This is a genomic window from Parahaliea mediterranea (genome assembly GCF_003402235.1).
Taxonomy (GTDB): Bacteria; Pseudomonadota; Gammaproteobacteria; order Pseudomonadales; family Halieaceae; genus Parahaliea; species Parahaliea mediterranea.
Map to the genome: position 1 here is coordinate 56736 of NZ_QEWO01000007.1, position 56521 is coordinate 113256.

Genomic DNA, 56521 nt, shown 5'->3' on the forward strand with positions numbered 1-56521 from the left:
GCACCGCCTTGTCGGCGGAAATGCGAATCGGCTCCTGGCGATCCTCCGGCAGGGCCAGGGCAGCGCCGGCCGCCAGCAGCAGGGCAGCCGCCAGCAGACGGGCCGGCGCCCTCGGGGCCGGCTCAGGGCCGCGCTTGTACATAGGTGGTCTCCACATTGGGGCTCATGACGATGCGCTCGGTGTTCAGGTCGGCGGTCATGCCGTCGGCACGAAGGATACTCTCATTCTGTGTGATGGTGACAGGAACGCGTGATACCGCGGTGTTTTTGCGGGTGTTCAAGGTCATGGCCTGGGTTGCCAGGGTGCCGCCGGTCTGGTCGTTGACCAGCCGCACCGTGCTGCGCAGTTGCAGCACGCCGGGCCGGTGGCGGAAGGTGCCCTCGTCGGCGGTGGCGGACCAGGTGCGGTCGTTGCCGTCGTGGGAGTAAAAACGCGGTTGCTGCAGCTCGGAGCTGTCCTTGCCGGCAAAATAGTCCGCCCGGTCTGCCTCAAGGACTTCCTTGAGCATGCCATCCTCGGTGTACTGCCAGCTGCGCACATTCTCCACATAGGTGCGCGGCAGGGCCATCTGGCGCTGGGCGATGGCCGGGTCGGCGCCCGGGTCGCCGCCCGGATTCCAGTACAGGCTGGTCAGCAGCACCAGGCAGAACGCCAGGGCAATGGGCAGAACGGTGCGTTGCATCAGAGAAAACCGGACTCCAGGGTGTCTCGCTGGCCGCGCGCCTCCAGCAGGAATTCGCAGGCTTCGCGCACGGCGCCACAACCGCCGCCAAGGTGGCTGCGCCAGTTGGCCGCCGCCGCGACACGCTCGCAGGCATCGGCGACCGTCAGGCCAAGGCCCGCGGCGACAATGGCGCCAAGGTCGGGCAGGTCGTCGCCCATGTAGGCGCATTCAGAGAGTTGGAGCCCTTTGGCGCGGCACAGTTCCGCCAGCGCCTCGCGCTTGTCCTCGCGGCCCTGCACCACCTCGCCAATGCCCAGCTCCGCGGCGCGGCGGGCGACGATGTGGGAATTGCGGCCGGTGATGATGGCCACCTCAATGCCCACCTTCTGCACCAGCTTGATGCCAAGGCCGTCCTTGATATTGAAGGCCTTGAGTTCCTCGCCGTTGTTGCCGTAGTAAATACGCCCGTCGGTCAGGACGCCGTCGACATCCAGGGCCAGCAGGCGGATGGCGGCGGCTTTTTCGCTCATGTCCTCACTCATGTCGTCGCGCATGCCCATCAGGCGATACCCGCCTGCAGCAGGTCCTTGAGGTGCAGCACGCCGGCCACGCTGCCCGCCTGCAGTACCACCAGGGCGCTGATGCGGTTTTCTTCCATGATGCGCAGGGCCTCGGCGGCCAGCATGCCCGGCCCCACGGTTTTGGGGCCTTTGGTCATCAGGTGGCCGATGGTGGTGTTGTTGATGTCGACCCGCGCCTCAATGGCGCGGCGCAGGTCGCCGTCGGTAAAAATGCCTTCCAGCGCGCCGCCAGCGTCCACCACGGTCGTCATGCCAAGGCCCTTGTTGCTGATTTCCAGCAGCGCCTGGGCCAGTTGGGTGTCCAGCGCCACGCGCGGCACCTGCTCGCCGCTGCGCATCACGTCCTCCACTTTCAACAGCAGCTTTTTGCCAAGGGTGCCGCCGGGGTGGGAGAAGGCAAAATCCTCGGCGGTGAAGCCGCGGGCCTCCAGCAGGGCAATGGCCAGGGCGTCGCCCATCACCAGGGCCGTGGTGGTGCTGGAGGTGGGAGCCAGGTCCAGGGGGCAGGCCTCGGTGGCCACGCCGGTATTCAGGTGGGCGTCGGAGGCCTGGGCCAGGGGCGAATCCGGGTCGCCGGTCATGCTGATGATGGGCGTGCCCAGGCGTTTGAGCAGGGGCAGCAGGCTGACTACTTCTGGCACCTTGCCACTGTTGGACAGGGCGATCACCGAGTCCTGGGGGGTGATCATGCCCATGTCGCCGTGGCTGGCCTCGCCCGGGTGCACAAAATGGGCAGGGGTGCCGGTGCTGGCCAGGGTGGCGGCGATTTTGCGGGCGATATGGCCGGACTTGCCCATGCCGGTCACAATCACCCGCCCGCGGGTGGCCAACAGCAGTTCGCAGGCCTGTTCAAAGTGGGTGTCGATGCGCTGGGCGAGGGCGGCGACGGCATCGGCTTCAATCTGCACGGTGCGCAGGGCCGAGCGGCGATAGGCACTCGGGTCGTGGTCGCTCATGGGGAGGGGTCTCAGCGGGTCTGGTAAAGCCAGTAATAATACCCCGCGTAGAGGGCCACAAACAACGCGCCAACACCGCGCCCAAGGTAAGCGCGGCCATCGCCACTGCGCGGGTGGTGCCGGCCCCACAGCAACACCAGGGCAAGCACCACCGTGAGCCCGGCCATGCTGGCGTAGTCCCTTGGCAGCACGTGGGCGTCCAGCTGCTCGGGCAGGATAATGCCCGGAATGGCCATCACCGCCAGCAGGTTGAACAGGTTGGAGCCAATCACATTGCCCACCGCAATCTCGGTGTGCCCGCGCAGGGAGCTGGCCACGGTGGCGGCCAGTTCCGGCAGGCTGGTGCCGATGGCGACGATGGTGAGGCCGATCACCAGCTTGGAAACGCCCAAAAACAGGGCCACCTCGGTGGCGCCCCACACCAGCATGCGGGAGCTGGCAATTAGCAGGGCCAGGCCAAGGGCGAAGGTGAGCCAGGCGCGCCCCATGGCCAGGTGAGGCAGTTCCTCGCCCTCGCCGGCGTCCAGTAGCGGGCTGTCGGCCCCCTGGCGGCGCACCATCAGGTACAGGATCAGGGCCAGTGAGGCCAGCATGAGCCAACCGTCCAGGCGCGACAGCTCACCGTCGAGAATCAGCACCGCCACCCCGGCGGTAACCGCCAGCAGGGCAGGCAGCTCCTGGCGGACACAGTCCGCGCGGACGACAATCGGCACCGCCACCAGGGTAACCCCCAGCACCAGGCCGATATTGGCGATGTTGGAGCCGATGGCATTGCCGATGGCCAGTTCGCCAGCGCCGGCCATGGCGGCGGTAAAAGACACCAGGATTTCCGGGGCAGAGGTGCCGATGGAGACAATCGTGAGGCCGATCAGCGCCGGCGACAGGCCGAGGTTCTCGGCAATGGAGGCGGCGCCGGCGACAAACAGGTCGGCGCTCCAGATCAGGATGATGAAGCCGAGCAGAATCGCAATGGACGGCAGTAGCATCGGGTTGGGTTCAATTCCTGTTAAAGTAGGCGCCGCGCTGAACCTCGGTGCCGTTACGGCTGTCATAACCTGTCACGGGGTTGGCGTGTTCAGGCTGGCCGGCGGCGCCGGGGCGCTGCCACTATAACCTGAAAGATTACCTGAAAGCCGATACCCTACAGAGATTAAGTGCAGGAGCAAAGGACGTGAAGCGAGTCGAGCAGATGTTGATGCATGGCATGGCCGTGCTGGCCCTGGTGGCGGGCGCCGCTGTGGCGCAGGCCGAGCCGGCCCCCACCGCCCACCAGGTGGTGGGGGAGGCCACCGAGTCGGTGATGGCCGCCGTGGCCGATGCGCGCCGCGCCGGTGACGGCGCCTCCGAGGCCTACTACCAGCAGATCGAGACGCTGCTGGACCCGGTGGTGGACTTTCGCGGCTTTGCCCGCGGTGTGATGGGGCCCTACGCCACCAGCGAGCGCTACCGCTCCCTGGATGAGGCCGGCCGCGAGAAGCTGGCCGACCAGCTGGACCGTTTCACCGAGCGCATGCGCGAGGGTATGGTGCGCACCTACGGCAAGGGCCTGCTGGCCTTCGGCGGCTCGCGCATTGAAGTGACCCAGCCCTCCAACCCCGATCCCGAATCGCGCCGCGCCACCGTGCAGCAGCTGATCCACAAAGAGGGCGCCCAGCCCTACGTGGTGCTGTACCAGATGGGGCGCGACAAGGACGGCAACTGGAAGCTGCGCAACATGATTATCGAGAACGTTAATCTGGGTGAGATCTACCGCAGCCAGTTCCAGAGCTCGGCGCGCAGCTACAACGGCGACCTGGACCAAGTCATCGACAACTGGTCGGCGGTAGAAATCGACACCTGAGGCCGGTGCTGGCTGTTTTGTCGCAGCCTGATAAAATGCCCGCCTTTTCCCCTGCGCGCCGGCAACCCAGCCGGCGCGCTGTTTATTGTTGGAGTTAACTATGGATGCCGCAACCGTTACCACCCTGCTGGAGGCCCGCCTGGCGGGCTGCCAGGTGCAAGTCGAAGGGGCAGGCAACCACTATGACATCCTGGTCGTAGGCGAGGTTTTCGAGGGTATGCGCCCGGTGCAGCGCCAGCAGCTGGTTTATGCCGGCCTGAGCGAGCAGATCGCCGATGGCAGCATCCACGCGGTCAACATCAAGACCTTCACTCCCGAGCAGTGGCGTTCGCTCGCCTGAGTCCGGCCACCACCCAACGGGAGATACCTGCGTGGACAAACTAGTTATCAGGGGCGGCCGGGCGCTGCACGGGGAACTGCGTATCTCCGGCGCCAAAAATGCCGCCCTGCCCATTCTGGCCGCGACACTGCTGGCCAGCGAGCCGGTCACCATCCGCAACCTGCCCCACCTGCACGACATCACCACCATGATCGAGCTGCTGGGTTGCATGGGGGTGGAGCTCACCGTCGACGAAAAGCTGAGCATTGAGGTCAACGCCAACACCATCAGCGAATTCTCGGCGCCCTACGAGCTGGTTAAAACCATGCGCGCCTCTATCCTGGTGCTGGGGCCGATGGTGGCCCGCTTCGGGCGGGCCCATGTGTCCTTCCCCGGTGGCTGCGCCATCGGCAGCCGCCCGGTGGATATTCACCTCAAGGGCCTTGAGGCCATGGGGGCCAAAATTTCCGTGGAAGGCGGCTATATCAACGCCGAAGTGGATGGTCGCCTGCAGGGCGCGCGCATCCTGATGGAGACCGTGACCGTCGGCGGCACCGAGAACCTGTTGATGGCCGCGGCCCTCGCCGCGGGGCGCACCGTGCTGGAAAACGCCGCCCGCGAGCCGGAAGTGGTGGATCTGGCCCAGTGCCTGATCGCCATGGGCGCCAAAATCAGCGGCCACGGCACCGACACTATCGTCATTGACGGCGTGGAAACCCTGCACGGCTGCACCTACGATGTCATGCCAGACCGTATCGAGACCGGCACCTACCTGGTGGCGGCGGCGGCCACCCGTGGCAGCATCAGCCTTCGCGGCACCTGCCCACAGTACCTGGAGGCAGTGCTGCACAAGCTTGAGGAAGCTGGCGCGCACATCGAGCAGGGCGAGGACTGGATTCGCCTGGACATGCAGGGCCGGCGGCCCAGGGCGGTCAACATCAAGACCGCGCCCTACCCGGGCTTTCCCACCGACATGCAGGCCCAGTTCACCGCCATGAATGCCGTGGCTGAGGGCACCAGTACGGTGACCGAGACGGTGTTCGAGAACCGCCTGATCCAGACCCACGAAATGAACCGCATGGGTGCCCACATTGTGATCGAGGGCAACACCGCCATCATCACCGGGCAGGAGCGTCTTGAGGGTGCGCCGGTGATGGCGTCCGACTTACGCGCCTCCGCCAGCCTGGTGATTGCGGGCCTGGTGGCCAGCGGTGAAACCCCGGTGGATCGCATCTACCATATCGACCGCGGGTATGAATGTATTGAAGAGAAACTCCAGCAGCTTGGCGCCGATATCCGCCGGCTGCCGGGCTGACCGACAAGGCCGAGGCCACCGATGAGCAGACCCCTCACCCTGGCACTGACCAAGGGCCGCATCCTCAAGGAAACCCTGCCGCTGCTAGCGCGGGCCGGCATCGAGCCGCTGGAGGACGTGTCCGCCAGCCGCAAACTGGTGTTTGAAACCACACTGCCCGGCCTGCAGCTGGTGATTATTCGCGGCACCGACGTGCCCACCTACGTGCGCCACGGCGCCGCCGACCTCGGCGTGGTGGGCAAGGACATCCTGCTGGAGCAGGGCGCCGATGGCCTGTACGAGCCGCTGGACCTGAACATCGCCCGCTGCCGCCTGATGACCGCCGGCCCGGTGGGCTGGCAGCGCGGCGGCGCCCGGGTGCGGGTGGCCACCAAGTTTGTGAACGTGGCCCGGCGACACTTTGCCCGCCAGGGCCTGCACGCGGAAGTGATCAAACTCTACGGCGCCATGGAGCTGGCGCCGATGATGGACCTTGCCGACCTGATCGTCGACATCGTCGATACCGGCAACACCCTGCGCGCCAACGGCATGGAGCCACTGGAGGAAATCGCTTCCATCAGCTCCCGCCTGGTGGTGAACAAGGCCGCCATGCGCGCCCAGCACGGCCCCATCCAGAAAGTGGTGGACAACATCGCCGCGGCGGTAGCGGCGGCCGAGGCAGCCTGATGCGCCGCCTGGACAGCCGTCAGCCTGATTTTGACGCGGCACTGGCGCAGCTCACCGCCTGGGAAGAATCCCTCGACGCCGATGTCAACGCCACCGTGGCCCAGGTTATTGCCGACGTGCGCCAGCGCGGCGACGCCGCACTGCTGGACTACACCGCCCGCTTCGACCGCCGGCAATTGGCCGATGCCGCGGCGCTGGAAGTCTCCCCGGCGCGCATGCAGCAGGCCCTGGAGAGCATCGACCCGGCCCAGCGACGGGCGCTGGAGGCCGCCGCCGAGCGTGTGCGCAGCTACCACGAACACCAGCGCCAGGACAGCTGGGATTACCGCGACGCCCAGGGCAATCGCCTCGGCCAGCAGATCACTCCCCTGCAGCGCGCCGGCATCTATGTGCCGGGCGGCAAGGCCAGCTACCCCTCCTCAGTGTTGATGAACGCCCTGCCGGCCAAGGTGGCGGGGGTGGGTGAAATCATCATGGTCGTGCCGGCCCCCGATGGCGCACTCAATGACCTCGTGCTGGCCGCCGCGGCCATTGCCGGGGTCGACCGTGTATTCACCATCGGCGGCGCACAGGCCGTGGCCGCGCTCGCCTACGGCACCGAGACCGTGCCTGGCGTGGATAAAATCGTCGGCCCCGGCAATATCTACGTAGCCACCGCTAAACGCATGGTGTTTGGCCGGGTGGGTATTGACATGATCGCCGGCCCCTCGGAAATCCTGGTGATCTGCGATGGCAGCACAAACCCCGACTGGGTGGCGATGGACCTCTTCTCCCAGGCCGAGCACGATGAAAATGCCCAGTCCATCCTGCTTTGCCCCGACGGCGCCTATCTGGATGCGGTGGCAGAGAGCATCGAGCGCCTGCTGCCGACCATGGAGCGTGCCGACATCATTCGCGCTTCGTTGAGCGGGCGCGGGGCGATGATCCTCACCCGCGACCTGGCCGACGCCGTGGCCATCAGCAACCAGTTGGCACCGGAGCATTTGGAGCTGTCCGTGGCGGACCCGGACGCGCTGCTGCCGGCGATCGTCAATGCGGGGGCGATTTTCATGGGAGCCTACACGACAGAATCCCTGGGGGATTACTGTGCGGGGCCAAACCATGTGCTACCCACTTCGCGCACTGCGCGTTTTTCGTCGCCGCTGGGTGTGTACGATTTCCAGAAGCGCAGTTCGGTGATTCACTGCTCGGCGGAGGGGGTGCGGGAGCTGGGCAAAGTGGCATCGGTGTTGGCTCGGGGGGAGCAGTTGACGGCCCATGCCCGGAGTGCGGAGATGCGCCTGGAGGAGTAGTTCGTTGGGCTTTTCCGGTTGTTGGCGGTGGCGGCCCGCTGGGCCGCTGCGTGGCCGGCGATCAGGTGAGCGCTTTTACTCCATTACGGGCGCATGCGGTGCGCGTTCCTGTTGTTGTTTTTTACCTCGTTAGTTGCAGCCGGCTTTGGTTGTGGCGCCTGAGTGCACAGTATTTTGGGCGCGTTGATCTTTCTGAAGTTCGGTAGTGCCCTTCGCGGTGGCTGGAGACGAGGTAAGCTGGGATCGAGTTCGCATCCGACGCCCTCCAAGTCCGTAAAAGACTCGCCTGCTCACCGGCAACGCGTCGGGTTGGCGATGCGGTGTCACACGGGTTTGCTTTTGGTGGGGGCTGCGGGAATAGGGGGTGGTTGGGTGTGAATGCGAAGCTATGGCGCTGTGGAAGCAATGCGGGCGGTGCTCGGTAAGCTAGCAAACTTGGCTAAGGTAGCCGATCAGGCGGGTGGAGCGTATTAGGCAGTAAAAAGGCCACTAAGCCACTAAGCCACTAAGCCACTAAGCCACTAAGACCACAGCCTCAATCCTCTCCGCCTGCAGTGACAATCCTGCCATTGGCACCCGCATGGACGTCGACAGGTGAAACCCTTTTGCGGACTTGGAAGGCGGCGGCTGTGGGCTCGGTCTGCGCTTACCTCGTCTCCAAGCATCGCGAAGGGCACTGCCGAACTTAAGAAAGATCAGCGTGCCGTAGATACTGTGCACTCGGTGCTACAACCAAAGCCGTCTGCAACTAACGAGGTAAAAACAACAACAGGAAGGCACACCGAACGCCTGGAATGGAGCAAAAGGGTTTCACATGGCGGCGGCGATGCAGCGGCCGCGAGGCCGCCCAAATCAGAGCGAAAAGACCAGAGCGAAAAACCGCCATCAAATCGTTGGCGACTGCCGCAGTGTTCCCACCACCGCATGCAAATCCAGCGACTGCGTTTCCCGCTGCACCGTCACATCAATATCATCACCCGGGCGCAGCATCGCAATATGGTGCATCGTCTGCCGCCCATCCTGAATCGGCTCCCCATCAATGTGGGTAATCACATCCCCCAGCCGCACACCCGCCTTTTGCGCCGGGCTGTCCTCGGTAATCGCCGAAACCAGCAGCGCCTGACCCATCGGAGTGCCGTTATCAATACGGCGCACCGGCTCCACACTCACCCCGAGCCAGCCGCGGATCACCTCGCCGTAGTCGATCAGATCCTGCATCACAAACACCGCCAGATTGACCGGAATGGCCAGGCTGATGCCGATGCCGGTGGGCGAGGCGGCGCGGCCCTGGTCGCCGGCGGTGTAAATCAGGGTGTTGATGCCCAGCAGGCGGCCCTGGGTGTCCACCAGGGCGCCGCCGGAATTGCCCAGGTGAATGATGGCGTCGGTCTGGATGTAGTCTTCGTAGGTATTGCGCTGCAGGCCGTAGCGGCCCAGGGCAGACACGATACCCTGGGTCACCGAGTTGCCAAAACCCAGTGGGTTGCCGATGGCCAGCACCACATCGCCAACACGGGTGTCTTCGGAGTTGCCAAGCTCCACCGGTTGCAGGTGGGGCAGGTCGATCTTCAGTACGGCGAGGTCGGTGGCCGGGTCGGTGCCGATCACCCGGGCCTTGGCCAGGCGGCCGTCGTGCAGCAGGACCTGGATCGCATCCACCTGGCTGATGACATGGTTGTTGGTGAGGATGTGCCCTTCCTCGGTCATGATGACGCCGGAGCCGAGGGACTGCTCGATGCGCTGGCGCTGTTCCTGGGGCGGGTTGAAGCGGTTGGAGAACAGGTCCTCGATGCGCGGGCGGCGCTGCTCCGGCACCAGGCGGGCGGTGTAGATGTTGACCACCGCGGGGCTGGCATTGCGCACGGCGGCGGCGTAGCTGACCGATTCCGGCGCCACCGGCGCGCGCTGGGGCGCGGGCAGGATGAAGCGGTCGAGGAGCAGCAGCGCCGCGAACAGGCCGGCCAGGGCAGGCCAGGTGATGAATTTCAGGGCGTCTTTCATGGGGTCCGCGTGTGAGGTCAGCGGCCGCATTGTATATGATGCGCCCCTGCACTGTCCCGCTGGGGCAGTGGGTCAATTCAGCAATGGGAGAGCGCGCGTTATGTCAGTCAGCCTGCGGGAACTTCAACAGGAACTCGATCGCCTGCTGCAACCACACCAGTTCCGGGACTACTGCCCCAATGGCCTGCAGGTACAGGGTCGGCCCCAGGTGCGGCGGCTGGTGACCGGTGTCACCGCCAGTCAGGCGCTGGTGGACGCGGCCATCGACTGGCGGGCCGATGCCATCCTGGTGCACCACGGTTACTTCTGGAAGGGGGAAGACCCGACGATTACCGGCATGAAGCGGCGCCGACTTGCCGCCCTGCTGGGGGCGGATGTGAGCCTGCTGGCCTACCACCTGCCGCTGGATGCCCACCCGGAACTGGGCAACAACGCCTGCCTTGGCCGCCTGCTGGGCATGGAGGAGAGCGAGCCGCTGCAGCCGGGCACGGATGGTGTTGGCAACGTGGCGACGCTTGATGAGCCGCTGAGCGCCGGCGATTTTGTGGACAGGCTGCGCCAGTTGACCGGGCGCGAGCCGCTGCACATCGGCAACCCCGAGCGCGAGGTACAGCGGGTGGCGTGGTGTACCGGGGCGGCCCAGGGGTATATCGATGCCGCGCTGGCGGTGCGGGCCGATCTCTATATCACCGGTGAGGCGTCAGAGCAGACTGTGCACACGGCGCGGGAGGAGGGCATCGACTTTATCGCCGCCGGCCATCACGCCACCGAGCGCTACGGCGTGCAGGCTGTGGGGGAGAGTCTGGCGGAGCGCTTCGGGCTGCAGCACCGCTTTATCGATATCGACAACCCGGTCTGATTGCCACCGGGGCGGGTCAGGGCTTGGCTTCCGCCTCGCTCTCGGCTTTTTCGCGCTTGACCCGCTCCAGGCCGAACTCCTCGTTCAGCATGCCCTTTTCCTCGGGAGAGGTCTTGGGGGCATAGTCCAGCGGCGGCTGGATATTGGCCAGATGGGGCGGGATTTCCGCGCCGTCGCCGGCGCTTTGCAGGCGCTCCAGGGAAATGGGGCCCTGGCCCTGGCACAGGGTGGCGGCCCCGCTGGCGAGGTGGTTGTGCACATCGCGATAGCTGTCGGTGAGGCTGTTGAGCAGCTTGGCGGTTTTGGAGAAGTGTTCCACCACCTCGTCTTCGTAGGCGCGCTTGTCCTGGATAACCTGATCCAGTTTGCGCTCCACTTCGCGGGACTTTTTGCCCTCGGCGGAGCTGCGGCGTCCCGCCAGTAGCCCGAGCCCCAGCCCGACCAGCAGGCTGACAACGGCTGAAGCGACGACGATGGTTAAGCTATACACGCGGTATTTCCTCATTGGGCAGGTACAACAGGCTGGCCAGTATACCCGAATCAAGGCCCGACTAAAGTGCGCTACGCCAGCTGGATTGCCATCCGATCGGTCGCTGGGTAAAGTTGGCCGCTTTCCTGAACCACCCGCCAGCACTGCGCGAGCCTTCCCCTTGAGCCAGACCGCCTCCAGCCCCCTGCAACGCTACCAGCACGACCTGCAACGGGAGGGTTTTTCCTATGATGCAGCCCAGGAACAGGCGGTTATCAAACTGCAGGACCTGTACATGCGCCTGCTGGCCCGGCGCCGCGAGGCGGCGGGCCTTGGCGGCCTGTGGCGGCGCCTGAGGCGCGAGCAGCCCGAGCCGGAAAAGGGCCTGTATTTCTGGGGCGGCGTGGGGCGCGGCAAGACCTACCTGGTGGATACCTTCTACGACTGCCTGCCCTTCGAGGACAAGCTGCGGGTGCACTTCCACCGCTTCATGCAGCGCGTGCATGCCGACCTGACCGACCTCGACGGCGAGAAAAACCCGCTGGAGAAGGTGGCGGATCGTCTGGCCAGCGAGGCCAGCGTGATCTGTTTTGATGAGTTTTTTGTGACCGACATCGCCGATGCGATGATTCTGGGCGGCCTGATGCAGGCGCTGTTCGCCCGCGGCGTGAGCCTGGTGGCCACCTCCAACATTGTGCCGGCAAAGCTCTACGAGAATGGCCTGCAGCGCCAGCGCTTCCTGCCGGCGATCGCCCTGATCGAGCGCTACACGGAAGTGGTGAACGTGGACTCCGGGGTCGATTACCGGCTGCGCACGCTACAGCAGGCCGAGCTGTACCACTACCCTCTGGACGAGGCGGCCGATACCAGCCTGCGGCAGAGCTTCGAGCAGCTGGCGCCGGAACCCGGCAAGCACTGGGAGCGTATTCAGGTCAACGGGCGCTACATCACCTGTCGTTGCCTGGCCGATGACGTGGCCTGGTTCGATTTTGCCGAGCTGTGCGACGGGCCGCGCTCGCAGAATGACTACATCGAGCTGGCCCGGGACTTCCAGGCGGTGCTGATCTCCGGGGTGCCGGCCATGGGGCAGGGCAACGACGACGCGGCGCGGCGCTTTATCAATCTGGTGGACGAGTTCTACGACCGCAACGTCAAGCTGGTGCTGGCGGCGGACAGGCCCCTGCTGGCGCTGTACGACGGCGGGCGGCTGGGATTTGAGTTTCAGCGCACGGTGTCGCGCCTGCAGGAGATGCAGTCCACCGAATACCTGGCCCGGGAGCACCGTCCCTGAGGGGGTGTCGGGTTGGTGATTAAGGGGATGGCTGAGGGGGCGGTGCTGGTGGCTCAAGGCACCTGCGCCGCCCCGCTTTCGGGGTCAACTAAGTGCCGAATTTTCTTTTGGTTTTTCCGCTTGAAATGGGTATGCGCATTCAGTAGTATTCGCGTCCTCGAAATTGGAGCCCTCCAAGAGGCAGTCATTGATGAAAACTTTTAGCGCCAAAGCTGAAGACGTGACCCGCGATTGGTTCGTGGTCGACGCGTCTGACAAGACTCTGGGCCGCCTTGCCAGCGAAATCGCGCACCGTCTGCGCGGCAAGCACAAGCCCGAATACACCCCGCATGTGGACACCGGCGATTACATCGTCGTGATCAACGCCGAGAAAGTGCGTGTCACCGGTGCCAAGGCGAAAGACAAGATGTACCACCACCACACCGGGTTCCCCGGTGGCCTGAAGTCCATCTCCTTTGAAAAGCTGATCGATAAGGCCCCCGAGCGCGTGATCCAGGGTGCGGTCAAGGGCATGTTGCCGCGGAACCCGCTGGGCCGAGCCATGTTCAAGAAGCTGAAGGTGTACGCGGGTGCAGAGCATCCCCACGCCGCGCAGCAGCCGCAAGCACTGAATATCTAACGGAAGCCACCTATGTCAGCTACCCAATACTACGGAACCGGTCGTCGCAAGACTTCCACCGCGCGTGTGTTTCTGCAAAGCGGTGCCGGCAATATCACTGTCAACAAGCGTCCGCTGGATGTCTACTTCGGTCGCGAAGTGGCGCGCATGATTGTGCGTCAGCCGCTGGAACTGGTTGAGCTCATCGACAAGTTCGACATCAACGTCACTGTTGCCGGTGGTGGCAGCTTCGGCCAGGCCGGTGCCATTCGTCACGGCATTACCCGTGCCCTGATGGAGTACGACGAGTCCCTGCGCGGCACCCTGCGCGGCGCTGGATACGTCACTCGCGACGCCCGTGCGGTAGAGCGTAAGAAAGTCGGTCTGCGCAAAGCGCGCAAGCGTCCTCAATACTCCAAGCGCTGAGTTTTTCCGGCGCGTCTGCGGGCGCTGCCGGAGTTCCCCGAGAACGCCCATCCTGGTTTCAGGTGGGCGTTTTCTGTATTTCCCCGTTGCCCCCCGGGCGCCCCTCTGGAAGCACTTCAGGAGGGCGGAAAACGCTGCAAAATCAAAGCGTTCTCTTGTCACTTCGGGCTAAAGTCATTACTATTTGCAGCATTTTTCGCAAAGTGGTCCCGGTAGTCTGGCAGCCTCTGTCAGCGGACCGACAATAAGGGGAGAAAAAGGATGAGTGGCGATGGCGTGAACACCGGCAGGAGGCGCTTTCTGACAGCGGCTACCAGCGCGGTGGGTGTGGCCGGCGCGGTGGGAATCGCGGTACCGTTTTTGGGTTCCTGGAACCCCTCGGCCAAGGCCAAGGCGGCCGGTGCGCCGGTCAAGGCTGATATCGGCAAGCTCGAGCCGGGCCAGATGGTTGTGGTTGAGTGGCGCGGCAAACCGGTTTATGTGGTTCATCGCACCCCTGAAATGCTTGAGGCCCTGCCGGGTCTGGATGACCGTCTCAAAGATCCGCTGTCTGAAATTTCGTCACAGCCGGCCTATATCACCGGCGAGGATCGCGCGATTCGCCCCGAAATTTTTGTGGCTGTTGGCCTCTGCACCCACCTGGGCTGTGCGCCGAAATACCGCCCCGAAGTGGGTGCGGCCGACCTCGGCGGCGACAGCTGGATGGGCGGCTTCTTCTGCCCCTGTCACGGCTCCAAGTTCGATCTTTCCGGCCGGGTCTTCTCTGGCGTGCCGGCTTCCGCCAACCTGGAAATTCCGCCCTACTCGTACGAGAGCGATAACGTACTGGTAATCGGCGTGGATGCGGAGGCTGCCTGATGATTAATATGCTGATCGGTGTACGGGACTGGGTCGACGAGCGTCTGCCCATCATGCGCGCCTGGAACACCCACATGGGCAAGTACTACGCGCCCAAGAATTTCAACTTCTGGTACTTCTTCGGGGTGCTGTCGCTGGTGGTGCTGGTCAACCAGCTGCTCACCGGCATCTGGCTCACCATGAGCTTCAACCCCAGTGCCGAGGGCGCCTTCGCCTCGGTCGAGTACATCATGCGCGATGTCGACTATGGCTGGATTTTGCGCTACATGCACTCCACCGGGGCCTCGGCCTTCTTTGTGGTGGTATACCTGCACATGTTTCGGGCCCTGTTGTACGGGTCTTACAAAAAGCCGCGGGAGCTGATCTGGATCTTTGGCATGCTCATCTTCGTGGTGCTGATGGCCGAGGCCTTTGTAGGCTATGTGCTGCCCTGGGGGCAGATGTCCTACTGGGGCGCCCAGGTGATCATCTCCCTGTTCGGTGCGATTCCGGTGGTGGGTGAAGACCTGGTGACCTGGATTCGCGGCGACTTCCTGATTTCCGGCGCCACCCTGAACCGCTTCTTCGCCCTGCACGTGGTGGCCCTGCCCATCGTGCTGCTGGCGCTGGTGGTGCTGCACCTGCTGGCCCTGCACGAAGTGGGGTCCAACAACCCCGACGGTGTGGAAATCAAGAAGCACAAGGGCCCCGATGGCGTGCCGCTGGATGGCATTGCCTTCCACCCCTACTATTCGGTGCACGACCTGCAGGCGATTGCCGTCTTCCTGTTTATCTTCTGCGCGGTGATTTTCTTCATGCCGGAGATGGGCGGCTTCTTCCTTGAGTACGCCAACTTCGAGGAGGCCAATGGCCTGAAGACCCCGGAGCATATTGCCCCGGTGTGGTACTTCACGCCCTTCTATTCCGTGTTGCGCGCGGTACCGGACAAGTTCTGGGGCTTCGTGGCCTTTGCCGCGTCGGTCGCCATTCCCTTCATCCTGCCCTGGCTGGATCGCAGCCCGGTCAAGTCCTGGCGCTATCGCGGCAACATCACCAAGGTGATGCTGGTGCTGTTCGTGGCCAGCTTCCTGATTCTGGGTGTGCTGGGCGTGAAGGCGCCGACCGAGTCGCGCACCCTGCTGGCGCAGATCTGCTCCATCTTCTACTTCGCCTTCTTCCTGCTGATGCCGATTTGGTCCAGCATGGACAAGACCAAGCCGGTGCCGGAGCGGGTCACCATGGATGGCGGCATGGGCTTCTGGCGCAGCATGGGCGTGCTGGCCATTATCATGGCGCTGACTGTGCTGCCGCTGAAGGCGGTGGGGGCTGAGTCCGCCCACGCCTGCGGCAGTATCCCCTGCGATGAGTTCACTGCCGACCCGTCCGACAAGGCCTCCCTGCAGAACGGTGCCCGCCTGTACATGAATTACTGCATGGGCTGCCACTCCCTGCAGTACGCCCGCTACAACCGGGTGGCCGAGGATCTGGGTATCCCCACTGACCTGATGGAGGCGAACCTGATCTTCGACCCCTCGGAGAAGATCGGCTCGCTCATGCACAACGCCATGTCCAAGGACGACGCCAAGGTCTGGTTTGGCGCCGCGCCCCCTGACCTGACCCTGGTGTCGCGCGCCCGCCAGCCCGAGTGGCTGTACACCTACCTGCGCACCTTCTACAAGGACGACAGCCGCCCCTGGGGCGTCAACAACAAAGTCTTCAAGGATGTGGGCATGCCCCATGTCCTGCTGGAGCTCCAGGGCATGCAGGAATGCGCCATGGGCCCGGTGAAAGCCGCCAATGGCGGGGTCAAGCGCGACCCGCTGACGGGCGCCGATATTATGGAAGAGCCCTGCGGCCGCCTGGTGGTGACCGAAGAGGGCAGCATGACGCCGGATGAGTTCGACGGCGCCATGTATGACCTGACCAATTTTCTGGCCTACACGGCCGAGCCGATAGCCAGCGACCGCAAGCGGATTGGTACCTTTGTGCTGCTGTTTATCACCCTGTTTTTCGTCTTTGCCTGGCTGCTCAACCGCGAGTACTGGAAAGACGTACACTGACAGCCCGAAAGGGCCGCCGCCCGCGCCGCTGTTCTGGCGGCGCGGGCGGCAAAGCGTTTCTGAAAACCTGAGGATTCCCTGATGGGCGTAGTGGCAAAGCGGTCTTCCATGACCTTATTCTCCGACAGTACCAGTCATTACAGTCACCGAGTTCGTATCGTGTTGGCTGAAAAGGGGGTCACCGTCGACCTGGTCGAAGCGGAAGGCAACCATCCCCCCGCGGAACTGGCGGACGTCAATCCGGATAACTCCCTGCCCACGCTGATGGACCGCGACCTGGTGCTGTGGGAATCCCGCGTCATCATGGAGTACCTGGACGAGCGCTTCCCCCACCCGCCGCTGCTGCCGGTTTACCCGGTGGCCCGCGCCGAGAGCCGCCTGTTCATGCACCGTATCGAAAAGGACTGGTGTGCCCTGGTGGACTCCATCCAGAACTCGCGCAGCGACAATGTGGTGAGCAAATCGACCAAGGAACTGCGCGAGAGCATCATGGGCATTGCGCCCATCTTTGCCGAAAAGCCCTTCTTCATGAGCGAGGAATTCACCCTGGTGGATTGCTGCATCGCCCCCATCCTGTGGCGCCTGCCTTCGCTGGGTGTGGACATCCGCTCCAGCAAGCAGTCCAAACCCCTGCTGACCTACATGGACGCGCTGTTCAACCGTGAGTCTTTCCAGGAAAGTTTGACCGAGCAGGAGCGGGAGATGCGCACCTGAGGCTCTGGCCTGCGGGGTAGCTCCTATGACGCCCAGTCGCCCTTATATCATGCGCGCTCTCTACGAGTGGATCGTGGACAATGGCTGCACGCCCTATTTGCTGGTGGATGCCGGCATTCGCGGTGTCGATGTGCCGCGCCAGTACGTCAAGGACGGCCAGATCGTGTTGAACATTTCGCCGAGTGCGGTGATCGACCTCAACATTTCCAACGACCTGGTCTACTTCAACGGCCGCTTTGGTGGTGTGCCCACTGATATCAGTGTGCCGGTGAACGCCGTGGTGGGTATCTATGCCCGGGAAAATGGCCAGGGCATGGTGTTCGAGGCGGAGGAGGGCCCGCAGGGGCCCGACGACGACCCCGATCAGACACCGCCCGAGAGCGGTCCCGGCAAGCCGGAAGGTCGGCCCTCCCTTAAAATCGTGAAGTGACCAGCGTCAGGCGCTGGTCACCTTCGCCCCGGCGCCTTCAGCTGGGCACAATCTCAAACAGTCTCACCACCCGCTGCACGCCAGACAGCCCGGCGGCCACGTCGGCTACCCGGTCGGCCTCGGTCTGGGTGGCCATACCCATCAGGTAGACCACGCCGTTTTCGGTGACCACCTTGGTGCGCATGCCAGGGGTACTGGAATGGCCAATCAGCCAGGATTTGACCTTGGCGGTAATCCAGGTGTCGGCGGTGCGTGTCATGCCGGAGCTGGGCGCGGCAACTTCCATTTCGTTGTAGATGCGGCGCACGCCGCGAATTTTGCGCACCACGTCGGAGGCCTTGTTCTTCAGCGCTTCGCTGGGCACCTGGCCGGCCAGCAGCACAAAGCCGTTGTAACTGACGATGACCAGGTGAGCCTGTTCAAAGCGCGAATCGGCGGCGCGGATATTCACCATGGCCTTGGTTTCAACCGCTTCGTCCTCCAGTTGGCGCCCCATGGTGCGCTCCACCGGCTCATCCTCAATGGGGTTGGACTTCACGGTGGCCAGCATACTGCCGCAGCCCGAGAGGGCGAGGCTGGCAACGATGAGGGGGGCGAAGAAAAAACGCATAGGGTCAGTGTCCTGTAAAACCGCCGAACAGGGCGTGGTCAATGAGTTCGCAGAGGTTCTGCAGCAGCACGGTGTGTCGCTCCAGCGCGCGGGCCGGCGCAATCCGGTCCAGGGCGATCACCGCATCACCGTCGTGCAGCAGCGCCGGGATGTGTTCGTCCACGCCGTTCGACAGCAGGACGATGGCCATGTTCCGCTCGCGGGCGCTCTCCAGGGCGCGCCGCAACTGCCCGCCGATGCCCGCGCTGGCAATGCACAACAGGACATCGCCGCTCTGCCCCAGGGCCAGCAGCTGGCGGGCGTACATTTCGTCGCTGCCGTCGGCGCTGGCGATGGCGCCCACCACGCCGCCATCACCGGCGAGGGCCAGGGCCGGCAGGGCGGGGCGCTCCTGCTGGAAGTGCCCCAGCAGGTTGATGGCGAACAACTGGGCGAGTGCAGCATCGGGCCCGCTGCCGCAGGTCAGCACCTTGTGCTCGTTGAGCATGGCCGCCACTATCAGCTCGGCGCCAGCGCCCAGGGCCGGTGCGGCCGGGTCCACCGCCATTGCCAGCGCTTCAATGGTGCCCTGGCAGTTGGCGGCCAGCAGTTCGTAGTGATCCATGCAGTGTTCCCGGAGTGGTGTGGCTCAGGCAGTGAATGCGGACCGAATCCATTGGGGCTCCGGCGCGGGCGATGATTGTCGCGGCTCAAAGGCAATAACGTCAAATCGGCAGGGATAGTTGCGCCAGCGCGGCTGGGAACGCAGGAACAGGCTGGCAGCCAGTTGCAGTTTGCGCTGCTTGCGCCAGTCGACGGAGGCCGCGGCGCTGGCAAAGCGCGGGTTGCGCCGGGCGCGCACTTCAACAAATACCAGGGTATTGCCGTCCAGGGCGACGATGTCCAGCTCGCCGCCCCGGAAGCGGATGTTGCGGCCAATCAGCTGAAGCCCCTGCTGTTGCAGGAAGGCGGCTGCGAGCTCTTCGTGGGGGTCGTTGGCGGGGTTCACGTTGGCGGCCTCCTTTGGTGGGGCCGCCAGTATAGTCAGCGCGGCTTCAGGCGGCCGTCGTCAAATGTAGCCGCCCACGGCTCGCGGCGAATGCGCAGCTGCGGGTCCATGGTGAGCAGGCCGGTGCTGCCGCGCAGCAGGGCTGCGGCGCCGGCCTGCAGCTGGGCAAAGCGACTCTGCAGCAGGAAGGCATCGGCGCCCAGCGCGTTGAGCCGGGTGTAGCTGTCGCTGCCGGTATCGCCGGCGGCAATGGCCACGCGCAGCTCCGGGTCCGCGCCCAGCAGCCAGGGCAGCTCGGCGAGCACAATGCCGTTCAGGTCGCTGTCGCCGCGCCCGGGAATGCCGCTGTAGATGGCAGAGGGCGCATACACGGGCAGGTCGCCCGCGTAGTGGAAGGCCAGCAGCGGCTTGATGGCGCGGGCCTCGGCGGGACTGCCGGACAGCAGGAAAATGGCGTCGATGTCCTGGCGGCGGCGGGCGGTCGTCTCGATATTGGTGGCCAGCATGGCGCGCACTTCCCGCGCCCGGGCCTCGCTGGCATCCAGCTGGAAGGCCTGCTTGATGGTGTCGGAGTAGGCCTCGGCGCTGGCGTAGGTCACCGCACCGACAATCTCTCCTCCCAGGGCCTGCCACTGCTGCTGCAGGGCGCCGTTGAGCTTGTCGCCCCACTCGCCAGCGGGGCGCACCACCAGGGCACGGCGGGCGCCACCGTTCCAGGCCTGGCGGGCCAGGGTGTCCACTTCGTCCTCGGGGGACAGGGACAGCTGCACCAGGGCCGTCGGCCCGGGCGGCAGGGGGGCGTCGCTGCGGTTCAGGGCGAGCACCGGCACGGGCCGCTCGGCCAGGCCGCCCAGTTCTGTCACCGCCTCTTTACTGAGGGGGCCGACGATCATGGTGGCGCCCTGGCGCACCGCGTCCTGGTAGGCGCTGGTGGCATCGGGGTAGGCATTGGTATCCAGCACCAGCAACTCCTGCTGCGGCGGATCGCCGGCGGCGGCGCGGTAGTGGGCGGCCAGGTAGCCGTCCTGCACGGCCCTGGCGGCGGGCGCCAGGCGGCCACTGAGGGGCAGCAGCAGCGCAACGGTCTGCGCCCTGATGGGCTGATCCAGCAGGGCGCCGAGCCCCCCGGGCAGGGGGGCGGCGGCGGGGTGATGCGGGTGCTCCTCGCGCCAGGCGCGCAGGTCGCTCTCAAGCGCTGCGGGGCTGGCCGCCGAGGCGGTCAGCTCGGCCAAAGCCAGCCAGGCGGCCCAGTCGTCATCGGCCGGGTCGTCATCGGCCCGGTCACGCCGGGCGGCGGCCAGCTGCTGCGCGGGCACCTGCTCCAGGTCGCGCCAGATGCTCGCGCCCAGGGCCGCAGCGCCGCGCTGTTGTGGGTCGGCACTCAGCAACTGGCTGCCCAGCCGGGCGCTGCCCAGGTGATCGCCTGCGGCGGCCTTCAACTGACGCTGGAAATTGACGATTTTGTCCGACAGGGCAAGGGCGGTGCCCGGTGCCGGGTAGTCCTTGAGGATCGCACTTGCCTGCTGTGGGCGGCCGTGCTGCCAGGCGATGCGCGCCTGCAGGTAGTGCAGGTAGGCGTCATCGTTGGTGTTGAGCGGCCCGCGGAGGGTGGCGAGGCTTTCCTCGGCCTGCATCCAGTCCTGCCGGGCAAGCTGTGCCTCGGCCCGGGCGAAGGCATCGGCATACGCGCTGTCCGGCAGTGTGCGATCCGCCGCCTGTTCCGGCTGGCTGGTCTCGGGCGCGACGATGGCCTGCTCGGGCGGCGCTGGCGGGCCGTCCTGCTCCGGCGCCTGGGCGCAGGCCTGCAGCAACAGGGCCGAGGCCAGCAGCAGGCCGGGGAGGGGGCGGTGGCGACGTGTCGGGTGATCTCTCATGCTATCCTTCGCTACTTTCTTGGTGCGGCCTCGGTACAGCGCCAGCGACTGCACTCAACGCTGCGGTTGTGGCGTGGTGGGGGCCATTATAGAGCGATTGCGCGCAAGGTTGGTGAGTGGAACTGGAATCCGGACTGTACGTGGTGGCAACCCCTATCGGCAACCTCGGGGACATCAGCCGCCGCGCCCTTGATGTACTGGCGGCGGCGGATCTGGTGGCGGCGGAAGACACCCGCACCACCCGCCACCTGCTGGCCAAGTTCAATATCGACAACCAGGTGCTGGCCTACCATGACCACTCCGATGCGCGCGCGGCGCAGCGCATTCTCGACTGTGTTGCCGGCGGTGGGGTGGTGGCGCTGGTCTCCGATGCGGGTACGCCGCTGATCTCCGACCCGGGCTATCGCCTGGTGCGCGAATTGCAGGATGCCGGGCAGGCGGTGTTTCCCATTCCCGGCCCCTGCGCCGCAGTGGCGGCCCTGTCCGCCTCGGGCCTGCCCACGGATCGGTTCCTGTTCGAGGGGTTTTTGCCCGGCAAGTCCGCCGCCCGGCAGGCGCGGTTGGCGGCGCTCGCCCAGCGGCCGGAGACCTTGGTGTTCTACGAGGCGCCCCACCGGGTGCTGGAGTGCCTGGATGACATGACGGCGGCCTTTGGTGCAGATCGCGAGGCCCTGCTGGCACGGGAAATCACCAAAGCCTTTGAGACCCTGCGCCGGGCCCCACTGGCGGATTTGCAGGCTTTCGTAGCTGCCGATGGCAACCAGCAGCGCGGTGAAATTGTGCTGGTGGTGGCCGGGCAGCGCCAGCGCGCAGAGACGATCGACGACGACAGCGCCCGCCTGCTGCGCCGCCTGGCGGAAGAATTGCCGCCCAAGCGGGCGGCGGCCGTGGTGGCGGACCTCACCGGCCTGCGCAAAAAACAGCTCTACGACTACCTGCTGCAGCAGGGCTGATATTCCCGCCGATAGCGCTTGCCTTGTTTTGCTGCCCTGCGTAGTCTTGCCGCCGAGTCGGTCAGACGATCGCTTCGCCCCGGCCTTGGCTGCGGCGGGGAGGAAAGTCCGGGCTCCATAGGGCAGGGTGCCAGGTAACGCCTGGGGGGCGCGAGCCTACGGAAAGTGCAACAGAAAGGATACCGCCTGGCCGCTCACGCGGTCCGGTAAGGGTGAAATGGTGCGGTAAGAGCGCACCGCGCGGCTGGCAACAGGCGCGGCGATGGTAAACCCCACTCGGAGCAAGACCAAATAGGAATCCATACGCTGCGGCCCGCAGTGGATTCGGGTAGGTCGCTACAGGCAGGCGGCGACGCCTGTCGCAGATGAATGGTCGTCCACGACAGAACCCGGCTTATCGACCGACTCACTTCTTACTAAGGCCGGTGCCCGCCCCAGTGGCGGGCACCGGCCTTTCTATATGCCGTTTCGGCCCTCTGGCGCCCCTGCCAAAGAAAAAAATATACTGAAACTTAAAGTAAGTTCTTAGCATGTGCTGTTACGCGCATGTTTTCTGTCACCTTTATCGTGGTGTGGGGGCCCCAAAGCCGGGCGCAGACAACTAAAATCGCCGCTAATTCACTGAAATTACAACGTTTTTTTGCGAGAGGCTCGCTTGACACCCCCTTCGAGCCAGACCTATAGTGTCGCAAAGTGGGAATAAGTGGATAAATTTGGTTTTTTGTGGGAAACAAAACCAAATAAGTGGGGAAAGCGATCGTGTTTCGCGGAGTACAGCACATCAATATGGACGCGAAGGGACGCCTGGCCATGCCGGCGCGTCAGCGCGAGCCGTTGTTGTCGCTGTGCGAGGGGCAGATCGTCGTCACGATTGATACCCAAACCCGCTGCCTGGTGATCTATCCGCTGCCCGAATGGGAGCGTGTCGAGGAGCAAATCCAGGCGTTGCCGGCCCTCAACAAGGCCACCAAGCGCTTCCAGCGTTTGATCCTGGGCTACGCCACCGATATCGAGCTGGACGGCAACGGCCGTATGTTGCTGCCCCAGTCCCTGCGCGACTACGCCGGGCTGGAGAAGAAGCTGGTGCTGGTGGGGCAGGGCAAGAAGATGGAGCTTTGGTCCGAGGCCCTGTGGCAGGCCGAGTGCGAGCAGGCGCTGGAGGAGTCCGGCCCCGACGCCGAACTGCCCGCTGAATTGCTGTCGCTGACCCTGTAGGTGAGTGGTATGCACGAAACGGTAATGTTACGAGAAGCGGTGGACGCTCTGGTGACAACCAGCAGCGGTTGTTATGTCGACGGTACCTTTGGTCGCGGCGGGCACAGCCGCGCGGTATTGGCGGCACTGGATGAACACGGCCGGCTGGTGGGCGTCGACAAAGACCCCACCGCGGTAGCCGAGGCCGAACGGTTGGCAATGAGCGAGACTCGCTTCAGCTTTTACCATGGGTCTTTCGCTCAGCTTCCCCGTCAACTGCATCGGATGGGGATCGGTGCAGTTGACGGTATTCTCCTGGACCTGGGGGTTTCCAGTCCCCAGCTTGACGAGGCGGAGCGCGGCTTCAGCTTCCAGCATGACGGCCCCCTCGATATGCGCATGGATACCAGCAGCGGCGAAACGGCCGCTGAGTGGCTGGCCCGCGCGGACGAGGCGGACATTGCCGATGTGCTTTACGACTATGGCGAGGAGCGCTTCTCCCGCCGCATTGCCCGGGCCATTGTCGCCCAGCGTGCCATCGACCCCATCACCACCACCGCCCGCCTGGCCACCATTGTGGCCGAGGCCAACCCGCGCTGGGAAAAACACAAGCATCCGGCCACGCGCTCGTTTCAGGCCATCCGGATTTTTATCAACCGTGAGCTGGACGACCTGCAGGACCTGCTGGCCGAAGCGCTGGACTTGCTCACCGAGGGTGGGCGCCTGGTGGTGATCAGTTTTCACTCGCTGGAAGACCGCATCGTCAAGCGCTACATGCGCGACATGGCGCGCGGTGAACAGCTGCCGCCCGGCGTGCCGGTGCCCGACAGTGCCCTGAACCGCCGCATGAAACTGGTGGGCAAGGCCGTGCGCGCCAGCAAGGACGAAGTGGCGGCCAACGTGCGCGCCCGCAGTGCCATTCTGCGGGTGGCGGAGAAGATCGCCTGATGGCCGCGCGCACGCCTATTGCCAGCGCTGATCCAGCCGAGAGCCGGGCGCTGAACCTGCTGGTCAGCGTTTGCCTGGTGGCCGTGGTGCTATCGGCTTTTCTGGTAATTCACTCCTCCCATGCCTGCCGCGGCCTTTACGCCGAATTGCAGGCGCTGGAGGCGGATCAGTGGTTCCTGCAGGAAGACTACAGCCGCCTGCTGCTGGAAGAGAGCACCTGGGCCTCCCACCACCGGGTGGAGAAGGTCGCCACCGGCGAGCTGCAAATGCACTCGCCGCGCATGCAGGAACTCAAGGTGGTGACCCCATGAGCCGTCGTCGGGCAGCTCACATTGGTGCCGCAGGCGCCTGGCGCTTCTACCTGGTGGCGGCCCTGCTGCTGACCCTGCTGGCGCTGTTGCTGGGGCGCATTCTGATGCTGCAGGTGCTCAGCACCGACCGCGGGCGCGAATTCCTGCAGGACCAGGGCGAAATGCGCGCTGTGCGCACCGCGGAAATCCCTGCGTATCGGGGCTTGATTACCGACCGTCGCGGCGAGCCCCTGGCGGTGAGCACGCCGGTGATCTCCATCTGGGCGGACCCGTCCATTCTGGGTGGGTCCGAGCGCCTGCCGGAGCTGGCCCAGGCCCTGGGCATGCCCCTGTCCGAGCTGGACGAACGTCTGGCACGCTACGCCGGCAAGCGCTTCATGTATTTGCAGCGCCACCGGGTGCCGGCCGAGGCACGGGAAATCCTGGCGCGGCGCATTCCGGGGGTGTATGGCGAGCGCGAGTACCAGCGCTATTACCCGGCGGGGGAGGTGGCGGCCCAGTTGGTGGGCTTCACCAACGTCGACGGCGCCGGTATTGCCGGGCTGGAGCTGTCCTACGAGGACTGGCTGCGGGGCATCCCGGGCAAAAAGCAGTACATCAAGGACCTTCACGGCGATGCGGTGCGCGACATCGGCGTGCTGGAGCCGGCGCGCCCCGGGCGCGACCTGCGCCTGTCGATCGACCTGCGGCTGCAGGTACTGCAACACCGGGAACTGCAGCGGGCAATTGCCCAGACCGGCGCCGACTCGGGCACCGTGGTCACCCTGGACGCGCACACCGGCGAAGTGCTGGCAATGGTCAGCTACCCGGTCTACAACCCGAACAGCCGCAAGAACATTGAGCCGGGCAGCACCCGCAACCGCGCAATGACCGACGAGTACGAGCCGGGCTCCACCATGAAGCCGCTGACCCTGGTGGCGGCGCTGGAGAGCGGCCGTTACACCACCGACACGGTGATCGACACCTCCCCCGGGCGCATTCGGGTGGGCCGCAAAACCCTGCCGGACCCGCGCAACTACGGCGAAATCACCGTGTCGCGGGTGATTGAAAAGTCCAGCCAGGTAGGGGTCACCAAGATTGCCCTGGATATCGGCCACGAGCCAGTCTGGAACGTTTTCCAGCGCCTTGGCATTGGCCAGCCCCTGGGCACCGGCTTCCCCGGGGAGCAGAGCGGCCTGCTGCCCAGTCGGCCCAAGTGGCGCCTGATCGAGGAGGTCACCCTGGCCTTTGGCTACGGCCTCACCGTTACCCCGCTGCAGCTTGCCCGTGCCTATACCGTGTTTGCCAATGGCGGCGTGTTGCGGCCGGTGTCGCTGCTGGCACTGGAAGAGGGCAACTTGCCCGAGGGGCAGCAGGTCATTGCCCCGAAGATTGCCGCCGACGTGCTCACTGTGCTGGAGCGGGTAACCGGCGAACACGGCACGGCCCGTCGCGCCCGGGTTGAAGGTTATGCCGTGGGCGGCAAAACCGGCACCGTGCACCAGGTGGGTGCCCAGGGTTACATCGACGACAAGTACCGTGCGCTGTTTGCCGGCGTTGCCCCGGCCCACGACCCGCGCATTGTCTCGGTGGTGGTGCTCAATGGCCCCAAGGGCGATGCCTATGGCGGCGGCGCCGTTGCCGCGCCGGTGTTCTCGCGGGTGGCCAGCGGCGCACTGCGCCTGCTGAACGTGGTGCCCGATGCGCCCGAGGCCGTTGTGGCCGCGGCGCCGGGTCGCCCCGGGGGTGCCGCATGATGATGGCGCCAGCACAGCCTGCATCCACCAGCTGCTCCCTGGCCTGGCTGCTGGAGCGCGAATTGCCTGTTGATGCCAACATCAGCGGTATCTGCCTGGACAGCCGCCGGGTGCGGGCGGGCGATGTGTTCCTGGCCATTGCCGGTGCCGTGCACGACGGCCGCGCTTTTATCGAACAGGCGGTGGCCAATGGCGCCGCCGCGGTTGTGGCGGATGCGCCGGTGGCGGGCTTTGTGGACGCCGTGCCGGTGCCGCTGGTGGAAATTCCCGACCTGTCTCAGGAGGCGGGGGCAATCGCCGCCCGCTTCTACGGTGACCCCACCCGGACGATGCGCGTGGTTGGGGTCACCGGCACCAACGGTAAAACCACCACCTCGCGGCTGGTGGCCCAGTTGCTGCGCGCCGGTGGCCGCCCCTGCGGAGTGATAGGTACCCTGGGCGCCGCCCTGGATGACCGGGTGGCCGAAGCCGTCAACACCACGCCCGATGCGGTGGGCCTGCAGGCCTGCTTCGCCGACTGGCGCGAGCACGGCGTGCGGGATGCGGCCATGGAGGTTTCTTCCCACGCCCTGGTGCAGGGGCGCGTGGCCGGTGTTCATTTTGACACCGCGGTGTTCACCAACCTGTCCCGGGATCACCTGGATTATCACGGCGATATGGAAGCCTACGCCCGCGCCAAGCTGCGCCTGTTTGCCAGCGAGGGCCTGCGCCATGCACTGGTGAATCACGATGACGCCTACGGCGGCGTGTTTCGCGCCACCGCGGCTGCGCCCACCGTGCTCAGCTATTCCGCCGCCGGTGATCGCGCAGCGGATTTGTACATCGACAACCTGCGGTACAGCACCAGCGGCGCCACTGGCCGCTTGCATACCCCCTGGGGTGTGGGCGAATTTGTCTCGCCCCTGCCGGGGGTGTTCAACGTGGCCAACCTGATGGCGGCGGTGGGCTGTACTGTGCTGGCCGGGGATGAGCTTAGTGCCGTGCTCGGCCGCCTGGCGGGCCTGCGCCCGGTACCCGGGCGCCTGCAGAGCGTGGCTAATGACTGCGGCCTGCAGGTGCTGGTGGACTACGCCCACACCCCGGATGCGCTGGAGCAGGTGCTGCGCGCCCTGCGCCCGAACGTGGCCGGCCGGCTGATTACCGTAGTCGGCTGCGGTGGCGACCGCGATGCCGGCAAGCGGCCGGTGATGGGCCGACTGGCCTGTGAACTGTCTGACGCGGTGGTGCTGACCAGTGACAACCCGCGCAGTGAAGACCCGGAGTCCATTATCGACGATATTGCCGCCGGCTGCGTCGGCCCCTTCCAGCGCGAAACGGATCGCGCCAGTGCCATTGCACTGGCCATCGCCGCCGCCGCTCCCGGTGACTGTGTGCTGATTGCCGGTAAAGGGCACGAGGACTACCAGATTATCGAAGGCCAGCGCCTGCACTTTTCCGATGTGGAGCAGGCCGAACTGGCCCTGGCGCGGAGGGCGCAATCATGATGCGGCCTTTCACCCTGGCTGAGTTGTGCGGCCCGCTGGCCGGGCAGTTGCTGGGCGACGACGCCCGTTTCAGCGCGGTGTCCACCGACAGTCGCAAGGCCCTCGACGGCCAGCTGTTTGTGGCCCTGGCCGGTGAGCGTTTTGACGGCCACGACTATCTTTCGGTAGCGCGCGATGGCGGTGCCGCCGGTGCCCTGGTGAGCCGACGCGTGGATGCCGCTCTGCCGCTGCTGCTGGTGGACGACACCCAGCGGGCCCTGGGCCAGCTCGGTGCCTGCAATCGCGCGCTGTTTACCAAACCGCTGGTGGCCATTACCGGCAGCAGCGGCAAAACCACCGTGAAGAACCTGGTCAACGCCGTGCTGTCCCAGCGCGGCAATACCCTGGCCACCGAGGGCAACCTCAACAACGAAATCGGCGTGCCCCTGACCCTGTTGCGCCTGGCGCCGGAGCATGAGTTCGCGGTGGTCGAGATGGGCGCCGCCAAAGCCGGTGATATTGCCTGGTTGTGTGAGCTTGGCAAGCCCGATGTGGCGGTGCTGTTGAACGCCATGCCCGCCCACCTGCAGGGTTTTGGCTCGGTGGACGAAGTGGCCCAGGCCAAGGGGGAAATTTACGACGGCCTCGGCGGCAGCGGCACGGCGGTCATCAACGCCGATTCCGAATACGCCGGCCGCTGGCGCAAGCGTGCCGGCAGCGCCACAGTGCTGGATTACGGCCTGCAAAAATCCGCCGCTATCAGCGCCAACAACATCAGCAGCCGCGGTACCGCAGGCATCAGTTTCATCGCCAGCACACCGGCGGGGGATGTGCCGGTGGCCTTGCGCCTGCCCGGTTTGCACAACGTGTCCAACGCCCTGGCCGCGATTGCGGTGGGGCTGGCCTGCGAGTTGAGCCTGACCGAAATCACCGCCGGGCTGGCCTCGGTGCAACCGGTGCCCGGGCGCCTGGCGATCAGCCGCGGGCGCGGCGGCTGCACATTGATTGACGATTGCTACAACGCCAACCCCGGTTCTGTGCGCGCCGCCATCGACCTGCTGGCCGACTGCGAAGGCCGGCGCACCCTGCTGCTGGGCGCCATGCGCGAGCTGGGCGCTGAGTCCGAGGCCCTGCACCGGCAAATGGGTGACTACGCCCGCCAGCGCGGCATCGACGGCTTCTGGGGTGTGGGCGAAGAGCTGGCGCCGGCGGTGGCTGCCTTTGGTAAAGGCGGGCGCCACTTTGACGACCGGGCCGGCGCAGCGGCCGCGCTGGCGAATGCCTTCGGCAGCGACGACACCGTGCTGGTCAAAGGGTCCCGGGGCGCCGCCATGGAACTGCTGCTGGCAGAACTTCAAGAACAGAACGGGGAGGCGAGCCGCTAACCATGTTGATCTTTCTCGCGGAATACCTCGCCCAGTACGCCGGAGGCTTTCAGGTCTTCGGCTACCTGACCCTGCGCGGTATTCTTGCCGCCGGCACCGCGCTGGCCATATCCCTGCTGGTGGGGCCGGCCATGATTCGCCGCCTTAACTTCTACCAGGTGGGGCAGGCGGTGCGCGACGACGGCCCCCAGAGTCACCTTAGCAAATCCGGCACGCCCACCATGGGCGGCGCGTTGATTCTGGTGGCCATTGCCATCAGCACCCTGCTGTGGGCCGACCTGCGCAACCCCTACATCTGGATCACCCTGTTGGTAACCGCGGTGTTTGGCGCGGTGGGCTGGGTGGATGACTACCGCAAAGTGGTGGAGAAGGATTCCCGCGGCCTGCCGGCGCGCTGGAAGTACTTCTGGCAAAGCGCCGCCGGCCTGGCCGCTGCCCTCTATCTGTACCTGGCCTTCGATACACCGGTTACCACCGAGCTGTACGTGCCGTTCTTCAAGGACTTCGCCTGGAGCATGGGGCCGCTGTTTGTTGTGCTGGCCTACTTTGTGATTGTCGGCTCCAGCAATGCGGTAAACCTCACCGACGGCCTCGACGGCCTGGCCATCCTGCCCACCGTAATGGTGGGCACCGCCCTTGGCGTAATTGCCTACCTCACCGGCCACGTGGATTTTGCCAATTACCTGCACATTCCCTACGTGGCAGGCAGCGGCGAGCTGGCCGTGTTCTGCGGTGCCATAGCCGGCGCCGGCCTCGGCTTTTTGTGGTTCAACACCTATCCGGCCCAGGTCTTCATGGGTGACGTGGGCGCGCTGGCGTTGGGCGCGGCCCTGGGCACGGTGGCGGTGATCACCCGCCACGAGATTGTGTTCTTCATCATGGGCGGCATTTTCGTGCTGGAAACGGTGTCAGTCATTTTGCAGGTGGCGTCCTTCAAGCTGACCGGCAAGCGGATTTTCCGCATGGCACCGATCCATCACCACTTTGAACTGAAAGGCTGGCCGGAACCGCGCGTCATCGTGCGCTTCTGGATTATCACCGTCATGCTGGTGCTGTTCGGGCTGGCGACATTGAAACTGCGTTAACGCACTGGGCAAGGGAGTGGCTACCGCTGTGGCACAGGACATGATCGCAAGCAGTGATACCCGGGTCGTTTTCGGCCTGGGCGTTACCGGCTTGTCCTGCGCCCGCCATCTGTACCGGCAGGGCCTGCCCTTCTGCGTGGTGGATACCCGCGCCGATCCCCCCGGCATCGACGCCCTGCGCGCAGAAATGCCGGACATTACTGTGTTTGCCGGCGATGTCCCCGCCGCCGTGGTGGAAGGGGCCGGCGAGCTGATCGTCAGCCCCGGAATCGCGCTGGATGAGCCGCTGGTAGCCGCGGCCCAGGCAGCGGGGGCCCATGTGCTGGGGGATATCGACCTCTTCATGCGCGAAGCGCGCGCGCCGGTGATCGGCATTACCGGCTCCAACGCCAAGTCCACGGTTACCGAACTGGTGGGCGCCATGGCGCGCAGCGCCGGACTCAATGTGGGCGTGGGGGGCAACCTTGGTACCCCGGCGCTGGATTTACTGGACGCAGGGCGCGAGCTGTATGTGCTTGAGCTGTCCAGCTTCCAGTTGGAGCGCGCTGGCGAGCTGAACCTGCAGGTGGCCACCGTACTCAATGTCAGCCCGGACCACCTGGATCGCCACGGTAGCCTGCCGCGTTACCACCAGGCCAAGCACCGGATTTTCCGCGGTTGCGCCAGCGCGGTGGTGCACCGTGACGACAGCCTGACCATTCCCCTGCTGGGTGATGAGGTGCCGGTCATCAGCTGGCGTCTGCGCGAGCCGGAACTGAAAGGTTTTGGCCTGCGGGACATCGACGGCGTGGACACCCTCTGTCACGGCTTTGAACCATTGCTCAGCGTGGCCGAGCTGCCGCTGGTGGGGCGCCACAATGTTGCCAATGTGCTGGCGGCGCTGGCCATTGGCCATGCCGCCAACCTGCCGATGGCAAACATGCTGCAGGCAGTGCGCGCATTTCGCGGCCTGCCCCATCGCTGCCAGCTGGTACGAGAGCGCGCCGGTGTGCGCTACGTGGATGACTCCAAGGGCACCAACATCGGTGCCTGCGAAGCCGCGCTGAACGGGCTCGGCGGCGAGCGCAACGTGGTGTTGATTGCCGGTGGCCAGGGCAAGGGGGCGGACTTCCGTCAGCTGCGCACGGCGGTAGCCCGCCACTGCCACCACGTGGTGGTGCTGGGGGAGGCGGCGCCGGCGCTGGCCGATGCCCTGGCGGATGTGGTGGCAATCCGCAGCGTGACCTCCATGGCGGCCGCCGTGCACGAAGCGGCGGCCCTGGCCCGAGAAGGGGATGTGGTGCTGCTCTCACCGGCCTGCGCCAGCTTCGACATGTTCAAAGGCTATGCGCACCGCGGTAGCGTGTTTGCCGATGCCGTGCAGCAGTTGGGGGAGGGCACATGAACCTGAGCCTCAACGCCCTGCGCGCGCCGCGGATGGATCTGCCCCTCAGCCTGCTGGGCCTGGCCCTGTTGCTGGTGGGGCTGGTGGCTATTGCCTCTGCCTCCATTGAATACGGCGACTGGAACTACGGCAGCCCCTGGTTCCATACCAAGCGGCATCTTATCTACATTGTGCTGGCGCTGGCGGCGGCGGCAGTGGTGTATCGCGTGCCCACCCAGGTTTGGCTGCAAACCGGCTGGGTGTGGCTGTTCATTGCACTGGCGCTGCTGATTCTGGTGCTGCTGCCCGGCATCGGCAAGGATGTGAACGGCAGCCAGCGCTGGCTGCCGCTGGGGCCCTTTACCCTGCAGCCTTCCGAATTTGCCAAGTTGGCGGTGGTGGTTTACCTGGCCGGTTATCTGGTGCGCCAGATCGATGCCGTGCGCGCCAACTGGCAGGGCTTTATGCGCCCAATGGCGGTGCTGGGTTTTGTTGCCCTGCTGCTGATGGTGGAGCCGGACTTTGGCGCCACCGTCATTGTGGTGGGCACCGCCTTCGGCATGCTGTTTCTGGCTGGCGTGCGCCTGCTGCACTTTGTGGCGGTGCTGGGTGTGGCCCTGCTGGGCCTGGTGGCGCTGGTGTTCAGTGCGCCCTACCGCGTGCAGCGCCTGACCGCCTATACCGACCCCTGGGCCGACCCCTACGGCAGTGGCTTCCAGTTGATTCAGTCGCTCATTGCCTATGGTCGCGGTGAGTGGCTGGGTGTGGGCCTTGGCAACAGCGTGCAGAAGCTGTTCTACCTGCCCGAGGCCCACACGGATTTTGTCTTTTCCATCTGGGCCGAGGAAACCGGCTTTATTGGCGCCAGTTTGGTGATTGGCCTTTACGCCGCGCTGATCGCGCGCATCCTGTGGGTGGGCTGCCGGGCAGCAGCGGCTGGGGAGGCGTTTGGCGCCTACCTCTGCTACGGCATCGCGCTGATTTTCTCCGGTCAGGCCTTCGTCAACATGGGCGTCAGCTCCGGGCTGCTGCCCACCAAGGGGCTCACCCTGCCGTTTGTCAGCTACGGCGGCACCAGCCTGATTGTCTGCTGCTGCATGCTGGCCATGGTGCTGCGGGTACAGGCAGAAGTGCCGCAAGTCACAACGCCACGGGGGGGCAAGCGATGAATGCCCCGATGACAGTACTGGTCATGGCGGGCGGTACCGGCGGTCACGTCTATCCCGCACTGGCTGTGGCGCGAGAGCTGATGCAGCGCGGTCACTGTATCGAGTGGGTGGGCACCCAGCGCGGCCTGGAGTCGCGCGTGGTGCCCGCCGCCGACATCAAGCTGCACACCCTGGCGGTGCGCGGTGTGCGCGGCAAGAACCTGCTGCATACCCTGTGGGGCGTGCTGGCGCTGGGCTGGTCGCAACTGCAGGCCCTGGCGCTGGTGGCGCGCATGCGCCCCCACTGCGTGCTGGGCATGGGGGGTTATGCCGCCGGTCCGGCCGGCCTGGCTGCCTGGCTGCTGCGCCGGCCATTAGTGGTGCACGAACAGAATGCCGTTGCCGGCACCACCAACCGCCTGCTGGCACCGCTGGCGCGGCGGGTTATCGCCGGTTTCGCCGGCGCCTTCAAGGGGCGTGACGATGTGCTCGTGCTGGGCAACCCGGTGCGAGCCGAGCTGCTGGCCGCCGGCGAGCGCAAGCAGTGGAGCTACGATGGCCAGCGCCCCCTGCGCCTTTTGATTGTGGGCGGCAGCCTCGGCGCCAAGCCCATCAACGATTTGCTGCCGGAGGTTGTGCGCACGCTGCAGCAGTCCCGCGGCGAGGTGCTGGAGGTACTGCACCAGACTGGCACGGTCCAAGCCGCCTCCGTTGCCGAGGCCTATGGCGAGTTGCACAACACCGCCGCGCGGGTGCAGCCCTTTATTGAGGACATGGCCGCCGCCTACAGCTGGGCCGACCTGGTGCTGTGCCGGGCCGGCGCGCTGACCGTGGCGGAACTGGCGGTGATGGGCCTGCCGTCGCTGCTGATACCGCTGCCCCACGCCATCGACGACCACCAGACCGGCAATGCCCGCTCGCTGACCGAGCGCGGCGCCGGCGTGCTGCTGCGCCAGTCGGAACTGAGCGCGGCAGCCCTGTGCGCCACCCTGGCTGGTTACATCGACCAACCCGCCCAGTTGGCCGTCATGGCCCGCGCTGCCCGCGAAGCGGCCCGGCCCGATGCCACCCGCCAGGTGGCCGACTGCTGCGAGGAGGTGGCGCGATGAACGAGCGCAATGTGTACAGCGTGCCGGAAATGCGCCGCATTCGCCGCATTCACATGATTGGCGTGGGCGGCACCGGCATGAGTGGCATTGCCGAGGTGCTGAACAACCTGGGTTACGAGGTGAGCGGCTCCGACCTGCGCCGCAGCCCGGTGACCGACCGCCTGGAAAAGCTCGGCATTGCCGTGCACTACGGCCACAGCGCGAGCAACGTCGGCAAGGCCGACGTAGTGGTCAGCTCCAGCGCGGTGAGTGCCGACAACCCCGAAGTCTGCGCCGCCCGGGAGGCCCGCGTGCCGGTGGTGCCCCGGGCCGAAATGCTGGCGGAGCTGATGCGCTATCGCCACGGTATTGCCGTGGCCGGCACCCACGGTAAAACCACCACCACCAGCCTGATTGCCGCCCTGTTTGGCGAGGCCGGGCTGGACCCGACTTTCGTAATTGGCGGCCTGGTCAACAGTACCGGCAGCAACGCCCAGCTTGGGGCCAGCCGCTTTTTGGTGGCCGAGGCGGACGAGAGCGACGCCTCCTTCCTGCATCTGCAGCCGATGGTGACCGTGGTTACCAATATCGAGGCAGACCACATGGAAACCTACGGCGGTGACTTTGCCGTACTGCGCCAGACCTTCCTTGAGTTCCTGCACAACCTGCCCTTTTACGGGCTGGCAGTATTGTGTATTGACGACCCGGTGGTGGCCGGCCTGCTGCCGGACCTGGCTCGCCAGACCCTGACTTACGGCTTTGACGCCCAGGCGGATTACCGCATCGACGCGGTAGAACGCCAGGGCCTGGCTACGGCCTTCACTGTTCACCGCCCAGGTGGCATGTCACCGCTGCGGGTGCGGCTGAACATGCCGGGCACCCACAACGTACTGAATGCCACCGCCGCCATTGCCGTGGCCAGCGACGAAGGCCTGTCTGACGAAGCCATTACCCGCGGGCTGGACAACTTCGCCGGGGTAGGGCGCCGCTTTACCCAGCTGGGTGAACTGACCTTTGCCGCCGGCAGCGCCCTGCTGGTGGATGACTACGGCCATCATCCCACCGAGGTGCGCGCCACGCTGGAATCCGCCCGCCAAGCCTGGCCGGAGCGGCGCGTTGTCATGATTTACCAGCCGCACCGTTTTTCCCGCACCCGCGACCTGTACGAGGATTTTGTGTCTGTGCTGTCCCGTTGTGACGCCCTGCTGTTGCTGGATGTCTATCCCGCTGGCGAAGCCCCGATTCCCGGGGCCGACAGCCGCAGCCTGACCCGCAGCATTCGCCAGCGCGGCCAGGTGGAGCCGGTGTTTGTGGAAAACATCGAGGAAGTGCCGGCGGTGCTGGCCGACATCCTGCGCGATGGCGACGTGGTGATTACCCAGGGGGCGGGCAACATCGGCAAGCTGGCCCAGGACCTGCGCGCCGCGCCGAAACTGCAAGGAGGTGTGTCGTGAGTTGGGAGCAGATTGCCAGCCGCCCGGTGGCGGTGCTGCAGGGGGGTACGTCCGCCGAGCGCGAAGTGTCCCTCAATTCCGGCGCCACCGTGATTGCCGCACTCAAGGGGCTGGGCTGTGACGTGCGCCCGGTGGACCCGGCCGATGCCGACTGGATTGCTCAACTGCAAGGCGTGGGCAGCGTGTTCAACGCCCTGCACGGCCCCGGTGGGGAAGACGGCGTGATGCAGGGCGCATTGACTGCGCTGGGCCTGCCCTACACCGGCTCCGGCGTGCTCGGCTCGGCCATGGCCATGGACAAACAGCGCAGCAAACAGCTGTGGCAGGGCATTGGCATTCCCACCGGCGGTTTTGAATTGCTGGCGGCGGATACTGACTGGCAGGGTGTGATCGACCGGCTGGGCAAGGTCTTTGTGAAGCCGGCCTGCGAAGGCTCCAGCATTGGCATGGCTCCGGCGGCCAGCGCCGCGGAACTCAAAGCCGCCTGGCAGGCGGCGGCGAAGTACGGCGATGCCGTGCTGGCTGAGAAGTTCATCAACGGGCCGGAGTACACCGTGTCCATTCTCGGTGATGCGGCGCTGCCCTCAATCCGCATGGAGACGGACAACACCTTCTACGACTACGACGCCAAGTATCTGTCGGACGACACGCGCTACCACTGCCCCAGCGGCCTGAGCGATGCAGACGAAGCGGAAGTGGCCGCTATTGCTCTGGCCGCATTCCGCTCCCTTGGCTGCGCAGTATGGGGCCGGGTGGACCTGATGCGCGACGCCGATGGGCGCTTTTACGTGCTGGAGGTGAACACCATTCCCGGCATGACCTCCCACTCCCTGGTGCCAATGGCCGCAAAGGTGGCCGGCATGGACATTCAGGCGCTGGTGAGGCGCATTCTGGAATTGAGCTGGGCTGCCCGCGCAGCCGGCGAGGTGGATGCATGAGCGTACGCAAGGTGCAGGATGGCAAGCGTCGCGCCCCGCGCAAGGGCGGCCGCGGTGCCACGCGCACGGCAGCCAGTGCGCCGCGCGAGCGCCGCCAGTGGTCCTTCAAGGTGAGCTTCAATTGGCTCAACCGCCTGCTGATCTTGCTGGGGGGCGGCGCGGTGCTGGCGGCGGGCCTGCAGGGCTACATCCGGCTGCAGGCCATACCCGTTGAGCGTATTGGCGTGACCGGCAAGCTCAAGCACACCCAGACCGAACTGGTGCAGCAGATGGTGCAGCCGGCACTGGCCGGTGGCTTCCTCAATGCCGATCTGGTGCAGATTCGCGAACAGCTTGAGGCGCTGCCCTGGATTTACGAGGCATCCGTGCGCCGGCGCTGGCCCAACTCGCTGGAGATCCATGTGATCGAGCAGCTGCCCATTGCCCGCTGGGGGCAGGGGGGCTTTCTCAACCACGAGGGCATGGTGTTCCAGACCGCCAACGCCGACGCCTGGAGCCACTTGCCGCGGCTGGAGGGCCCGGAGGGCCAGCAGCAGAGCATGATGGCCAGCTACCAGCGGCTGGACGAGTTGCTGGCGCCGCTGGGCCTTGGGGTGCAGGTGCTGGCCATGGACAGCCGCGGCCAGCTGTCCGCCGAGCTGGGCAATGGCATCGAGCTGCAACTGGGCGGCAACGATTTCCGCGAGCGGGTGCAGCGCTTTGGCGCCATCTACGCCAGCGAGCTGGCGCCGCGGGCAAACGAGGTGGCGCGGGTGGATTTGCGCTACCAGAGCGGCCTGGCGGTCGCCTTTCACGAGCCGGCCCAGGTGGCCGGCCTGGCAAGCGAATAAGGGACGGGGAGAGACACTGCCATGGGCAGCGCACAGGACAAGAGAATGATCGTCGGACTCGATATCGGCACCTCAAAGGTGGTCGCCATCGTCGGTGAAATCGGCATGGACGGGGATATCGAGATCGTCGGCATCGGCTCCCATCCCTCCAAGGGCATGAAAAAGGGCGTGGTGGTCAACATCGAATCCACCGTGCAGTCCATCCAGCGCGCGGTGGAAGAGGCGGAGCTGATGGCCGGCTGCCAGATTCACTCGGTGTACGTGGGCATTGCCGGCAGCCACATCCGTAGCCTGAATTCCCACGGCATCGTGGCCATCCGCGACCGCGAGGTGTACCCGCTGGATCTGGAGCGGGTGATCGACGCCGCCCAGGCGGTGGCCATTCCCGCCGACCAGAAAATCCTGCACATCCTGCCCCAGGAATATGTCATCGATAACCAGGAGGGTATCAAGGAGCCGCTGGGCATGAGCGGCGTGCGCCTGGAAGCCAAGGTGCACCTGGTGACCTGCGCGGTCAACGCTGCCCAGAACATCGAGAAATGCATCCGCCGCTGCGGCCTGGATGTGGAAGAGATCATCCTTGAGCAGCTGGCCAGCAGCTACGCCGTGCTCACCGAGGACGAGCGCGAACTGGGCGTTTGCCTGGTGGATATCGGCGGCGGCACCACCGACATCGCCATCTTTACCGAGGGCTCCATTCGCCACACCGGGGTGATCCCCATTGCCGGCGACCAGGTGACCAACGACATCGCCATGGCCCTGCGCACGCCGACCCAGCACGCCGAGGAAATCAAGATCAAGTACGCCTGCGCCCTGACCCAACTGGCCGGGCCGGACGAAACCATCAAGGTGCCAAGCGTGGGCGAGCGCCCCCCGCGGGACCTGTCGCGCCAGGCCCTGGCCGAGGTGGTGGAGCCGCGCTACGACGAGCTGTTCACCCTGGTGCAGGCGGAGATTCGCCGCTCCGGCTACGAGGATCTGATCCCGGCCGGCATCGTGCTCACCGGCGGCACCTCCAAGATGGAGGGCGTGGTGGAACTGGCCGAGGAAATCTTCCACATGCCGGTACGGGTGGGTTATCCGCAGGCAGTGAAGGGCCTGAACGACATTGTGCGCAACCCGATTTATTCCACCGGGGTTGGCCTGCTGCAGTACGGCCTGCAGCAACCGGAACACGCCGGTGGCGGCGCCCGCACCGACAGCGGCAGCGACGAACCGGGTCTGTTCGCCAGGGTGAAGTCCTGGGTGCAGAGCAACTTCTGAGGATTCATGAATTTGGGTGGCAACACCCGGATGTAGTAAACCGCCGCGGCGACGCGGCTATCCAAGAAAGGGGAGAAAGACCATGTTTGAACTGATAGACAATGTACCCGACAACGCAGTGATCAAGGTCATCGGCGTCGGTGGTGGTGGCGGCAACGCTGTCAAACACATGATCGAGAACAACGTGGAAGGGGTGGATTTCATCTGCGCCAACACGGATGCCCAGGCGCTGAACGACGTTCACTCGAAGACGATTCTGCAACTCGGCGGTGAGATCACCAAGGGCCTTGGCGCCGGCGCCAACCCGGATATCGGCCGTGCCGCGGCGCTGGAAGATCGCGAACGCATTGCCGAATCCCTGCGCGGTGCCGATATGGTATTTATTACCGCTGGCATGGGTGGCGGCACCGGCACCGGCGGTGCGCCGGTAGTGGCGGAAGTGGCGCGAGAGATGGGAATTCTGACCGTGGCGGTAGTGACTCGCCCCTTCCCCTTCGAGGGCAAAAAGCGCCTGTCGATTGCCAGTGAAGGCGTGCGCGAACTGCAGCAACACGTCGATTCTTTGATCACCATTCCCAACGAAAAGTTGCTTGAGGTGTTGGGAAAAAATACCAGTTTATTGGATGCCTTTAAGGAGGCCAATGATGTATTGTTGGGCGCAGTTCAGGGTATAGCCGACCTGATCATTCGCCCAGGTATGATTAACGTGGACTTCGCGGATGTTCGAACGGTGATGTCCGAGATGGGCATGGCAATGATGGGCACCGGCAGTGCCAAGGGCGAAAATCGCGCCCGCGAAGCCGCAGAACGCGCCATCAACAGCCCCCTTCTTGACGACATCGACATCAAAGGTGCACGCGGCATTCTGGTGAATATCACCGCCGGCCTTGATCTGTCCCTTGGGGAATTCTCCGAAGTTGGCGACACGATCGAGGAATTTGCATCTGATGAAGCGACAGTTGTGGTAGGTACCGTTATCGATCCCGAGATGACGGATGAGCTCAAGGTTACCGTGGTGGCCACGGGCCTGGGCGGCGGAGTTGCCAAGGCGCCTCTGCAGGTGGTGGAAAACACGGCCCCGCAGCAAGCCGCGGAGCCTGAAGCCGCACCCAATTATAAGGAGTTCGATCGTCCCCCCCATATGCGACGTGCGCGCGCAGCCGCGGGTGGACAGGCAGCAGCTGTCGCAGCTGAAGCCGGCGGCGAGGAGTATTTTGATATTCCCGCGTTCTTGCGTCGCCAGGCAGACTAGCAAGGTCAACAACCCGGACCCGTTCCGGCGACGCCTTGCGATTTTGTTGTGAGGCACAGGATACGGTTGGGAGCATTATGATTCGACAGCGAACTCTGCGAAATGCAATCAAGGCCACAGGTGTAGGCCTGCACACCGGGGAAAAGGTTTACCTGACCCTGAACCCCGCACCTGTGAATACCGGTATTGTATTTCGCCGGGTGGATCTCGACCCCGTGGTGGAAATCCCTGCCCGGGCTGAGAACGTTGGCGATACCACACTCTCAACCAGCCTGATGGCCGGTGGCGAACGTGTGTCCACGGTTGAACACCTGCTGTCCGCCATGGCGGGCCTGGGCATTGACAACGCCTTCGTGGATGTCAGTGCGCCGGAAGTGCCCATCATGGATGGCAGCGCGGGCCCCTTTGTGTTCCTGATCCAGTCCGCTGGCATCGAGGAGCAGAACGCGGCCAAGAAATTCATTCGTATCAAGCGCCCGGTCACGGTGGAAGACGGGGACAAGACAGCCAGCTTTCTCCCCTTTGATGGCTTCAAAGTCTCGTTTTCCATCGATTTCGACCATCCGGTGTTCCACGATCGCGCTGCCCACGCCGAGATCGACTTCTCCACCACCTCCTTTGTAAAGGAGGTGGCTCGCGCCCGCACCTTCGGTTTCATGCACGAAATTGAATACCTGCGCTCCAAGGGCCTGGCCCGCGGCGGCTCCGTCGACAACGCCATCGTGGTGGACGAGTACCGCATCCTCAACCAGGACGGCCTGCGCTACGACGACGAGTTCGTCAAGCACAAGATTCTCGACGCCATCGGCGATGTCTACCTGCTCGGTTACAGCCTGATCGGCGAATTCAAGGCCCACAAGAGTGGCCACGCCCTCAACAACGCCTCCCTGCGCTCGCTGATGGCCCAGCCCGATGCCTGGGAAATGGTGACCTTCGAGGACGAGGCAACCGCCCCGATTTCCTACAGTACCAACCCGGTTCCCGCCGCCTGAGGCAGATTGCAATCGGGCGTAGCATAAAGCCAACGCCTGTGGCATAGTTCGCTGCCAATTTTCTGCAAAAGTGCCAATGAAAGTCATTGTCATCAATCGCAAGCATGGCGGCTCGCGCTCGTTTGAGTTAGGTCGTTGGTCCCGTGCCCTCCTGTCCCTGTGCTGCCTTGGGTTGCCGCTGGGCATGGTTGCGGTTGGCTACCTGGCCGGCATGCAGAGCGAGGCCAGCTCCCTGCGCGGCCAGAGCGTGGACGCCATGGCCGACGAGCTGGCCCAGCAATCCGAAGATCTGGACGCCCTGAAGGGCGAGGCCGAGCTGAAGCTGCAGGCCCTGACCCACAGCCTGGCGGAACTGCAGGCCCGCATGACCCGCATCGACGCCCTGGGTGAGCACCTCACCGCAATGGCGGAGCTGGACCAGGGCGAATTCGACTTCAGCCAGCCCCCGGCCGTGGGCGGCCCGATTGGCGGCGAATTCAGTGTGGATTACTCCAGCATGGGCCTGTCTGGCGAGATTGCCGACTTCTCCCGCCGCCTGTCCGATCGCGAGCAGCAACTCGCCATTCTTGAATCCCTGCTCAGCAACCGCAAACTGGAAGACCAGGCCTGGCTGTCTGGCCGCCCGGTGGAGAAGGGCTGGGTGTCCTCCGGTTACGGCCGCCGCAACGACCCCTTCAATGGTCGCCCGGCCTTCCACCACGGTATCGATTTCGCGGGCAAGGCCGGGTCCGATGTGCTGGCGGTGGCTGGCGGCGTGGTCACCTGGTCCGGTGAGCGCAGCGGCTACGGCAACATGGTGGAAATCACCCACGGTGACGGGCTGGTGTCCCGCTACGGCCACAACCAGAAGAACCTGGTTGAGCCCGGCGATGTGGTGCGCAAGGGCGAGCCCATTGCACTGCTGGGGTCCAGTGGGCGCTCAACCGGCGCCCACGTGCATTTTGAAGTCTACAAACACGGCCGTTCGGTCGACCCCTCCAGCTACGTTCGTCGCACCCGCCGGCGCTAGCCTGCAACCCGTCAGTCGCAGTACCACTCCCGCAGAGGGGGTGGCCGTGTCCCGTTCCCCAATGGCAAAAAAATGATTAGTTCAGCTCTGAAAAAAGTCTTCGGCACCCGCAACGACCGCGAACTCAAGCGCATGCGCAAGGTGGTCAAGCAGATCAACGGCCTGGAAGAGGCCATGCAGGCCCTATCCGACGAGCAGTTGCAGGCCAAGACGGCCGAATTCCGCAACCGCCACGCCGATGGCGAGTCCCTTGACCGCCTGCTGCCGGAGGCCTTTGCGGTGGCGCGCGAGGCCAGCGTGCGGGTGATGGGCATGCGCCACTTCGACGTACAGCTGATTGGCGGGATGGCCCTGCATGAGGGCAAGATCGCCGAGATGCGCACCGGTGAGGGTAAAACCCTGGTGGCCACCCTGCCGGCCTACCTGAACGCCATCTCCGGCAAGAGCGTGCACCTGATTACCGTGAACGACTACCTGGCCAGCCGTGACGCCGGCTGGATGGGGCCGCTGTACCACTTTCTGGGTGTGTCGGTGGGCGTGATCATGTCTGGCCAGGGGCCAGAGCAGAAGCGCCAGGCCTACGGCGCGGACATCATCTACGGCACCAACAACGAGTTCGGCTTTGACTACCTGCGCGACAACATGGCCTTCACCCTGCAGGACAAAATGCAGGGCGAGCTGGCCTTTGCCATTGTCGATGAAGTGGACTCCATCCTCATCGACGAGGCGCGCACCCCGCTGATTATTTCCGGGGCCTCGGAAGACAGCTCCGAACTGTACAAGCGCATCAACAAACTGGTGCCGCAGCTCAAGCCCGCCTCTGATAGCGACAGCGAAGGCGAAGAAGGTCACTACACCGTCGACGAAAAACAGCGCCAGGTGGAGCTGAACGAGGCCGGCCACGAGTTCATCGAGGAGCTGCTGACCCGCGAAAAACTGCTGGAAGAGGGCGACAGCCTCTACGCCGCCACCAACCTCAACCTGCTGCATCACGTGCATTCCGCCCTGCGGGCGCGGGTGCTGTTCCATCGCGATGTGGAGTACATCGTGCAGGACGGCCAGGTGGTGCTGATCGACGAGCACACCGGCCGCACCATGCCCGGCCGCCGCCTGTCCGAGGGCCTGCACCAGGCCATCGAGGCCAAGGAGGGCGTGAATATCCAGAGCGAAAGCCAGACCCTGGCTTCCACCACCTTTCAGAACTACTTCCGCCTGTACGAGAAGCTGGCCGGCATGACCGGGACCGCCGATACCGAAGCCTTCGAGTTCCGCCAGATTTACGGCCTGGAAGTGCTGGTGATTCCCACCAACAAGCCGGCCCAGCGCCAGGACATGAACGACCTGGTCTACCTGACCCGCGAAGAAAAGTTCGACGCCATTGTGGCCGATGTGCAGGACTGCATGGCCAACCACGCGCCGGTGCTGGTGGGCACCGCGTCGGTGGAGACCTCCGAAGAGCTGTCGGCGCGCTTTCGCCAGGCGAAGATCGAACACAAGGTACTGAACGCCAAGTACCACGCCCAGGAGGCGGAAATCATCGCCCAGGCTGGCCGCCCCGGCGTGGTGACCATTGCCACCAACATGGCCGGCCGGGGTACCGACATTGTGCTCGGCGGCAACCTGGACGCTGAAATCGTCAGCTACGGCGAGGGCATCAGCGAGGAGAAAAAAGCCGAGCTGAAAGCCGCCTGGGAGGCGCGCCACAAGCAGGTGCTGGAGGCCGGTGGCCTGCACATCCTTGGCACCGAACGCCACGAATCCCGCCGCATCGACAACCAGCTGCGCGGCCGCGCCGGGCGCCAGGGCGACCCGGGTGTGTCGCGGTTCTACCTGTCGCTGGAAGACAACCTGATGCGCATCTTCGCCTCCGAGCGGGTGAAGAACTTCATGCAGGCCCTGGGCATGGAGAAAGGCGAGGCCATCGAGCACCGCATGGTCACCAACGCCATCGAAAAGGCCCAGCGCAAGGTGGAGGGCCGCAACTTCGACATCCGCAAGCAATTGCTGGAGTACGACGATGTGGCCAACGACCAGCGCCAGATCATCTACCAGCAGCGCAACGACCTGCTGGGCGAGGACGACATTGCCGACACCATCACCGCCATTCGCGAGGATGTGGTGAACGACGCCATCAACAGCTACATCCCGCCCATGAGCGTGGAAGAGCAGTGGGACATCCCGGGGCTGGAGAAGCAGCTGGAGGCGGAATTTGCGATCCGCCTGCCCATCCAGAGCTGGCTAGAGTCCGACGAAAAGCTCTTCGAGGAAGCCCTGCGCGAGCGCATCGTCAGTGAAGTGCAGGCGGCCTACGACAAGAAGAGCGCCGATGTTGGCCCGGACATGCGCAAGATCGAGAAGCAGATCATGCTGCAGGTGCTGGACACCCTGTGGAAGGATCACCTGGCAACCATGGATCATCTGCGCCAGGGCATTCACCTGCGGGCCTACGCCCAGAAGAACCCCAAGCAGGAATACAAGCGCGAGTCTTTCGCCCTGTTCGAGGAACTGCTGACCAACCTGAAATACGAAGTGGTGAAGTTCCTCAGCCACGTGCAGATCCAGCGCCAGGACGAGGCCGCGCTGATCGAGGCCCGCCGCCGCCAGGAAGCCGAGCGCGAAAAGCTCGCCTTCCAGCACGCCGCCGCCACGGCCATGGCGGCCGAGGTCGCCCAGCAGCAGGTGCCCGCCGAGGCTGCCGCGCCGGAGGGCACTGTGCAGACCGTCACCCGCGACCAGCCCAAGGTTGGCCGCAACGAGCCCTGCCCCTGCGGCAGTGGCAAAAAGTTCAAGCAGTGCCACGGCAAGCTGGACTGAGTCGTCACGTTTTTCCCAAGGAAGCCCATCTGCATGGCCACTGGCAGCGACCAACTCCCTGACCTTCTCCCGGTAGCCGGCATTCGCCTGGCCACCGTGTCCGCCGGCATCAAAAAGCCCGGGCGCAAAGACGTGGTGCTGATGGAGGCGGCCGCGGGCACCACCTGCGCCGCCACCTTCACCCGCAACGCCTTCTGCGCCGCGCCAGTGATTGTGGCGCGGGAGCACTGGCTGGCCAGTGCTGGCCAGCCGCGCTACCTGCTGACCAACACCGGCAACGCCAACGCCGGCACCGGTGAACAGGGCTTGGCCAGCGCCCGCGAAAGCAGCGCCGCGGTTGCCGCCGAGGCCGGCGTGCCGGCGCACAGTGTTATGCCCTTTTCCACCGGTGTGATCGGTGAGCAACTGCTGGTGGCCAAAATCACCGCGGTGATTCCCGAGGCTTTCGCGGCGCTCAGTGCCGATGGCTGGGCAGAGGCCGCCGCCGGCATCATGACCACCGACACCCGCCCGAAAGGGGCATCGGTTACCTTCCAGGTGGATGGCATCGATTGCACCCTCACCGGCATTGCCAAGGGCGCGGGGATGATTCGCCCCAACATGGCCACCATGCTTGGCTACCTGGCCACCGACATGGCCGTGGAGGCCGGCGTATTGCAGCAGGTGCTTGCCGAGGCCGTGGACATCTCCTTTAACCGCGTAACGGTGGATGGCGATACCTCCACCAACGATGCCTGCGTCCTGCTGGCCACCGGCGCCGCCGGCAACGTGCCCCTGGACAGTGTGAACGCCCCGGGTTACAGCGCCCTGAAGGCAGCGGTGGAAGAAGTCTGCGTGATACTGGCCCAGGCCCTGGTGCGCGACGGCGAGGGCGCCAGCAAGTTTGTGTGCGTGCAGGTGAACGGCGGCCACAGCGAGCAGGAATGCCTGGACGTGGCCTTTACCATTGCCCACTCACCGCTGGTGAAAACCGCCCTGTTTGCCTCCGACCCCAACTGGGGCCGCCTGCTGGCCGCCATCGGCCGTGCCGGCCTTAAAGACCTGGATGTGAGCCGCGTGGGCCTGTACCTGAACGAGGTGCTGATCGCCGAGAGGGGCTGTCGCGCCGCCGCCTACAGCGAAGAGCAGGGCGTGGCGGCCATGGCGCCGGAAGACATCACCATCCGCGTGGAGCTGAACCGTGGCGACGCGCAGGCCGCGGTGTGGACCACGGACTTCTCCTACGACTACGTCAAGATCAATGCCGAGTACCGCACCTGATGCCCGCCACCGGCCAGCGCGCTCGCAGCATGCGCACAGCGGGCCCACCATGCCACCTGTAGCGGAAGTGCATGTTGCCGTTGGCGTAATTCTGGATGCTCAGCAGCGCATTCTGCTGACCCGCCGGGCCGCCAGGGCCCACCAGGGCGGCCTGTGGGAATTCCCCGGCGGCAAGGTGGAGGCGGGGGAGCATGTGCTGCAGGCGCTGGACCGGGAACTGCAGGAGGAGCTGGCCATTTCCGTGGCGCAGAGCGCTCCGCTGATTGAAGTGCGCCACGACTACGGCGACAAGGCCGTATTGCTTGATGTTCACCTGGTGCGCCGCTTTCACGGCGAGCCCAGGGGGCTGGAAGGGCAGCCAATGGCCTGGGTGGCTGTGGGCGATTTACCGCAGTACGACTTTCCGGCGGCCAACGTGCCGATTGTGGAGGCCGTCACCGCCGCCCTGGCGGGGGCTTAATCGGCCAGCGCCAGTAACTCGGCGTGCAGTTGGGCGGCACGGGCCTGCAGATCCTCCAGTGTACCGCTGTTATCCACGACAAAATCCGCCTTTGCGCGCCGCGCATCCCGGTCCATCTGGGCGGCAATAATCCGCCGCACCTGGGCTTCGTCGTTGCTGTCGCGGGCCATGGTGCGTTGCACCTGCACTTCAACCGGCACATCCACCACCACCACCTTGTCGACCAGCAGGGCCTGGCTGCCTTCCAGCAGCAGGGGTGAGCTGAGCACCGTGTAGGCGGCGGTGGACGCCGCCAGTTGGCGCTGGATTTCTGCGCCGATCAGCGGATGGGTGAGTTGCTCCAGCCAGCGCCGTTGGTCCGGGTCGGCAAACACAATGGCCCGCAGCGCGGCGCGATCTAGGCTGCCGTCGCCTTGCAGAATGTCGGCGCCGAAGCGTTCGGCGATGGCGGCCAGCGCCGGTGTGCCGGGCTCCACCACCTGGCGGGCCACCACGTCCGCATCCACCACGGTGATGCCCTGGCCCTCAAGGTAGCGGGTGAGGGCGGATTTACCGCTGCCAATGCCGCCGGTGATACCCACAACCAGGCTCATCGGTTCAGTTCCATGCGTTCAGTTCCATTGGTTCTGCCTTCAGTTCTACCTTCAGTTCAGCCTTTAATCCAGCCTTTAGTTCAGTCCAGTGGCCTGCCAGTAAAAAGCGGTGAGTGGCTCGCCCCATACCAGCGCCAGCCAGCCCGCGGCGGCCAGGTAGGGGCCAAAGGGAATGGGCACATCGCGGCCCCGGCGGCGCACCACCATCAGCACAATGCCCACCACCGCGCCCACCAGCGACGATAACAGAATAATCATGGGCAGGGCCTGCCAGCCCAGGAAGGCCCCCAGCGCCGCCAGCAGCTTGAAATCGCCGTAGCCCATGCCTTCTTTGCCGGTGAGCAGCTTGAACAGCCAATACACCGACCACAGGCTGAGGTAGCCTGCCATGGCCCCGATCACCGCATCCGCCAGCGGCACAAAGGTGCCAAACAGGTTGAACAGCAGGCCCAGCCACAAAAGGGGCAGGGTGATATCGTCCGGCAGCAGCTGGTGGTCAAAGTCGATCAGCGTCAGCGTGATCAGCGTCCAGGTGAGCAGCACCGCACCTACTAGAGCCCAGGTGGGGCCAAAGTGCAGGGCCAGGAACAGGCTAGCCAGACCAGTGACCGCCTCCACCACCGGGTAGCGCAGGGAGATGCGCGCCTTGCAGCTGGCACAGCGCCCGCCGAGCAACACATAGCTGACCACGGGGATGTTCTGCCAGGGCCTGACGGGCGCCTTGCACTGGGGGCAGTGAGAGTTGGGCACCGCCAGGCTGAACGGAGTGGCGGGGGCGCTGTTCTCAACCTCAAGCAGCTCACAGCAATCCCGCCGCCACTGGGCCTGCATCATCAGCGGCAGGCGGTAGATGACAACATTGAGAAAGCTGCCGACCACCAGGCCCAGCAGCAGCAAAACAAAGGGCAGGAACCAGCTGTGCTGGCTCAGGGCGTCTAGCATGGGTACCTCGCCGGGCGCTTAGATAACGGAGCCCAGCATGAAGATGGGCAGGTACATGGCGATCATCAGGCCGCCCACCAGCACCCCCAGGATGGACATGATCAATGGCTCCATCAGTGAGCTGAGGCTGTCCACGGCATTGTCCACCGACTCCTCATAGTGGGTGGCCACCTTGTCCAGCATTTCGTCCAGGGCGCCGGACTCTTCGCCAATGGACACCATCTGCAGCAGCATATTGGGGAACAGGCCGGTGGTTTTTACCGCGCTGTACAAGGTAGTGCCGGTGGTGACATCGTCGCGAATCTGGCGGATGGCCTTGGCGTACACCGCGTTGCCGGCGGCCCCGGCGGTGGAGTTGAGCGCATCCACCAGCGGCACGCCGGCGGCGAAGGTGGTGGACAGGGTGCGGGAAAAACGGGCCACTACCGAGTCGTGCACAATGTTGCCGACAATGGGCATTTTGAGCGCGGTTTTATCCAGCCACTCGGCAAACTTCACCGACCGGAAGCGGGCCTCGCGGAAGGCAAACACCGCACCTATCAGCCCCAGCAGAATGATGAACCACCACTTCTGCACAAAGTTGGAGATGTTCAACACAAACAGGGTGAAGGCCGGCAGGTCGGAGCCAAAACTGCGGAAGGTCTCCGCAAACTGCGGCACCACTTTAATCAGCAGAATGCCGGTCACCACAATGGCCACCACCACCACGGCGGTGGGGTAGGTCAGCGCCTTGCGGATCTTGGCCTTCAGGGCCTCGGTCTTTTCCTTGTAGGTGGCCACCCGGTCCAGCATGATCTCCAGCGTACCGGAGGCCTCGCCCGAGGCCACCAGGCTGCAGAACAGCTCGTCGAAATGGCGCGGGTGCTTGGCCAGCGAGGGCGCCAGCCCGCTACCGGAGGCCACATCGTTCTTGATGCTGTACACCATGTCACGCATGGTCTGCTTGTCCAGCCCCTCACCCACAATGTCAAAGCTCTGCACCAGGGGCACACCGGCCTTCATCATGGTGGCCAGCTGGCGGGTGAAAATGGCGATATCCGCCGGCTTGATCGGCTTGCCCTTGCCACTGCCAAACAGGGGCTTGGGCTTTTTCTTGACGGACTTGGTCTTGATGCCCTGGCGGCGCAGTTGCGCCTTGGCCATGGAGGAGCTGGAAGCTGTGATCTCGCCCTTGGTATTGCGGCCGTTCTTGTCGACGCCGCTCCACACGAACACGTCGCTGCGCGCTGCACTGGTCGCCATAGTGTCTCCCCGTTTCCCTCGCTAAGGCCGTTGCCGCCCCTTGTTGTTATTGCCGGCGTCGTCAGTCAGTGGTGACCCGGTTGACCTCTTCCAGGCTGGTCAAACCCTGGGCAGCCTTGCGCAGGGCCGACATGCGCAGGTCATTGAAGCCCTCTGCGCGGGCCTGGTCGTGGATGTCCAAGGAGTTGCCTGCCGCCATTATGATGCGGGCGATGGCCGGTGTCACTCGCACCACCTCGTACACGCCCACCCGGCCCTTGTAGCCGTCTTTGCAGTGTTCGCAGCCCACCGGATGCATCAGGGTGGCGGTTGCCAGCATCTCTTCGGTAAAGCCTTCCTTCAGTAGCACCTCGTGGGGAATGTCATCCGCCGGCACCGCGCACTCCTTGCACAGGCGGCGGGCCAGGCGCTGGGCGATGATCAAATCCACCGAGGTGGCCAGGTTGAAGGCCGGCACACCCATGTTCAGCAGGCGGGTGATGGTTTCCGCCGCGCTGTTGGTGTGCAGGGTAGACAGCACCAAGTGGCCCGTTTGTGCCGCCTTGATGGCGATTTCCGCCGTTTCCAGGTCGCGAATCTCCCCCACCATGATCACGTCCGGGTCCTGGCGCAGGAAGGAGCGCAGGGCCTCGGCGAAATTCAGGCCCACCTTGGGGTTTACATGCACCTGGTTGATGCCCGCCATGTTGATTTCCACCGGGTCTTCCGCCGTGGAAATATTCCGCTCGGGTTGGTTCAGCAGGTTGAGGCCGGTATACAGCGACACCGTTTTACCCGAGCCCGTGGGGCCGGTCACCAGAATCATGCCCTGGGGCTTCTTCAGCGCCTTGAGGTAGAGCTCCTTCTGGTCTTCCTCGTAGCCCAGCGCGTCGATGCCCATCTGCGCGCTACTGGGGTCCAGAATACGCAGTACGATCTTCTCCCCGAACAGGGTGGGCAGGGTGTTCACCCGGAAGTCGATGGCGCGGTTGCGCGACAGCTTCATCTGGATGCGCCCATCCTGGGGAATGCGGCGCTCGGAAATATCCATCTGCGACATCACCTTCAGGCGCGCCGCCAGCCGGGCAGACAGGTTGCGCGGTGGCTGCACCACCTCCCGCAGCACCCCGTCGGTACGGAAGCGCACCCGGTAATTGTGCTCGTAGGGCTCAAAGTGAATGTCCGAGGCGCCCTGCTTGATGGCGTCCACCAGCACCTTGTTCACAAAGCGCACAATGGGGGTTTCATCGATGCCGTCGGCGCCGTCATCGTCATCTCCGTGCCCATCGGCAACGTCGATGTTTTCCAGGTCTTCCGCGTCGATGTCCGCCAGGCCCTTGCCCAGGTCATCCTGCGACTCCACCCACTGCTCAATCAGCTTGGAGAGCACCCGCTCTTCCACCAGCACCGGGTCCGTGTTGATGCCGGTGTGGAACTTGATTTCGTCGATGGCGGACAGGTTGGTGGGGTCAGACACCGCAATAAACAGGCGGTTGCCGCGGCGGAACAGGGGCAGCGCATGGTGCTTGCTGACCAGGTTCACGTCCACCAGGCCGCTGGGTAGCAGCTCCGGGTTGAAGGCGCGAATATCGAACAGCGGCACACCGAATTCCGTGGATGCCACCTCCGCCAGGCGCTGGCTGTCCACGTCCATGGTGTTCACCAGGTAGGTTACCAGCGGCTTGCGTTCCAGCGACGCTTGCCGCTGCGCCTCCTGCGCCTGTTCGCGGGTGATAAGGCCCTCCGCCGCAAGGCGCCCCGCAAGGCCACTGAGCTGGCCGGATGCTTTGTTATTCATACAGCTGCGTCACTATTGCGTCACAATGTTTGGTTCGCTCTGCCGCCGTTGGCACAACGTCATTCGTGAAAGCCATTCATATCAGTTAAAGAAGCGCACTCACGCGAGTATACGAATTTGCCGCCAGTGGATACACCTCAAACTGGGGTTATCCCCTGATTTATCAGGGATTTTGTGACATTGTCGCCGCTATATCATCGCTATGTCATCGCTATGTCATCGCTATGTCACCGCTATAGTCGCCCTTATGCAGCGCCTGCCTGCGCGGCAGCCCTTGCGGCAAAGGGTGACAAAAATCGTCACTCATTGTCTTAGAGGGGCAGGGCGGCAGGCGGCCCAGTGGTCCCGGGTGGTCACCTGCCCGCCAAAAAATGTGACGCGCGTCGCATCAAATGCCGCGAAGGGGGCTGCTACGCACACATGGCACAGTCCTTGCTGCTATGGCCCGGCGACAGGCTCATTCACGGTGGGTCGGCCAAGCGAAAGCATCCCCAGGGGATAAAAGGAGCAAGCAATGAAAATGCAAAAACAGGTTCAACAGGGCTTTACCCTGATCGAACTGATGATCGTGATTGCGATCGTCGGTATTCTGGCCGCGATTGCGCTGCCGGCGTATCAGGATTATACGGTGCGGGCGAAGATGAGTGAGCCGCTAGCGGTAATGGCCGAAGCAAAAACGTCGTTGGCGGAATATTACTCGGCTAACGGATTTATGCCGGCTAGTGAAACGATCGCTGGAATTAATACGAACCCCAATACTGAAATTGTGGCTTCGCTTGATTACACCTCAAGCTCTGGAGCGACTGGTGGTGCACTCTTAACAGTTTCAGTTAAGTCGGCAGTTATACCTGGCGCTACTGCTAATCAAACCTTCCAGTTGTCAGGCACCACTGATAGCATTACTCGTAAGGTTACATGGAAGTGCAGGCCCGATCCTTCTGGCTCTAACGCGGTTGCTGCCAAGTATCTTCCGGCAAACTGTCGGGGCTGATCCGGGTGCGTTAACCTAATAGCCAGATTCAATTTTTAGAAAGCCCGATGCTATAGGCGTTGGGCTTTTTTATTTCCTTTGGGTAAGTTCGAATTTTAAGAAAACAAAGGTTCAGGCGGTACCTCCAATTCTAAGCCTACTATTTCAAGGTCGGGTATTTTGATTTCCGCTAAACAAACTCGACAGTGGCTGCTACTAGTGGCTGCATTGGTAGTGTCTATTGTCGTATATGGCGCTGGCTGTTCTGGTATCTTGCTTTTTGATGACCATGTCGCTTTGACCTCAAATTCAGTAGTCAAAATTGATGGTGCCGAATTTGACAATTGGCGCAGCGCGGCATGGAGTTCTAACGCTGGTCCTCTCCGTCGCCCTATCAGTATGCTTAGCTTTGCCTTCAACCATGCGGTAGCTGGCGAATTTTCAGCATTCCAGTTGAAACTCACGAATACACTGATTCATTGCGCGATAGCGATTCTGATCTTCGTATTCGCCTGCCAGGTCTTTCTGTCACCAGCAATGGGCAGACGATTTGGTAAGAATGCCACTCAACTGGCACTGCTGGCATCAATGCTGTGGTTGTTCAATCCCCTCCACGTGTCTTCTGTGCTTTACGTCGTGCAGCGGATGGCGCAACTTTCTACCCTCTTTGTAATGCTAGGGCTTGTGGTTTATGTCGCGAGGCGAAAGGTCTGGGCGGAGCGAGGCGCTGCACCGGATGAGTTGATAGCAACTGCACTTTGGCTCCTGCTGATTGGTGCGTTGGCCGTTCTGTCCAAGGAAAATGGCATCCTACTGTTCTGGCTGATCCCCGTAGTCGAGGTCACATGCTTCCGTGGTCGGTGGGCGGGGCTAGAGAATAGCCTCGTTAAACAACTAGGCAGGCTGGCTCTGCTCACCCCTGCTGTTTTGCTGGTGCTGATTGCAGTTACCCAGTACGACTGGTTGGCAGCCGGATTTGAGCGTAGAAACTTCAGTCTGGAGGAAAGGCTGCTGACTCAGGCCCGGGTTCTCTGGCATTACGTTTACTGGATTTTAGTGCCAAACAACTTTGCAATGGCTTTCCAGCACGATGACATTGCCATTTCGCGCAGTCTTTTCCAGCCCCTTACCACATTCGTTTCAGTACTTATCTGGCTCGCGTTGGGCGCCGTGCTGCTAGCCTATCGCAAGCGCTGGCCACTGCTGGTATTCGGCACAGTTTTTTTCCTGATCGCTCATATCATGGAATCGAGTTTTGTGCCGCTGGAGATGGTGTATGAGCATCGCAACTATTTACCTTCCATCGGGCTATTGATTGCGGTTGCAGGGCTGGTGGGGCAGGGCTTGCGCGAGCACTACTCGCTAAAAGTAATGCAAATCGTATGCGCCGTATGGTTGGGACTGATGGCCGCCATGCTATCTCTGCGGGTTAATGACTGGTCGGATGAAGTCCAATTGGCCAGGACGGATGTGGTTCGTCATCCAGCGTCTGCGCGCTCCCACTATTTCTATGGCAACGCTCTTCTGCGGCAGCATCGCCACCGTGAGTCTCTGGGTTTGAGCGACGGGCAGGCTACAGAAAGCCTGCTTCTCGCCCGCCACCACTTCGAGCGTATGCACCAGAACAACCCAAGTGATATTGCGGCCCTGGCCTTGCTTTACTACCTGGACACGCGCTATTTCACAGCGCTGGATACGTCCGGGCGGTGGTACGAGCGTCTTCTCGAGCAGGTTCAAACCAGCGCCTTGCAGGCGTCTGACTGGAATGCCCTCGATATGCTTGCAAACTGCATGGGTGCGGGAAGCTGCCCCACTTCACCAGCAAAGGCCATGCTGTTGTTCGACACCATTCAACGCAGGTTCCCGGAAAGTGCCAAGCAGGTGGGATATCGCTACCGCTTTCTCGAGCAGACGGGTGCGGGGCCAGAGCAACGCGTTGCTGCGCTGGAAGCATTGCTGAAAGAGCACCCATCGACACTTGGGTACTATCAGGAATTGATCCTTGGCTATGCCGAGTTGGGTGACGTGCAAGGCATGTACAGTGCGGTGATGCGATGGGTTGAGCACGATCGATTGCGGCTCTATTCGTCGACGATCAAGTCAATGTTCCGTGATGATGCAAATGCGGCGAAATAAGATGAGCGTTCTGGCTGCTAGCTGGCGCCCATTCATAGGATTCGTATTGCTGTGCGGCCTGCTGTGGTGGGCCTACTTGCCAGGTACTCATGGGCCGGCAATGCTGGATGATTTCTCCAGCATAGAAGGCCGCGAGTACATCGAGGGCAATGCAGCAGAAGCGATGGATTACGTCCAGGGAAATCGCTCCGGACCTTTGGGTCGACCTGTTTCGGTAGCAAGCTTTGCGCTGGAGCGCTGGCTTTATGAGGGGGATGTGTCTGCGGTCACCAAGCAGAACAACGTAGTTCTACACTTGCTCGCTGGCTCGTTACTGGCTTGGCTTTTTCTACTCTTGTTGCAAAGTGCCGGTGTGCCATCTGCCGCGAGTTGGGCAGTACTGGGCGCCGGGTTGTGGATGGTTGCTCCGCTGTTCGTCAGCACCGTGCTCTACTCTGTTCAGCGGATGGCGATGTTGGCGGCGGTGTTCTCCCTGGGCGCTTTGGTCGCCTACTGCTACTGGCGTAAGGCCTTCCTCGAAGGTCGTTTCTCCGCGGGACTGCTGGCGGCCATTGGAGCTTCGTTCCTGCTTGGACTCTACTCCAAGGAGACTGCGATTACGGTGCTCCCTGTGCTGGTGTGTATGGAGCTTTTGTGGCTGCAGCAATCGGCCGTGGGCGGGACTCGTGCCGTTTTGCTGAAGCGGCTGGCATGGATGGGTGTCGGCATCGGTGCGCTACTGGTATGCCTTGCGTTTATTACCTTTGCCAAGGGCAGTCTAGCCGGGTTTGAAATACGCGAATTTACGCTTACAGAACGCTTGTTGACTGAGTCAAGAATCCTCTGGGATTACCTGCGGCAGTTTTTCCTGCCTGATGTAATGCGGCTTGGCGTATACCACGACGACGTTGTTGTCTCGAAATCACTGTTCAATCCGCAAACAACTATCTGGTCTTTGGCGGCCTGGTTTGCGGTGCTGGCGGGTTGTTTGATTGCTCTGCAATGGCCAACTGGCAGGCGGCTTGTTTTTTGTGTTGCGTTCTACCTGTTTGGTCACAGTACTGAATCGACGGTGCTGCCCCTTGAGCTGTACTTTGAGCATCGAAATTATTTTCCGATGATGGGTATAGCGCTGCTGGTAGTTACACTTGCCTCATTGTTTGTGCGCCGTTTTCCAGCAACCTCTGCGCCGGTGAGGGCTTATCTGGTGGTTGCTGTCGGGCTGTTACTTATCAAAACCGGTTCTCAGGCCCAGATGTGGTCAAGTAGTCCACTGTTGCGTATCAACAACGTATTGGCGCATCCCAATTCATTCAGGGCGAATAGCGATATGGCAGTTCAACTGGCTGCTGTCGGTGCGCTCCCTGCGGCGCTGGAATATTCTGGCCGGGCGAGCCGCATAGCCGGCGAGCGAGTGGGTGATCGGATTGTGCGTGAAGTGGCATTGGCTTGCATGGCTAATGAAAAGCTGCCAGACAGCTTCTACGATGTGTCTGAGCTTGCAGGATCCTCGCGCCCAGTCAGTGAGTCCAACCAGGTTTTGGTATTGGCAAGGATGCTTCAGGATGGGCGTTGCGACACGGGTGAGTCTTTGAGGCTGGCAGATAGATTGCGAGATCGCTTTCAAGTCGATATAGAGCCAGCTTCGGCCTCCGCCGGAGTGTACTGGTCGTTGGCGGTGCTGGAAAATGCACTCGGAAGGTTTGACGTTGCAAGTGAATATGTCAGTTTATTCCTGCAGCAGCAGCCCAACCATACTCAAGGTTTGCTTATGCAGCTGCATTTCAAAACAGCATTGGGTAAAGTGAGCGACGCTAAAAACATCATTTCGCAGCTTGATCGAAAAATGGCGCAAAGCCAGTTGACTGATGCGGAGCAGCAAACGCTGGCACTTTATAGGGAACGTTAAGTTGGCACTTTCCATCATCATCCCCGCAAAAAACGAAGAACAAGGCCTGTCCGCCACCTTGCCGCGCCTGATGGAACTCTACCCCGAGGCGGAGGTGATTGTAGTGGATGATGGCTCAACGGATGGCACGTGCGGTGTCTGCGAGGCTGCCGGGGTGAGGGTGCTTTCGCAGCCCTACAGCAAGGGCAACGGTGCCGCCATCAAGGCGGGCGCCCGTGCGGCCAGTGGCGATGTGATTGTGTTCATGGACGGCGATGGCCAGCACGACCCGATGGATATCGCCCGCCTGTTGTACAGGATGGACGAAGGCTACGACATGGTGGTGGGCGCGCGGGGCGGGCTGTCGGATCAGGCCAGTATTGCGCGCTGGGGGGCGAACAGTTTCTACAATCGCCTGGCCAGCTGGATGGTGAACAAGGATATCCCCGACCTTACCTCGGGCTTTCGCGCGGTGCGGCGCAAGAAGTTTCTGAGCTTTCTGTATTTGCTGCCCAATGGCTTCAGTTACCCCACTACGTCCACCATGGCGTTTTTTCGCGCGGGCTATTCGGTGGGCTTTGTGCCCATTTCGGTGTCGCAGCGGGTGGGCAAGAGCCACATCAATGTGCTGCGTGATGGGGTGCGCTTTCTGCTGATTATTTTCAAGATCGGCACGCTGTACTCGCCGCTCAAGGTGTATTTTCCCGCGTCGGTGGCAGTCGCAGGGATTGGCTTTCTCAATTACCTGCTGGCCTGGGCGGCGTCGGGCTCGCTGCGCTTTACCAATATGAGCACGCTGTTGGTGCTGGCGGGCATGATTATTTTCCTGATGGGGCTGCTGTCCGAGCAGCTCACAAACCTGCAGTACAAGGATGCCGACGCGGACCCGGACGAGGAATGATCAGTACGGCACTTTGAGTGCCAGTGTTTCCTTTACCTGCTCCATTACCACGTAGCTGGTGGATTCCAGTACACCTGGCAGGGTAAGCAGGGTTTCCCCCAGAAATTCCCGGTAGGCGGTCATGTCGGCTACCCGGGCCTTGATCAGGTAGTCGAAGTTGCCGGAGACCAGGTAGCACTCCTGAACTTCCGGCAGGTCGAAGGCGCTGTTTTTAAATTCCTCGAAGATGTCCTGGGCCGTGCGGTTCAGGCGAATCTGCACGAACACCACCAGGCCAGCGTCCAGGTATTCCGGGTTCAGAATGGCCTGGTAACCGCGAATGATGCCCTCGCGCTCCAGCCGTTTGATGCGCTCTT

General features: G+C 63.7%; 54 protein-coding genes and 1 other RNA gene (2 of these 55 only partly in view). 39 read left to right on the top strand and 16 right to left on the bottom strand.

Annotation, left to right across the window (positions count from 1 at the left end):
- The 5 genes in view from lptA to DDZ17_RS19005 are tightly spaced (at most 11 nt apart) and all read right to left on the bottom strand, a layout consistent with a single transcriptional unit that may run on beyond the window.
- Positions 1-142, bottom strand: the 5' portion of a protein-coding gene (gene lptA, locus DDZ17_RS18985) for a lipopolysaccharide transport periplasmic protein LptA (protein WP_157976731.1). It extends 464 nt beyond the left edge of the window; only the first 142 of its 606 coding nucleotides appear in the window; its start codon is at positions 140-142; its stop codon lies beyond the left edge, outside the window.
- Positions 123-683, bottom strand: coding sequence for an LPS export ABC transporter periplasmic protein LptC (lptC, locus tag DDZ17_RS18990; RefSeq protein WP_116368569.1), 561 nt, complete (start codon positions 681-683; stop codon positions 123-125). The genes lptA and lptC overlap by 20 nt, the downstream gene beginning before the upstream one ends.
- On the bottom strand, positions 683-1225 hold the full coding sequence (locus DDZ17_RS18995; protein ID WP_241505961.1) for a KdsC family phosphatase: 543 nt from the start codon (positions 1223-1225) through the stop codon (positions 683-685). Before DDZ17_RS18995 ends, lptC begins: the two co-directional genes overlap by 1 nt.
- Complete coding sequence (locus tag DDZ17_RS19000; RefSeq protein ID WP_116368570.1) at positions 1225-2202, bottom strand: KpsF/GutQ family sugar-phosphate isomerase; 978 nt, start codon at positions 2200-2202, stop codon at positions 1225-1227. Before DDZ17_RS19000 ends, DDZ17_RS18995 begins: the two co-directional genes overlap by 1 nt.
- Before the next feature lie 11 nt (positions 2203-2213).
- Positions 2214-3188: a calcium/sodium antiporter gene (locus DDZ17_RS19005; RefSeq protein ID WP_116368571.1), complete on the bottom strand. Its 975-nt coding sequence runs from the start codon at positions 3186-3188 to the stop codon at positions 2214-2216.
- 185 nt (positions 3189-3373) lie between these two features.
- Between DDZ17_RS19005 and DDZ17_RS19010 the strand changes: the two genes are divergently transcribed.
- From DDZ17_RS19010 to hisD, 5 genes are all read left to right on the top strand, one after another.
- A complete protein-coding gene (locus DDZ17_RS19010) occupies positions 3374-4042 on the top strand; it encodes an MlaC/ttg2D family ABC transporter substrate-binding protein (RefSeq protein ID WP_241505962.1) in 669 nt (222 codons plus the stop codon).
- A gap of 100 nt (positions 4043-4142) precedes the next feature.
- Positions 4143-4382 carry a BolA family protein gene (locus DDZ17_RS19015; RefSeq protein ID WP_116368573.1) on the top strand — a complete coding sequence of 80 codons (240 nt, stop codon included), beginning with the start codon at positions 4143-4145 and terminating at the stop codon, positions 4380-4382.
- Between the two features lie 31 nt (positions 4383-4413).
- Positions 4414-5676: a UDP-N-acetylglucosamine 1-carboxyvinyltransferase gene (gene murA, locus DDZ17_RS19020; protein ID WP_116368574.1), complete on the top strand. Its 1263-nt coding sequence runs from the start codon at positions 4414-4416 to the stop codon at positions 5674-5676.
- A 21-nt stretch (positions 5677-5697) separates the two neighbouring features.
- A complete protein-coding gene (gene hisG, locus DDZ17_RS19025) occupies positions 5698-6342 on the top strand; it encodes an ATP phosphoribosyltransferase (RefSeq protein WP_116368575.1) in 645 nt (214 codons plus the stop codon).
- The gene (gene hisD, locus DDZ17_RS19030) at positions 6342-7634 is read left to right on the top strand and encodes a histidinol dehydrogenase (protein ID WP_116368576.1); all 1293 of its coding nucleotides are present in this window, start codon (positions 6342-6344) and stop codon (positions 7632-7634) included. The genes hisG and hisD overlap by 1 nt, the downstream gene beginning before the upstream one ends.
- An 885-nt stretch (positions 7635-8519) precedes the next feature.
- Here the strand turns inward: hisD and DDZ17_RS19035 are convergent.
- Entirely contained in the window at positions 8520-9635 is a 1116-nt protein-coding gene (locus DDZ17_RS19035; protein WP_116368744.1) for a S1C family serine protease, read from the bottom strand.
- A 100-nt stretch (positions 9636-9735) separates the two neighbouring features.
- Between DDZ17_RS19035 and DDZ17_RS19040 the strand changes: the two genes are divergently transcribed.
- Positions 9736-10494 carry a Nif3-like dinuclear metal center hexameric protein gene (locus DDZ17_RS19040; RefSeq protein WP_116368577.1) on the top strand — a complete coding sequence of 253 codons (759 nt, stop codon included), beginning with the start codon at positions 9736-9738 and terminating at the stop codon, positions 10492-10494.
- A 16-nt stretch (positions 10495-10510) separates the two neighbouring features.
- On the opposite strand, the gene DDZ17_RS19045 is transcribed toward DDZ17_RS19040, so the two are convergent.
- Complete coding sequence (locus tag DDZ17_RS19045; RefSeq protein WP_157976732.1) at positions 10511-10984, bottom strand: Z-ring associated ZapG family protein; 474 nt, start codon at positions 10982-10984, stop codon at positions 10511-10513.
- A gap of 160 nt (positions 10985-11144) precedes the next feature.
- Between DDZ17_RS19045 and zapE the strand changes: the two genes are divergently transcribed.
- The 7 genes from zapE to DDZ17_RS19080 all read left to right on the top strand — a co-directional run bounded on the left by zapE (position 11145) and on the right by DDZ17_RS19080 (position 17319).
- Entirely contained in the window at positions 11145-12254 is a 1110-nt protein-coding gene (gene zapE / locus DDZ17_RS19050; protein ID WP_241505963.1) for a cell division protein ZapE, read from the top strand.
- 190 nt (positions 12255-12444) lie between these two features.
- The gene (gene rplM / locus DDZ17_RS19055; protein WP_116368580.1) at positions 12445-12873 is read left to right on the top strand and encodes a 50S ribosomal protein L13; all 429 of its coding nucleotides are present in this window, start codon (positions 12445-12447) and stop codon (positions 12871-12873) included.
- A gap of 12 nt (positions 12874-12885) precedes the next feature.
- On the top strand, positions 12886-13278 hold the full coding sequence (gene rpsI / locus DDZ17_RS19060; protein WP_116368581.1) for a 30S ribosomal protein S9: 393 nt from the start codon (positions 12886-12888) through the stop codon (positions 13276-13278).
- A 261-nt stretch (positions 13279-13539) separates the two neighbouring features.
- Positions 13540-14136, top strand: coding sequence for a ubiquinol-cytochrome c reductase iron-sulfur subunit (gene petA / locus DDZ17_RS19065; RefSeq protein WP_116368582.1), 597 nt, complete (start codon positions 13540-13542; stop codon positions 14134-14136).
- On the top strand, positions 14136-16175 hold the full coding sequence (locus tag DDZ17_RS19070; protein ID WP_116368583.1) for a ubiquinol-cytochrome c reductase: 2040 nt from the start codon (positions 14136-14138) through the stop codon (positions 16173-16175). Before petA ends, DDZ17_RS19070 begins: the two co-directional genes overlap by 1 nt.
- Before the next feature lie 81 nt (positions 16176-16256).
- Positions 16257-16889, top strand: coding sequence for a glutathione S-transferase N-terminal domain-containing protein (locus tag DDZ17_RS19075; protein ID WP_193940628.1), 633 nt, complete (start codon positions 16257-16259; stop codon positions 16887-16889).
- A gap of 25 nt (positions 16890-16914) precedes the next feature.
- Positions 16915-17319, top strand: coding sequence for a ClpXP protease specificity-enhancing factor (locus DDZ17_RS19080; RefSeq protein WP_116368585.1), 405 nt, complete (start codon positions 16915-16917; stop codon positions 17317-17319).
- Positions 17320-17356: 37 nt separating this feature from the next.
- Here the strand turns inward: DDZ17_RS19080 and DDZ17_RS19085 are convergent, their stop codons facing one another.
- Genes DDZ17_RS19085 through DDZ17_RS19100 form a run of 4 tightly spaced genes read right to left on the bottom strand, consistent with a single transcriptional unit; the run spans position 17357 to position 20791 of the window.
- Complete coding sequence (locus DDZ17_RS19085) at positions 17357-17929, bottom strand: BON domain-containing protein (RefSeq protein WP_241505964.1); 573 nt, start codon at positions 17927-17929, stop codon at positions 17357-17359.
- Between the two features lie 4 nt (positions 17930-17933).
- On the bottom strand, positions 17934-18533 hold the full coding sequence (locus DDZ17_RS19090; protein ID WP_116368586.1) for a D-sedoheptulose-7-phosphate isomerase: 600 nt from the start codon (positions 18531-18533) through the stop codon (positions 17934-17936).
- A gap of 24 nt (positions 18534-18557) precedes the next feature.
- Positions 18558-18917, bottom strand: coding sequence for a YraN family protein (locus tag DDZ17_RS19095; protein ID WP_170150242.1), 360 nt, complete (start codon positions 18915-18917; stop codon positions 18558-18560).
- A gap of 35 nt (positions 18918-18952) precedes the next feature.
- Positions 18953-20791, bottom strand: a complete 1839-nt coding sequence (locus DDZ17_RS19100) for a penicillin-binding protein activator (protein ID WP_157976733.1) — start codon at positions 20789-20791, stop codon at positions 18953-18955.
- 116 nt (positions 20792-20907) lie between these two features.
- On the opposite strand from DDZ17_RS19100, the gene rsmI reads away from it, so the two are divergent.
- The 22 genes from rsmI (at position 20908) to mutT (ending at position 45737) form a co-directional block, all read left to right on the top strand.
- On the top strand, positions 20908-21744 hold the full coding sequence (gene rsmI, locus DDZ17_RS19105; RefSeq protein WP_479680799.1) for a 16S rRNA (cytidine(1402)-2'-O)-methyltransferase: 837 nt from the start codon (positions 20908-20910) through the stop codon (positions 21742-21744).
- A 53-nt stretch (positions 21745-21797) separates the two neighbouring features.
- An RNA gene (rnpB, locus tag DDZ17_RS19110) (RNase P RNA component class A) lies at positions 21798-22157 on the top strand.
- 346 nt (positions 22158-22503) lie between these two features.
- Positions 22504-22959, top strand: a complete 456-nt coding sequence (mraZ, locus tag DDZ17_RS19115) for a division/cell wall cluster transcriptional repressor MraZ (RefSeq protein ID WP_116368589.1) — start codon at positions 22504-22506, stop codon at positions 22957-22959.
- Positions 22960-22968: 9 nt separating this feature from the next.
- Entirely contained in the window at positions 22969-23886 is a 918-nt protein-coding gene (gene rsmH / locus DDZ17_RS19120; protein ID WP_116368590.1) for a 16S rRNA (cytosine(1402)-N(4))-methyltransferase RsmH, read from the top strand.
- On the top strand, positions 23886-24197 hold the full coding sequence (ftsL, locus tag DDZ17_RS19125; protein WP_116368591.1) for a cell division protein FtsL: 312 nt from the start codon (positions 23886-23888) through the stop codon (positions 24195-24197). The genes rsmH and ftsL overlap by 1 nt, the downstream gene beginning before the upstream one ends.
- Positions 24194-25933, top strand: a complete 1740-nt coding sequence (locus DDZ17_RS19130; RefSeq protein ID WP_116368592.1) for a peptidoglycan D,D-transpeptidase FtsI family protein — start codon at positions 24194-24196, stop codon at positions 25931-25933. Before ftsL ends, DDZ17_RS19130 begins: the two co-directional genes overlap by 4 nt.
- The gene (locus DDZ17_RS19135; RefSeq protein WP_206613598.1) at positions 25930-27417 is read left to right on the top strand and encodes a UDP-N-acetylmuramoyl-L-alanyl-D-glutamate--2,6-diaminopimelate ligase; all 1488 of its coding nucleotides are present in this window, start codon (positions 25930-25932) and stop codon (positions 27415-27417) included. Before DDZ17_RS19130 ends, DDZ17_RS19135 begins: the two co-directional genes overlap by 4 nt.
- The gene (locus DDZ17_RS19140) at positions 27414-28781 is read left to right on the top strand and encodes a UDP-N-acetylmuramoyl-tripeptide--D-alanyl-D-alanine ligase (protein WP_116368593.1); all 1368 of its coding nucleotides are present in this window, start codon (positions 27414-27416) and stop codon (positions 28779-28781) included. Before DDZ17_RS19135 ends, DDZ17_RS19140 begins: the two co-directional genes overlap by 4 nt.
- 2 nt (positions 28782-28783) lie before the next feature.
- Positions 28784-29866: a phospho-N-acetylmuramoyl-pentapeptide-transferase gene (gene mraY, locus DDZ17_RS19145; RefSeq protein WP_116368594.1), complete on the top strand. Its 1083-nt coding sequence runs from the start codon at positions 28784-28786 to the stop codon at positions 29864-29866.
- 40 nt (positions 29867-29906) lie between these two features.
- Positions 29907-31250 (top strand): UDP-N-acetylmuramoyl-L-alanine--D-glutamate ligase, encoded by a 1344-nt coding sequence (gene murD, locus DDZ17_RS19150; RefSeq protein ID WP_116368748.1) that lies wholly within the window; start codon positions 29907-29909, stop codon positions 31248-31250.
- Positions 31247-32398: a putative lipid II flippase FtsW gene (ftsW, locus tag DDZ17_RS19155; protein WP_116368595.1), complete on the top strand. Its 1152-nt coding sequence runs from the start codon at positions 31247-31249 to the stop codon at positions 32396-32398. The genes murD and ftsW overlap by 4 nt, the downstream gene beginning before the upstream one ends.
- Before the next feature lie 8 nt (positions 32399-32406).
- The gene (murG, locus tag DDZ17_RS19160; protein ID WP_241505965.1) at positions 32407-33486 is read left to right on the top strand and encodes an undecaprenyldiphospho-muramoylpentapeptide beta-N-acetylglucosaminyltransferase; all 1080 of its coding nucleotides are present in this window, start codon (positions 32407-32409) and stop codon (positions 33484-33486) included.
- Positions 33483-34919, top strand: coding sequence for a UDP-N-acetylmuramate--L-alanine ligase (murC, locus tag DDZ17_RS19165; protein WP_116368597.1), 1437 nt, complete (start codon positions 33483-33485; stop codon positions 34917-34919). The genes murG and murC overlap by 4 nt, the downstream gene beginning before the upstream one ends.
- Positions 34916-35857 (top strand): D-alanine--D-alanine ligase, encoded by a 942-nt coding sequence (locus DDZ17_RS19170; RefSeq protein WP_116368598.1) that lies wholly within the window; start codon positions 34916-34918, stop codon positions 35855-35857. Before murC ends, DDZ17_RS19170 begins: the two co-directional genes overlap by 4 nt.
- Complete coding sequence (locus DDZ17_RS19175; RefSeq protein ID WP_116368599.1) at positions 35854-36687, top strand: cell division protein FtsQ/DivIB; 834 nt, start codon at positions 35854-35856, stop codon at positions 36685-36687. Before DDZ17_RS19170 ends, DDZ17_RS19175 begins: the two co-directional genes overlap by 4 nt.
- A gap of 21 nt (positions 36688-36708) precedes the next feature.
- Positions 36709-37950, top strand: a complete 1242-nt coding sequence (gene ftsA / locus DDZ17_RS19180) for a cell division protein FtsA (RefSeq protein WP_116368600.1) — start codon at positions 36709-36711, stop codon at positions 37948-37950.
- 82 nt (positions 37951-38032) lie between these two features.
- On the top strand, positions 38033-39202 hold the full coding sequence (gene ftsZ, locus DDZ17_RS19185) for a cell division protein FtsZ (RefSeq protein WP_116368601.1): 1170 nt from the start codon (positions 38033-38035) through the stop codon (positions 39200-39202).
- A gap of 77 nt (positions 39203-39279) precedes the next feature.
- Positions 39280-40194, top strand: a complete 915-nt coding sequence (lpxC, locus tag DDZ17_RS19190) for a UDP-3-O-acyl-N-acetylglucosamine deacetylase (RefSeq protein WP_116368602.1) — start codon at positions 39280-39282, stop codon at positions 40192-40194.
- Between the two features lie 76 nt (positions 40195-40270).
- Positions 40271-41203, top strand: a complete 933-nt coding sequence (locus tag DDZ17_RS19195; protein WP_116368603.1) for a M23 family metallopeptidase — start codon at positions 40271-40273, stop codon at positions 41201-41203.
- 72 nt (positions 41204-41275) lie between these two features.
- Complete coding sequence (secA, locus tag DDZ17_RS19200; protein WP_116368604.1) at positions 41276-44017, top strand: preprotein translocase subunit SecA; 2742 nt, start codon at positions 41276-41278, stop codon at positions 44015-44017.
- 33 nt (positions 44018-44050) lie between these two features.
- A complete protein-coding gene (gene argJ, locus DDZ17_RS19205) occupies positions 44051-45277 on the top strand; it encodes a bifunctional glutamate N-acetyltransferase/amino-acid acetyltransferase ArgJ (protein ID WP_116368605.1) in 1227 nt (408 codons plus the stop codon).
- A 49-nt stretch (positions 45278-45326) separates the two neighbouring features.
- Positions 45327-45737: an 8-oxo-dGTP diphosphatase MutT gene (mutT, locus tag DDZ17_RS19210; RefSeq protein WP_116368606.1), complete on the top strand. Its 411-nt coding sequence runs from the start codon at positions 45327-45329 to the stop codon at positions 45735-45737.
- Here the strand turns inward: mutT and coaE are convergent.
- From coaE to pilB, 4 genes are all read right to left on the bottom strand, one after another.
- Positions 45734-46330, bottom strand: a complete 597-nt coding sequence (coaE, locus tag DDZ17_RS19215) for a dephospho-CoA kinase (protein ID WP_116368607.1) — start codon at positions 46328-46330, stop codon at positions 45734-45736. The two genes, mutT and coaE, sit on opposite strands and share 4 nt — an antisense overlap.
- Positions 46331-46405: 75 nt before the next feature.
- Positions 46406-47272 (bottom strand): prepilin peptidase, encoded by an 867-nt coding sequence (locus DDZ17_RS19220; RefSeq protein ID WP_116368608.1) that lies wholly within the window; start codon positions 47270-47272, stop codon positions 46406-46408.
- Positions 47273-47290: 18 nt separating this feature from the next.
- Positions 47291-48514 carry a type II secretion system F family protein gene (locus DDZ17_RS19225; RefSeq protein WP_116368609.1) on the bottom strand — a complete coding sequence of 408 codons (1224 nt, stop codon included), beginning with the start codon at positions 48512-48514 and terminating at the stop codon, positions 47291-47293.
- Positions 48515-48575: 61 nt separating this feature from the next.
- A complete protein-coding gene (gene pilB / locus DDZ17_RS19230) occupies positions 48576-50291 on the bottom strand; it encodes a type IV-A pilus assembly ATPase PilB (RefSeq protein WP_116368610.1) in 1716 nt (571 codons plus the stop codon).
- Between the two features lie 514 nt (positions 50292-50805).
- Here pilB and DDZ17_RS19235 point away from each other — a divergent pair.
- The 4 genes from DDZ17_RS19235 to DDZ17_RS19250 all read left to right on the top strand — a co-directional run bounded on the left by DDZ17_RS19235 (position 50806) and on the right by DDZ17_RS19250 (position 56165).
- Positions 50806-51282: a pilin gene (locus DDZ17_RS19235; RefSeq protein WP_421910469.1), complete on the top strand. Its 477-nt coding sequence runs from the start codon at positions 50806-50808 to the stop codon at positions 51280-51282.
- Between the two features lie 213 nt (positions 51283-51495).
- The gene (locus tag DDZ17_RS19240; protein ID WP_157976734.1) at positions 51496-53397 is read left to right on the top strand and encodes a hypothetical protein; all 1902 of its coding nucleotides are present in this window, start codon (positions 51496-51498) and stop codon (positions 53395-53397) included.
- 1 nt (position 53398) lies between these two features.
- Complete coding sequence (locus tag DDZ17_RS19245; RefSeq protein WP_116368612.1) at positions 53399-55285, top strand: hypothetical protein; 1887 nt, start codon at positions 53399-53401, stop codon at positions 55283-55285.
- A gap of 1 nt (position 55286) precedes the next feature.
- A complete protein-coding gene (locus DDZ17_RS19250) occupies positions 55287-56165 on the top strand; it encodes a glycosyltransferase family 2 protein (RefSeq protein WP_206613599.1) in 879 nt (292 codons plus the stop codon).
- Here the strand turns inward: DDZ17_RS19250 and DDZ17_RS19255 are convergent, their stop codons facing one another.
- Positions 56166-56521, bottom strand: the 3' portion of a protein-coding gene (locus tag DDZ17_RS19255; protein ID WP_116368614.1) for a winged helix-turn-helix transcriptional regulator. Its footprint extends 124 nt past the window's final position; the window shows 356 of its 480 coding nt (coding positions 125-480); its start codon lies off the right edge, out of view; its stop codon occupies positions 56166-56168.

Excerpts from the sequence above, each read along its gene's own strand:
- lptC (WP_116368569.1), bottom strand. The coding sequence starts at position 683 with ATGCAACGCACCGTTCTGCCCATTGCCCTGGCGTTCTGCCTGGTGCTG.
- DDZ17_RS18995 (WP_241505961.1), bottom strand. The coding sequence starts at position 1,225 with ATGGGCATGCGCGACGACATGAGTGAGGACATGAGCGAAAAAGCCGCC.
- DDZ17_RS19000 (WP_116368570.1), bottom strand. The coding sequence starts at position 2,202 with ATGAGCGACCACGACCCGAGTGCCTATCGCCGCTCGGCCCTGCGCACC.
- DDZ17_RS19005 (WP_116368571.1), bottom strand. The coding sequence starts at position 3,188 with ATGCTACTGCCGTCCATTGCGATTCTGCTCGGCTTCATCATCCTGATC.
- DDZ17_RS19015 (WP_116368573.1), top strand. The coding sequence starts at position 4,143 with ATGGATGCCGCAACCGTTACCACCCTGCTGGAGGCCCGCCTGGCGGGC.
- hisG (WP_116368575.1), top strand. The coding sequence starts at position 5,698 with ATGAGCAGACCCCTCACCCTGGCACTGACCAAGGGCCGCATCCTCAAG.
- hisD (WP_116368576.1), top strand. The coding sequence starts at position 6,342 with ATGCGCCGCCTGGACAGCCGTCAGCCTGATTTTGACGCGGCACTGGCG.
- DDZ17_RS19035 (WP_116368744.1), bottom strand. The coding sequence starts at position 9,635 with ATGAAAGACGCCCTGAAATTCATCACCTGGCCTGCCCTGGCCGGCCTG.
- DDZ17_RS19040 (WP_116368577.1), top strand. The coding sequence starts at position 9,736 with ATGTCAGTCAGCCTGCGGGAACTTCAACAGGAACTCGATCGCCTGCTG.
- rplM (WP_116368580.1), top strand. The coding sequence starts at position 12,445 with ATGAAAACTTTTAGCGCCAAAGCTGAAGACGTGACCCGCGATTGGTTC.
- rpsI (WP_116368581.1), top strand. The coding sequence starts at position 12,886 with ATGTCAGCTACCCAATACTACGGAACCGGTCGTCGCAAGACTTCCACC.
- petA (WP_116368582.1), top strand. The coding sequence starts at position 13,540 with ATGAGTGGCGATGGCGTGAACACCGGCAGGAGGCGCTTTCTGACAGCG.
- DDZ17_RS19070 (WP_116368583.1), top strand. The coding sequence starts at position 14,136 with ATGATTAATATGCTGATCGGTGTACGGGACTGGGTCGACGAGCGTCTG.
- DDZ17_RS19075 (WP_193940628.1), top strand. The coding sequence starts at position 16,257 with ATGGGCGTAGTGGCAAAGCGGTCTTCCATGACCTTATTCTCCGACAGT.
- DDZ17_RS19080 (WP_116368585.1), top strand. The coding sequence starts at position 16,915 with ATGACGCCCAGTCGCCCTTATATCATGCGCGCTCTCTACGAGTGGATC.
- DDZ17_RS19085 (WP_241505964.1), bottom strand. The coding sequence starts at position 17,929 with ATGCGTTTTTTCTTCGCCCCCCTCATCGTTGCCAGCCTCGCCCTCTCG.
- DDZ17_RS19090 (WP_116368586.1), bottom strand. The coding sequence starts at position 18,533 with ATGGATCACTACGAACTGCTGGCCGCCAACTGCCAGGGCACCATTGAA.
- DDZ17_RS19100 (WP_157976733.1), bottom strand. The coding sequence starts at position 20,791 with ATGAGAGATCACCCGACACGTCGCCACCGCCCCCTCCCCGGCCTGCTG.
- rsmH (WP_116368590.1), top strand. The coding sequence starts at position 22,969 with ATGCACGAAACGGTAATGTTACGAGAAGCGGTGGACGCTCTGGTGACA.
- ftsL (WP_116368591.1), top strand. The coding sequence starts at position 23,886 with ATGGCCGCGCGCACGCCTATTGCCAGCGCTGATCCAGCCGAGAGCCGG.
- DDZ17_RS19130 (WP_116368592.1), top strand. The coding sequence starts at position 24,194 with ATGAGCCGTCGTCGGGCAGCTCACATTGGTGCCGCAGGCGCCTGGCGC.
- DDZ17_RS19135 (WP_206613598.1), top strand. The coding sequence starts at position 25,930 with ATGATGATGGCGCCAGCACAGCCTGCATCCACCAGCTGCTCCCTGGCC.
- DDZ17_RS19140 (WP_116368593.1), top strand. The coding sequence starts at position 27,414 with ATGATGCGGCCTTTCACCCTGGCTGAGTTGTGCGGCCCGCTGGCCGGG.
- mraY (WP_116368594.1), top strand. The coding sequence starts at position 28,784 with ATGTTGATCTTTCTCGCGGAATACCTCGCCCAGTACGCCGGAGGCTTT.
- murD (WP_116368748.1), top strand. The coding sequence starts at position 29,907 with ATGATCGCAAGCAGTGATACCCGGGTCGTTTTCGGCCTGGGCGTTACC.
- ftsW (WP_116368595.1), top strand. The coding sequence starts at position 31,247 with ATGAACCTGAGCCTCAACGCCCTGCGCGCGCCGCGGATGGATCTGCCC.
- murG (WP_241505965.1), top strand. The coding sequence starts at position 32,407 with ATGACAGTACTGGTCATGGCGGGCGGTACCGGCGGTCACGTCTATCCC.
- murC (WP_116368597.1), top strand. The coding sequence starts at position 33,483 with ATGAACGAGCGCAATGTGTACAGCGTGCCGGAAATGCGCCGCATTCGC.
- DDZ17_RS19175 (WP_116368599.1), top strand. The coding sequence starts at position 35,854 with ATGAGCGTACGCAAGGTGCAGGATGGCAAGCGTCGCGCCCCGCGCAAG.
- ftsA (WP_116368600.1), top strand. The coding sequence starts at position 36,709 with ATGGGCAGCGCACAGGACAAGAGAATGATCGTCGGACTCGATATCGGC.
- ftsZ (WP_116368601.1), top strand. The coding sequence starts at position 38,033 with ATGTTTGAACTGATAGACAATGTACCCGACAACGCAGTGATCAAGGTC.
- lpxC (WP_116368602.1), top strand. The coding sequence starts at position 39,280 with ATGATTCGACAGCGAACTCTGCGAAATGCAATCAAGGCCACAGGTGTA.
- DDZ17_RS19195 (WP_116368603.1), top strand. The coding sequence starts at position 40,271 with ATGAAAGTCATTGTCATCAATCGCAAGCATGGCGGCTCGCGCTCGTTT.
- secA (WP_116368604.1), top strand. The coding sequence starts at position 41,276 with ATGATTAGTTCAGCTCTGAAAAAAGTCTTCGGCACCCGCAACGACCGC.
- argJ (WP_116368605.1), top strand. The coding sequence starts at position 44,051 with ATGGCCACTGGCAGCGACCAACTCCCTGACCTTCTCCCGGTAGCCGGC.
- mutT (WP_116368606.1), top strand. The coding sequence starts at position 45,327 with ATGCCACCTGTAGCGGAAGTGCATGTTGCCGTTGGCGTAATTCTGGAT.
- coaE (WP_116368607.1), bottom strand. The coding sequence starts at position 46,330 with ATGAGCCTGGTTGTGGGTATCACCGGCGGCATTGGCAGCGGTAAATCC.
- DDZ17_RS19220 (WP_116368608.1), bottom strand. The coding sequence starts at position 47,272 with ATGCTAGACGCCCTGAGCCAGCACAGCTGGTTCCTGCCCTTTGTTTTG.
- DDZ17_RS19225 (WP_116368609.1), bottom strand. The coding sequence starts at position 48,514 with ATGGCGACCAGTGCAGCGCGCAGCGACGTGTTCGTGTGGAGCGGCGTC.
- pilB (WP_116368610.1), bottom strand. The coding sequence starts at position 50,291 with ATGAATAACAAAGCATCCGGCCAGCTCAGTGGCCTTGCGGGGCGCCTT.
- DDZ17_RS19235 (WP_421910469.1), top strand. The coding sequence starts at position 50,806 with ATGAAAATGCAAAAACAGGTTCAACAGGGCTTTACCCTGATCGAACTG.
- DDZ17_RS19245 (WP_116368612.1), top strand. The coding sequence starts at position 53,399 with ATGAGCGTTCTGGCTGCTAGCTGGCGCCCATTCATAGGATTCGTATTG.